At 46.5% G+C, this 57,671-nt stretch carries 45 protein-coding genes (1 of these 45 only partly in view); 6 read left to right on the top strand and 39 right to left on the bottom strand.

Annotated features, from left to right (window positions below; translation table 11 throughout):
• Positions 1-110 precede the first annotated feature (110 nt).
• The 5 genes from MUB50_RS12390 to MUB50_RS12370 all read right to left on the bottom strand — a co-directional run bounded on the left by MUB50_RS12390 (position 111) and on the right by MUB50_RS12370 (position 6,803).
• Positions 111-1,040, bottom strand: a complete 930-nt coding sequence (locus MUB50_RS12390; RefSeq protein WP_118625848.1) for a glycosyltransferase family 2 protein — start codon at positions 1,038-1,040, stop codon at positions 111-113.
• A gap of 71 nt (positions 1,041-1,111) precedes the next feature.
• Positions 1,112-2,452, bottom strand: a complete 1,341-nt coding sequence (locus MUB50_RS12385) for an LCP family protein (RefSeq protein WP_118625850.1) — start codon at positions 2,450-2,452, stop codon at positions 1,112-1,114.
• Between the two features lie 18 nt (positions 2,453-2,470).
• On the bottom strand, positions 2,471-3,874 hold the full coding sequence (locus MUB50_RS12380) for an undecaprenyl-phosphate glucose phosphotransferase (protein ID WP_022426969.1): 1,404 nt from the start codon (positions 3,872-3,874) through the stop codon (positions 2,471-2,473).
• A gap of 108 nt (positions 3,875-3,982) precedes the next feature.
• Entirely contained in the window at positions 3,983-4,939 is a 957-nt protein-coding gene (locus tag MUB50_RS12375) for a glycosyltransferase family 2 protein (protein ID WP_118625852.1), read from the bottom strand.
• Between the two features lie 4 nt (positions 4,940-4,943).
• Positions 4,944-6,803: a glycosyltransferase family 2 protein gene (locus tag MUB50_RS12370; protein WP_118625854.1), complete on the bottom strand. Its 1,860-nt coding sequence runs from the start codon at positions 6,801-6,803 to the stop codon at positions 4,944-4,946.
• Positions 6,804-7,017: 214 nt separating this feature from the next.
• Between MUB50_RS12370 and MUB50_RS12365 the strand changes: the two genes are divergently transcribed.
• Positions 7,018-8,265 (top strand): D-alanyl-D-alanine carboxypeptidase family protein, encoded by a 1,248-nt coding sequence (locus MUB50_RS12365; RefSeq protein WP_118625856.1) that lies wholly within the window; start codon positions 7,018-7,020, stop codon positions 8,263-8,265.
• A 109-nt stretch (positions 8,266-8,374) separates the two neighbouring features.
• Here MUB50_RS12365 and MUB50_RS12360 read toward each other — a convergent pair whose 3' ends face one another.
• From MUB50_RS12360 to MUB50_RS12310, 11 genes are all read right to left on the bottom strand, one after another.
• Positions 8,375-9,814, bottom strand: a complete 1,440-nt coding sequence (locus MUB50_RS12360) for an ArnT family glycosyltransferase (protein WP_243119195.1) — start codon at positions 9,812-9,814, stop codon at positions 8,375-8,377.
• An 11-nt stretch (positions 9,815-9,825) separates the two neighbouring features.
• Positions 9,826-12,273 (bottom strand): glycosyltransferase family 2 protein, encoded by a 2,448-nt coding sequence (locus MUB50_RS12355; protein WP_118625858.1) that lies wholly within the window; start codon positions 12,271-12,273, stop codon positions 9,826-9,828.
• Entirely contained in the window at positions 12,249-17,888 is a 5,640-nt protein-coding gene (locus tag MUB50_RS12350; RefSeq protein WP_118625860.1) for a glycosyltransferase, read from the bottom strand. The genes MUB50_RS12355 and MUB50_RS12350 overlap by 25 nt, the downstream gene beginning before the upstream one ends.
• 14 nt (positions 17,889-17,902) lie before the next feature.
• A complete protein-coding gene (locus tag MUB50_RS12345; RefSeq protein ID WP_118625862.1) occupies positions 17,903-19,225 on the bottom strand; it encodes an ABC transporter ATP-binding protein in 1,323 nt (440 codons plus the stop codon).
• A gap of 132 nt (positions 19,226-19,357) precedes the next feature.
• The gene (locus MUB50_RS12340; RefSeq protein WP_118625864.1) at positions 19,358-20,164 is read right to left on the bottom strand and encodes an ABC transporter permease; all 807 of its coding nucleotides are present in this window, start codon (positions 20,162-20,164) and stop codon (positions 19,358-19,360) included.
• An 11-nt stretch (positions 20,165-20,175) separates the two neighbouring features.
• Positions 20,176-20,733, bottom strand: coding sequence for a dTDP-4-dehydrorhamnose 3,5-epimerase (gene rfbC / locus MUB50_RS12335; protein WP_015527414.1), 558 nt, complete (start codon positions 20,731-20,733; stop codon positions 20,176-20,178).
• Positions 20,734-20,760: 27 nt separating this feature from the next.
• Positions 20,761-22,077 (bottom strand): D-alanyl-D-alanine carboxypeptidase family protein, encoded by a 1,317-nt coding sequence (locus MUB50_RS12330; protein ID WP_244791209.1) that lies wholly within the window; start codon positions 22,075-22,077, stop codon positions 20,761-20,763.
• An 18-nt stretch (positions 22,078-22,095) separates the two neighbouring features.
• The gene (rffA, locus tag MUB50_RS12325) at positions 22,096-23,226 is read right to left on the bottom strand and encodes a dTDP-4-amino-4,6-dideoxygalactose transaminase (RefSeq protein WP_118625868.1); all 1,131 of its coding nucleotides are present in this window, start codon (positions 23,224-23,226) and stop codon (positions 22,096-22,098) included.
• Positions 23,227-23,314: 88 nt separating this feature from the next.
• Entirely contained in the window at positions 23,315-24,607 is a 1,293-nt protein-coding gene (locus tag MUB50_RS12320; RefSeq protein ID WP_118625870.1) for an ATP-grasp domain-containing protein, read from the bottom strand.
• A complete protein-coding gene (locus tag MUB50_RS12315; protein ID WP_182434011.1) occupies positions 24,604-25,575 on the bottom strand; it encodes a hypothetical protein in 972 nt (323 codons plus the stop codon). Before MUB50_RS12315 ends, MUB50_RS12320 begins: the two co-directional genes overlap by 4 nt.
• A complete protein-coding gene (locus tag MUB50_RS12310) occupies positions 25,575-26,507 on the bottom strand; it encodes a glycosyltransferase family 2 protein (RefSeq protein ID WP_118515010.1) in 933 nt (310 codons plus the stop codon). Before MUB50_RS12310 ends, MUB50_RS12315 begins: the two co-directional genes overlap by 1 nt.
• A 168-nt stretch (positions 26,508-26,675) precedes the next feature.
• Between MUB50_RS12310 and MUB50_RS12305 the strand changes: the two genes are divergently transcribed.
• Positions 26,676-27,026, top strand: coding sequence for an EamA family transporter (locus tag MUB50_RS12305; RefSeq protein ID WP_015527420.1), 351 nt, complete (start codon positions 26,676-26,678; stop codon positions 27,024-27,026).
• Positions 27,019-27,357, top strand: a complete 339-nt coding sequence (locus MUB50_RS12300) for an EamA family transporter (protein WP_118625872.1) — start codon at positions 27,019-27,021, stop codon at positions 27,355-27,357. The genes MUB50_RS12305 and MUB50_RS12300 overlap by 8 nt, the downstream gene beginning before the upstream one ends.
• Positions 27,358-27,400: 43 nt before the next feature.
• Here the strand turns inward: MUB50_RS12300 and MUB50_RS12295 are convergent, their stop codons facing one another.
• From MUB50_RS12295 to gpr, 16 genes are all read right to left on the bottom strand, one after another.
• Positions 27,401-28,948: a GH25 family lysozyme gene (locus tag MUB50_RS12295; RefSeq protein ID WP_244791211.1), complete on the bottom strand. Its 1,548-nt coding sequence runs from the start codon at positions 28,946-28,948 to the stop codon at positions 27,401-27,403.
• Positions 28,949-29,119: 171 nt separating this feature from the next.
• Positions 29,120-32,029 carry a L,D-transpeptidase family protein gene (locus MUB50_RS17060; protein ID WP_244791213.1) on the bottom strand — a complete coding sequence of 970 codons (2,910 nt, stop codon included), beginning with the start codon at positions 32,027-32,029 and terminating at the stop codon, positions 29,120-29,122.
• A gap of 52 nt (positions 32,030-32,081) precedes the next feature.
• Entirely contained in the window at positions 32,082-32,345 is a 264-nt protein-coding gene (locus tag MUB50_RS12285) for an HPr family phosphocarrier protein (RefSeq protein WP_118515018.1), read from the bottom strand.
• Positions 32,346-32,403: 58 nt separating this feature from the next.
• Positions 32,404-33,705, bottom strand: coding sequence for a CdaR family protein (locus MUB50_RS12280; protein WP_118515020.1), 1,302 nt, complete (start codon positions 33,703-33,705; stop codon positions 32,404-32,406).
• Positions 33,686-34,570, bottom strand: a complete 885-nt coding sequence (cdaA, locus tag MUB50_RS12275) for a diadenylate cyclase CdaA (RefSeq protein ID WP_118515022.1) — start codon at positions 34,568-34,570, stop codon at positions 33,686-33,688. Before cdaA ends, MUB50_RS12280 begins: the two co-directional genes overlap by 20 nt.
• A gap of 42 nt (positions 34,571-34,612) precedes the next feature.
• Entirely contained in the window at positions 34,613-35,722 is a 1,110-nt protein-coding gene (locus MUB50_RS12270) for a hypothetical protein (RefSeq protein WP_138276583.1), read from the bottom strand.
• On the bottom strand, positions 35,719-36,153 hold the full coding sequence (locus tag MUB50_RS12265; protein WP_118625880.1) for a hypothetical protein: 435 nt from the start codon (positions 36,151-36,153) through the stop codon (positions 35,719-35,721). Before MUB50_RS12265 ends, MUB50_RS12270 begins: the two co-directional genes overlap by 4 nt.
• 147 nt (positions 36,154-36,300) lie before the next feature.
• On the bottom strand, positions 36,301-37,008 hold the full coding sequence (locus tag MUB50_RS12260; RefSeq protein ID WP_244791215.1) for a ComF family protein: 708 nt from the start codon (positions 37,006-37,008) through the stop codon (positions 36,301-36,303).
• Positions 37,005-39,278 (bottom strand): SF1B family DNA helicase RecD2, encoded by a 2,274-nt coding sequence (gene recD2 / locus MUB50_RS12255; RefSeq protein ID WP_118515120.1) that lies wholly within the window; start codon positions 39,276-39,278, stop codon positions 37,005-37,007. Before recD2 ends, MUB50_RS12260 begins: the two co-directional genes overlap by 4 nt.
• Before the next feature lie 125 nt (positions 39,279-39,403).
• Complete coding sequence (locus tag MUB50_RS12250; protein WP_118515028.1) at positions 39,404-40,387, bottom strand: rod shape-determining protein; 984 nt, start codon at positions 40,385-40,387, stop codon at positions 39,404-39,406.
• A gap of 132 nt (positions 40,388-40,519) precedes the next feature.
• Positions 40,520-43,369, bottom strand: coding sequence for an excinuclease ABC subunit UvrA (uvrA, locus tag MUB50_RS12245; protein ID WP_244791217.1), 2,850 nt, complete (start codon positions 43,367-43,369; stop codon positions 40,520-40,522).
• A gap of 154 nt (positions 43,370-43,523) precedes the next feature.
• Positions 43,524-44,660: a radical SAM family heme chaperone HemW gene (hemW, locus tag MUB50_RS12240; protein WP_244791219.1), complete on the bottom strand. Its 1,137-nt coding sequence runs from the start codon at positions 44,658-44,660 to the stop codon at positions 43,524-43,526.
• Positions 44,650-45,027 carry a hypothetical protein gene (locus MUB50_RS12235; protein ID WP_244791221.1) on the bottom strand — a complete coding sequence of 126 codons (378 nt, stop codon included), beginning with the start codon at positions 45,025-45,027 and terminating at the stop codon, positions 44,650-44,652. Before MUB50_RS12235 ends, hemW begins: the two co-directional genes overlap by 11 nt.
• An 11-nt stretch (positions 45,028-45,038) precedes the next feature.
• Positions 45,039-46,847, bottom strand: a complete 1,809-nt coding sequence (gene lepA / locus MUB50_RS12230; RefSeq protein ID WP_118515036.1) for a translation elongation factor 4 — start codon at positions 46,845-46,847, stop codon at positions 45,039-45,041.
• Positions 46,848-46,929: 82 nt separating this feature from the next.
• Positions 46,930-48,261 carry a stage II sporulation protein P gene (locus tag MUB50_RS12225; RefSeq protein WP_244791222.1) on the bottom strand — a complete coding sequence of 444 codons (1,332 nt, stop codon included), beginning with the start codon at positions 48,259-48,261 and terminating at the stop codon, positions 46,930-46,932.
• A gap of 23 nt (positions 48,262-48,284) precedes the next feature.
• On the bottom strand, positions 48,285-49,214 hold the full coding sequence (gene gpr, locus MUB50_RS12220) for a GPR endopeptidase (RefSeq protein WP_118515038.1): 930 nt from the start codon (positions 49,212-49,214) through the stop codon (positions 48,285-48,287).
• 293 nt (positions 49,215-49,507) lie between these two features.
• On the opposite strand from gpr, the gene rpsT reads away from it, so the two are divergent.
• Both rpsT and MUB50_RS12210 read left to right on the top strand, forming a co-directional pair.
• Entirely contained in the window at positions 49,508-49,771 is a 264-nt protein-coding gene (rpsT, locus tag MUB50_RS12215; RefSeq protein ID WP_022426951.1) for a 30S ribosomal protein S20, read from the top strand.
• A gap of 113 nt (positions 49,772-49,884) precedes the next feature.
• Positions 49,885-50,457, top strand: coding sequence for a M48 family metallopeptidase (locus MUB50_RS12210; RefSeq protein WP_244791224.1), 573 nt, complete (start codon positions 49,885-49,887; stop codon positions 50,455-50,457).
• A 3-nt stretch (positions 50,458-50,460) separates the two neighbouring features.
• Here MUB50_RS12210 and holA read toward each other — a convergent pair whose 3' ends face one another.
• Positions 50,461-51,456: a DNA polymerase III subunit delta gene (gene holA / locus MUB50_RS12205; protein WP_244791226.1), complete on the bottom strand. Its 996-nt coding sequence runs from the start codon at positions 51,454-51,456 to the stop codon at positions 50,461-50,463.
• Between the two features lie 171 nt (positions 51,457-51,627).
• Here holA and MUB50_RS12200 point away from each other — a divergent pair, with 171 nt between their 5' ends.
• Positions 51,628-52,035 carry a DUF6465 family protein gene (locus MUB50_RS12200; RefSeq protein WP_015527442.1) on the top strand — a complete coding sequence of 136 codons (408 nt, stop codon included), beginning with the start codon at positions 51,628-51,630 and terminating at the stop codon, positions 52,033-52,035.
• Positions 52,036-52,161: 126 nt separating this feature from the next.
• Here the strand turns inward: MUB50_RS12200 and glpK are convergent, their stop codons facing one another.
• The 6 genes from glpK to MUB50_RS12170 all read right to left on the bottom strand — a co-directional run.
• Complete coding sequence (gene glpK, locus MUB50_RS12195) at positions 52,162-53,661, bottom strand: glycerol kinase GlpK (protein WP_173753946.1); 1,500 nt, start codon at positions 53,659-53,661, stop codon at positions 52,162-52,164.
• 51 nt (positions 53,662-53,712) lie between these two features.
• The gene (locus MUB50_RS12190; RefSeq protein WP_118515044.1) at positions 53,713-54,288 is read right to left on the bottom strand and encodes a glycerol-3-phosphate responsive antiterminator; all 576 of its coding nucleotides are present in this window, start codon (positions 54,286-54,288) and stop codon (positions 53,713-53,715) included.
• Positions 54,289-54,501: 213 nt separating this feature from the next.
• Positions 54,502-55,620 (bottom strand): Ldh family oxidoreductase, encoded by a 1,119-nt coding sequence (locus tag MUB50_RS12185; protein ID WP_114002062.1) that lies wholly within the window; start codon positions 55,618-55,620, stop codon positions 54,502-54,504.
• A gap of 142 nt (positions 55,621-55,762) precedes the next feature.
• Entirely contained in the window at positions 55,763-56,494 is a 732-nt protein-coding gene (locus MUB50_RS12180) for a glycerophosphodiester phosphodiesterase (RefSeq protein WP_118515048.1), read from the bottom strand.
• A gap of 300 nt (positions 56,495-56,794) precedes the next feature.
• Entirely contained in the window at positions 56,795-57,166 is a 372-nt protein-coding gene (locus MUB50_RS12175; protein WP_244791228.1) for a DUF1667 domain-containing protein, read from the bottom strand.
• 5 nt (positions 57,167-57,171) lie between these two features.
• A protein-coding gene (locus MUB50_RS12170; RefSeq protein WP_186582413.1) for an NAD(P)/FAD-dependent oxidoreductase crosses the window boundary here: on the bottom strand, positions 57,172-57,671 show its 3' portion. It continues 787 nt past the right edge of the window; the window shows 500 of its 1,287 coding nt (coding positions 788-1,287); the start codon falls outside the window, past its right edge; its stop codon occupies positions 57,172-57,174.

The raw sequence follows: 57,671 nt of genomic DNA, 5'->3' as shown, positions 1-57,671 counted from the left end.
TGTTACTGTTCACTCCGTTCTCAGTAACATTTATTTTTCTTATAAAAGACAGTTTAACAGGGAATTGTGTTTAAACTGTGATATCTCTTTTAAAAAACCGTGACCTGCTCTTATTTGTTCTTTTTCCAATATTCCGGATTCATGGTGCAGGATCGGATCATTTTTTCAGGGAGCTTTTTGTATCGTTTTCCGAGAAAATATCCGGCGTATTTGGAAGTACTCTGCAAAAACAGTCCGGGAATCAGCCATACGTGGCCTGTTTTCAGAAGATATGCCATACTTTTTTTTACCAGTCGGATGCCCTCACCTTCGGAAGGCACTCCTTCAAAAACCTCCGGATGTTCTGCCTGGGAAACTCCCAGATCAAAATTCCTGTGGAACTGCTGCATACAGCTGTAATTGTGAGAATGATACACCCGTGCCTCTGATACATAGGCAACTCCATAGCCTTTTTTTACCATCCAGCCTGCATAGATCATATCTTCATTAAAAATAGCATGCTCCGGAAATCCGCCAATCTCATCATAGATCCTGTGATCATAAGCAGCACAGACGTTGGAGCAGAAATATGTTTTAATTCCGTGGGTCTGTACATCTTTTTCCGTTTTCAGGCAGGACTGTTCCGGATAATTAAAGGAACGGGTATATTTTTCCAGAAATCTGCAGTCCTTTTTTGGAAGCTGGCGAGCGTAAGCGGCTCCTGCCTGTGGATTCTCTGCAAGGGCTCCTACCAGTGCTCCGATCAGTTCCCTGTCTGCCGGCATTGCATCCTGTGTCATAAATACAAGGATCTCCGCATCCGAAAGCTCCGCCGCCTGCCTTCTGGTACCACCATGGTCAAATTCTTCTTTTGTAAGATGCCGGACTTCCACAAGCGGATATTTCTGTTCCCAGATTTCTTTCCAGAATTTCTTTTCCGTATTCATGACAAGGATCTTGTTGATAGGATATTTCTGTGCGCTGAGTCTTTCCAGCAGTTTTTCAAACTCTTCTCCCGGACGGTATGCCGGGATGATCACGTCTGTTTTTAATGTTTTCATATTTGTCTCCTGTCCAGAAAGGACCACCCGTTACTGGATGGTCCCTTCTGCTGGTTAATCATTTTGATATTTTATTCATTCTCCGAATAATCTTCTCCGTCGGTATAATCGCTGTAATCCGTATCATAATCGCCGGTATCCGTATCGGAATTGTCTCCGGAATAGTCCGTATCTGTGCTGTAATCGTCTCCGGAGTAATCGGCATCATAATCTGTGTCTGCGCTGTAATCAGCATCGCCACTTGTGTCCGTACTGCTGTAATCTGTGGATGTATCTCCCTGCCACGTGTACGAATCATCCGTTGTGTCATTTGGTGTATCTGTCACCGCAGGTGCAGTGTCCTGCACATCACCTCCGCCTGCGATATTTGTAATCTGGGCACTTCTGTTGAGCACGTCCTGCGTCGGAGTGTAACTGGCGTCTCCATACAGGAACTGATGTATCTTCAGAACATTGGATTCCAGTGTGGTAGGTACGATAACACTGCCCTTTACCTGGGCAAATTTGTAATCATTCGGGAAACCTGTAGTCTCATCAATGCTGTAACCGATCATAGCCGGGATCATCTTCAGGATCTCTGTCTTGGAAACGGAAGTTTTGACCATCGGGAAAACCTGATCCATAATATCAAAGATAGTAGAAAGACCTGCCTTTTTTGCCTTGTCCACGATCATCTGGATCACTCGTCTCTGTCTCTCGGTACGCCCCATATCAAGACTTGCAGTATAACGGATACGGCAGTAGGAGGTAGCCTGCACGCCATTAAGATGATAGGTATCTACGATCGCTTCCTCATCCTCCGGCTTCGGATCCGGCAGTTCAACCGGTGTGTAGCTCTTTCCGGTTTCCTCTGATGTCTCCACACAGTAATTGTTCATATGAACGATTTCCGCATAGGAAAGAGGGATGTCCAGCCCTCCCAGGCAGTCTACCACAGTTACCAGTGCATCAAAATCAATAGCAACATAATCGGTGATATTCAGATCCAGATTGGTATTCAGCATGGAAACCGCATTGGTCGGTCCGCCAAGTGCATATGCCGAATTGGCTTTGGAATAGGTATCATCCTTTACATTGAGAAGGGTATCTCTATAGACAGACACAAGTTTGACTGCCTTCGTATCATTGTTGATACTCGCAATGATGATGGTATCACTGTTCTCTGTGTTCAGCTTCTCGTTCTTGCTTCTGTGGTCCAGTCCGAACAGTGCATAGGTGGTATATCCCGTCATCTGCGGTGCCTGATCATTAGTTACAATATCCTGGTCTGCAAGATCTGTTTCCTGGATGTCGATCTTATCCAGTTTGGCTGAGATCTGACCATAAACGAACAGACCTCCGATAAACAGGAGCAGTACAACGATTTCCAGGATAAATAAAATCTTCTTGCTTTTTTTCCGAGGTTTTGACATCTTTTCCTTTTCCCCTTTTTAGTATGCGTTCTTATTAATAAATCCTTTGAATATGGTAAGAAACATGATCTTTATATCAAATCCCACAGACCAGTTTTCGATATAATACAGATCACACTCTATCCTTTTTCTGATAGAAGTATCTCCACGATAGCCATTTACCTGCGCCCACCCGGTAAGACCCGGCCGCACCTGATGCTTGACCATATAACGTGGTATCTCCTCCCTAAACTTTTCTACAAAAAACGGCCGCTCCGGTCTTGGTCCCACAAGACTCATCTCACCCTTCAGAATGTTAAAAAGCTGTGGAAGCTCATCCAGACTGGTATGACGCATAAATTTACCGATTCCGGTAACTCTTGGATCATTCTTTACTGTCCACGCCTTTTTTTCTTCTGATTCTTTCTGGATCTCCATGGAACGGAATTTATACATCCGGAAAGTCTGATTGTGAAGCCCGACACGTTCCTGCTTATAGATCAGCGGTCCCGGCGAGGTCAGCTTGATCAGCATACACAGCACCAGCATCACCGGGGAGGACACAATGATCGCAACGATCGCGCCTGCAATATCCATAGATCTCTTGATCAGTGCATTAAACGTGTTGCTCAGGGGCACATACCGGATATTGATCACCGGAAGCCCGAGAATATCTTCTGTATATGGTTTGGTCGGAATAATATTATTATAGTCCGGAATAAATTTTGTGTGCACGCCGGATTTTTCACAGAGTGCAACGATCTCTTCCAGACGATAATACTCACTTAAGCCCAGGGTAATGGCTATCTCATCCAGACGACTGGATGGAAGGATGATCATCAGATTGGCGATTCGACCGATCACCTTAACGCCTTTATAAGTAGTGCCTGCCGGCACATTGTCATCCAGTATGCCCCTGATCACGTATCCCCATTGCGGATTCTGCAGGATCCTGTCTACATATTCCTCGGCAGCACGGCTGTATCCTACCAGCAGCACCTGTTTCTGGTTCATTCCTTTTTTGCGCATATCCCGGAGAATGTAAAATATGACCATACGCACAAACCATTCCAGGACGATATTGATCACACAGAAAGAAACCAGAGTAAGACGGGAATAGTCCAACTCTTTAAAATTGTAAAGTGCAAACATGATGATAAGGAGCCCTAACGCATTTGCCTTCACAATTCCGGCAAGTACGAGACGACGCCCCTGCATTCGCATCGGTGTATAAAGATCAAAGGCCTGATAAAGAAGTAAATATCCCGGAATAATGAATATCAGCATAAACATATATTCCTGGACGGTCTTGGACTGGACCGCCGAATGCTCAAAAATTCCCTGAAAACGGATCAGCCAGGCCAGGGCATAGGAGGCCGCGATCACAAATACATCGATCAGCATATGGAGACGACTGAAATTTTTCTGGTTATCTTTAATCAATTTCCGCCACCTCATTTAAGTTCATTGCTTTTATCTTATAATAGATGAAACTCAAAAGCAATAAAATCTTCCCTCCGAAATATAAAAATTCTGTGAAAATATGATGTCTTAACCGGCAAAACGCCTAAAAATGTTAATCCAGAGTTCAAACTGGAGCTGTATATAACGCGGAAGATTCCTCATGGAAAATCTGACTTTTTTGTTTTTGCGACTGATCTGAAAGCCGTTTTTGATGCCTGCAAGGTACTCACGTCCGAATCCCTTGGACGCAAAAAACAGGATCTTCGCACCGAATCCCACCAGAAAGAACGGAAGGTTCAGCACGATCTGGAGAAACGGCATATTCTTATAGATAAGATAAATATTGTTTCTGGAAGAATACCGGATCTTGAACTGATTATATCTGGAACCGCTGGTGCCGCTTCCTACATGATAAACCTTCGCTTTGGGAGCATACCAGTTCTGGTAACCGCAGATCCTGGCACGATAACCGATGTCCAGATCCTCCAGATAAGCAAAATGCTCCTCATCAAAATCTCCGATCCTGTCAATAAATTTCTTCCGGTAGATCGCAGCTCCCGCACAGGTGGAAAAAATCTTCTGCTCTCGGTCATAATGGCTGATGTCCTTGCCTTTTCCCCTGGCAAAAGCCCAGCCAAGGGCACAGTAATAATTTCCGGCATCATCCATCTTGTCCCTGTCATGAAGCTGGATCATCTTTGCCTGACAGGAAAATGCCTTCTTATGTCTGCGCAGGGCAGCAACCATCTCCTCCAGGAAATCCGGTTCCGCTTCCGTATCATTGTTCAGAAGCAGCACATATGGGGAACGTGCCGCACGGATTCCTTCATTGACGGCTCTGCTGAAGCCGTAATTTTCCGGAAGCTGTATCATGTGTACCCATGGATATTCCGCTGAAACAAATGCACAGCTGCCATCAGTGGAACCATTATCCACCAGTATAACCTCAAAATTACGGATGGTCTGTCTTTCAAGACTGGAAAGAACACCATCCAGATATGCCATTCCGTTAAAGTTTGGTATGACTACTGATACTTCCTGCATTGCTTTATCCCTTCTTCTTTCCCATTCCCGGAAGGGGCTTCAGGGAATAATTCCATTTGGTTAAAGAAAGATTTTTGTTATAGTATGGATCTCCTTTTTTCAGGATATCCAGCCAGTGACAGCGCATGTACTCGATCTCCGTCTGGAAACGACGGACCTTTTCCTCGCTGTCCTCAGTGCCTCTTGACTTGGATTCGTAATGATAGAGCTTCACATACGGATCATAGACGATAAGATGACCGTGGCTTCGCACCTTCAGGCAGAGATCCACATCATTAAACGCAACTGCAAGCTCTTCCGTAAAGCCTCCTGCCTCCAGAAAAACTTCCTTCTTCATCATCATACATGCTGCAGTCACACAGCTCATATCCTGCAAAAGAGAGGCCTTATGGAGATATCCGGTACGCTCCGCCGGCATATTCACAAACATATTCCCGGCAATTCCGCCCATTCCCACCACGCAGCCTGCATGCTGAATGGTGTTGTCCGGATAGATCAGCTTGACGCCGACTGCACCTGTTTCCTTACGCTGGCACACGCTCAGCATCTCTGACATCCAGTCCGGATCGATGACCTTAACGTCATTATTCAGAAAAAGCAGGTAATCTCCCTTGGCATGGCGCACCCCGAAATTGTTGATGGCAGAATAGTTGAAGCCTTTTTTCCAGCGGATCAGATGAACCCTGGGATCCTCCGAAAGCTTTCTGTAATACCGGAAGATCTCCTCGGAGCTACTGTTATTCTCCACAATGATGATCTCGTAATTTTTGTAGGCAGTTTTTTCAAAAATGGATTCCACGCAAGCCTGAAGCGTTTCTTTCTCCTCACGGTTCGGAATGATAACAGAAACCAGAGGTTCTCCCTGCACCGGATACTTCACACGGTAAAATCCAAAATCCGGAGTATGCTCCACGGTTCCCGGAGTTCCGGTCCGTTTGAGATTCCCCTCAATGGCACGTCTGCCGGCTTCAAAAGCATACATCTTGCTTGCCGGATTATCTGCTGTGGAGGATTTGTGTGTCCTCCAGTGATAAAGGATCTCCGGTACATGGACCACTTCCCTTGCCTGCTCCACACAGCGGAAAATGAAATCATAATCCTGGGCGCCGTCAAATTCCCGACGGAATCCGCCCACCGTCTGCACTACTGAACGTCTTACCACCAGAAAATGGCAGATATAATTATTGGATCTTAAAAGATCCAGGTTAAAGTCCGGTTTCAGATGGGGCTGAAAATGTTCAGAAAGATCTGTCGTGACCTTATCCTCATCTGTATAGATCACATCCGCCTCCGGATGCTCCTCCAATGCCGCCGCGATCTCATACAATGCATTGGGGGCCAGCAGATCATCATGATCCAGAAGTGCGATAAAATCACCCTTTGCCATGGCAAAAGCCGCGTTTGTATTTTCTGCAATGCCAAGATTTTCTTTCAGGTCCTGATAGCGGATCCTCCTGTCCATCTCTGCATAGGATTTCAGCACAGTCTGCATGTCCGGATCCTCCGGGCTTCCGTTTGCCAGACACAGCTCCCAGTTCTCATATGTCTGTGCAAGGAGAGAGTCCAGCATCTGTCTTAAAAAACGCTCCGGTGTCAGATATGCAGGTACCACAATGCTGATCAGCGGCCCATCCGGAAATTTGCGTTTCCGCTGCTTCTCCAGTGTTTCCTCGTCAGGTCTGTATGCCTCATACCATGGTCCGTAGGGAACCTCTTCCGGCTCAAAACGCTCATGAAGCCGGATCCAGAACTCTTTCAGGCCATAATGCTTCAGGTATCTTAATCCCTTCTGTACTGTATAGGGGGAAAGCTTCTTTATAAGTCTGTCCCATTGGATCTTTCCTGTAGAATCATCTTTACTCATATATTATCTCCGTATTACTCAGTTTGATGTTACTGTTCACTCCGTTCTCAGCAACACGCTTCGCGGAACATTTCCAGTGAACAGTAACAGTTTGATGAACATATTTTACCATTCCATCATTTTTTTTGCAAGGAAGAGAGGAAATGTGTTATACTAGGCTTACGTATGTATTGCTTACATAAGAATTATTTTTTATACAGGAGTACCATTTATCATGAAAAAATCAAGAATAACCACAGCGCTTCTGGCTATTGGGATCTCAGCTTCCATGGTGTTCCAGACTCCGGTTTTCGCCACAGAAGAAACCGCTGTTGCTGCATCCTCCGGTATTACCACCAATGGGATCAGCGGATGGCCTCAGGGGCCTGAGATCACTTCCGCATCTGCCGTGATCATGGAAGATACTTCCGATACGCTCCTCTACGCCAAGGATATGGACACCACGCTTTCTCCGGCCGGCGCAGTTAAGATCATGACCTGTCTTCTGGCACTGGAGAACAGCCAGCTTGACGATCAGGTTACCATGACAGAAACCGGTGTATCCGGTGTTACAGACGGAGGCGCTCATATTTCCTCACAGCTCGGAGAGGTATTTACCATGGAGCAGTGCCTTTACGCTCTGATGCTGGCCTCTGCCAATGACATTGCCCTCCAGATTGCAGAACAGATTGGTGGATCTGTAGATGCATTTGTCCAGAAAATGAACGACCGTGCCCGAGAACTTGGATGCACCAATACAGTATTTACCAATCCTACCGGTCTTCCGGATGACGCTCAGCATACCACAGCACATGATCTGGCTCTGATCATGCAGGCAGCTATCAGTAATGACAGCTTCCGCACCATCTCCGGAGCCACCTCCTATACGATCCCGGCTACCAATGTTTCCGGCGGTACCCGTAACCTGACAAGCTCTTTTACCATGACAGATCCTGCATCCGCTTCCTATTATGAAGGATGCATCGGCGGCCGCGAAAGTACCACCACTGCTTCCGGAAGCGTTCTTGTCACAGCTGCGCAGCGAAATGGTACTACTCTGATCGCTGTAGTCATGAACGGAGCTACCGGTCAGACAGCCAACGAAGCGATCTCTCTTCTGGATTACGGTTTTTCCAATTTCCAGCTTCTGGATCTCAGCGAGGATGATTTTCACATCCTGTCCGGCGGCACTGTAATGGTTCCATCCGGTGCGACCGCAGACGACCTGACTACGGAAGATACGGAATCTGACGGTCAGATCTTACGCACCTACTCCTTTGGCGGAACTCAGGTGGGAACTGCAGTAGTCGAGGATTCCTCCCAGGAAAGCTCCTCCGATGTACTGGAAAATGATGAAAACATGGATTCTGCAAAAGCTTATTCCGAATCCAGATCCCAGATCCCGTATTTTGCCATTGGCGGTGTGGGCATCCTGCTCCTTATCCTTCTGCTGTGGCGCATGATCCGGATCATCCGTTCCTGATCTTGGTTCCCAAGCGGATATACTTCAGAATTAAAAAATCCCTCCTATGTACCGGTCATACCCGGATACATAGAAGGGATTTTTTTCTGCCATCTCACCCATCGGGGTGTCAGCCATAAAATGGAACTACCAGAAAGATATAGCATAAAAACGGAGAAGCAGCCAGAAGTGCTGTCAGGACCCGGTATATCCACATTCTGATATTTTCTTTTTTTACAAAACGCTCAAGCAGACGGTTCCAGCCGGCTGTCACAAAATACATAGCCGGATACAGTGCCGGCATGATATAACGTCCCTGTGCCTGGTTGTCACTATAATATACATAATACATAAACAGACCCACAGGGATCAGGATCAGAAGGATCAGCAACAGATGAAAGATTCCTTTTCTGTCCCATTTATCGTACACTGTTATCGTTTTTATCTTCAGCTTTTCACTTCCTGCTGCTTTTCGTTCTTTTACCACAGTACGTTTCTTCGGATAAAACATTCCCAACATGGTCAAAATACCGATCCCACCCATTCCAAAGAACAGGAAATATGCCTTGCTCACACTATAAGGCATATAGATCTGCATCAGGCCAAAGGTTCCGATAAAGCTTACCAGAACTGTCAGCAGCCAGTTATGCTGCCAGCCCGGGTCCTGATACAGAAGGATATCCTTCCATGACCAGTTCAGCTTCTCCGGTGTAGGGTATCTGGACGGCCTGTAATCAACAGCCGCATATTTTTCCGCACACTGTGCACAGGCCTTTCTTCCGATAAGATCTCCGTCATAGAGAACGGCATTTCGTATAAACCACCAGCCGCATAAAGCAAGGGTTACTGCCGCGATCACGATCCCTCTCCGGAACAGAAATGCAACTCTCTGTTTTACCGGCTCTTCCCTGCACAGAAGGACTGTCAGGCAGAAAAACAGGAAACTGCATAAGATCCATCCGTAGGCATTATAGTAGGACAGTGCACAGACTGCCATTCCAACAGCCAGAAGGATTGAATTTCTGAAGCTCCAGTCTCCCGCTTCCAAATAACAGGCCCAGGAATACAGGATCATCGCCATGGATAAAAGTGCCAGGGAATCCGTATTTACATAAGTTCCCAGAAACAATGCCTGCGGCATAAAGCCTGCCAGTGCGGCAAACAGCCATCTTCCCTCTTTCGGAAAGAGCTTTCCGGATGCTTTCACCACAAAATATACCGCTCCGGTCACAAAGAGCACATCTGCCATTCTCGCCGCATGGAGCAATCCGTCTGCAGATGCATGGAACAGACCTGCGATTCCCATAAATACAGCAGATACCATGTAGGAAAGGATCGGATAATAAGCATAGGAAATCCCCCAGGTCGCATCACGGATGGTGGGTTCATCTCCAAGAGGCAGCTTTCCCGAATGTGCATGAAGATACTGCGCCACCATGTAGCGCATTTTTTCATCGGGGCCTGCCCCCAGCGGCTGCATGAACGCCCATGCGGTCAGGAGCAGAAATGCTGCCAGGACAAGAACTCCTGCCTGAACTCTCTCATCCTTCCAGATTTTTTTCTTTTCCAAAATATAACCTCCTATATCCGCTTCAGAGAGAAATCCTGGCTCTCCAGTGTAAGGTTCGGATTATAGTAAGGATCTCCGTCACGGAGGATCTCCGGCCAGTGCTTCTCAAAGGAAGCGATCTCACGGTTAAATCTTGCCACCTTTTCCGGTGTATCCTCAAGACCTCTGGATTTGGATTCATAGTGATAAAGCTCCGCATAAGGATTGTATACAACCAGATATCCGGCTTTTCCCAAACGGAGGCAGAAATCTATGTCATTAAAGGCAACCTGAAATTCCTCACTTAATCCGTGAACCTTATCAAAGGCCTCACGCTTCACCATCATGCAGGCTGCTGTTACAGCGCTGTAATCCTGGGCACAGATGATCCTGTGGCAGTATCCGGTAGCGTCTCTCTTCTGCTGCACAAAGCAGTGTCCCGCAATGCCGCCGAAACCAACGACTACTCCTGCATGCTGCACGGTGTCATCCTCATAATAGAGCCGCGCTCCTACAGCTCCCACATCCGGTCTCATACAGTATCCCAGAAGCTGCTCCAGACAGTCCGGGCTGATGATCTCCGTATCGTTGTTGAGAAGAAGCAGATAGTCACCCTTAGCATGAGCAGCTCCGAAATTATTGATGGCAGAATAGTTGAAAATACCATCCCAGTACACCACATGGGCTTTCGGATTGGATGCTTCCAGCTCTTTATAGTAAGCAAAGGTCTCATCCTCCGTACTGTTGTTCTCCACGATCACATACTCATAATTGCGGTAAGTCGCCTTTTCTTCGATGGAATCAATGCATCTCTTCAGATCATCGATGTGATCCTTGTTGGGGATAATGATGGAGATCAGCGGTTTTTCCTCCCAGAGGAATTTTGTACGGTAAAGTCCAAGATATTCACCCTTTTCGATTTCCACCGGAACTCCGATCCTGTCATAATGAGCCTTGATGGCACGTGCTCCTGCATCAAAGGCATACATTTTGCTTTCCGGATTCTCTGCTGTGGAATCCTCATGGCATCTCCAGTGATAAAGGATCCTGGGGATATGATGGATCTGCTCTCTTCCCGCAGCTTCCACACAGCGGAATACAAAATCATAATCCTGTGCACCGTCAAATTCCTTTTTCAGCATTCCGATCTGATCCACGATCTCTTTTTTTACGACAAAAAGATGGCAGATGTAGTTTACTGTACACAAAAGATCAATATTGAAGTCCGGTTTGAAATGCGGCTGGAAGAATTTGTGCCCGTCCATGGACATCTTATCTTCATCGGAATACAGAACCTTAAGTTCCGGATCCTCATTCAGCGCTTTCACACACCGGAACAAGGCATCCGGCGTCAGCTCATCATCATGATCTGCAAACACGATAAAATCCCCTGTTGCCGCTTTCATGGCAGCATTGGTATTCTCTGCGATCTTAAGTGCCTGGTCGTTGCGGATCACGCGGATCCTGTCATCACTTTTTTCCAGCCTGTTAAGATAATCGGTAAGAGGAGAATCTGCTCCGCTTCCGTCAGAAAGACAGAGCTCCCAGTTCCCGTAGGTCTGGGCTTCTATGGAATCTACCAGCTGCTGGAGATATTTCTCCGGTGTTTTGTAAAGCGGGATCACAATACTGAATTTTGGATTCCTGGAAAATTTCGTTTTTCTTTCTTCTGCAAGCTCTGCCTTGTCCGGCAGATGCTTCACGATCCATTTGGAATAATCCACCGGACGGTTTTTACGGTCCAGCACCTTTCCGAATACCTTTCCGGTAAGGGCTGCTGCTCCGTGAAGCTTCATGTAACGGCTTCCCTTACGGAAATATACCGCAGCTTTCTCCGCAAGGCGCTTCTGTGGCTGCAGATGTACCAGACGAAGTGTCCGCACATTGCCTGCCTCAAATACAATGTAGAAGTCCTTCACACTGTCATAATGGAATTCAAAGAAAAAACCGCTCTTCTCATCGATCTCTGTTTCCTGGTACTGATTCTGCACATCCACACGTTTCAGTCTGGTGATCTCGCAGGGGATTTCATTCCGGCTGCGATCCTCCAAGCGTATGGTCAGGGGGCTGTTAAAGGCTGCCCACCCACGGACACGGCAGATTTTTTCCCCAGCTTCCACCTCGATGCTCTCGATAAAGTACTGCGGTTTTCCCTGTTTCCTGTAAAGCTGTGCTGCCGAAACAGAAAACCACCGGATACGTTTTTCACCCTTTACCGCATAAACAACAAGCTTCTTTTTGCCCTCCAGATCCGGCAGGCAGATTTCCATCTGTACACGTTCTCCGTTTACCAGATCCAGATCCTTAAAGCGCTCCAGGGCGCTGACACGCTCCTGGGCACTGATGGCTGCCGGAAGCTTTTCCCCGTCAAGAACGGCTTCCGGCTTATGATTCTTCGGCCAGATCCCCTGAAGGTGATACAGAGAAATGTCCTTCAGGTCAAACCTGTCCTTTTCTACTTCGTATAGCTCTCGCTGCATAACAATTCCTCCATTGCATCTTTTCCGGTATTTACTGTAAGGTAATGTTCCATAACCTTCTGATGTGCGGCCTCACCCATAGCTTTTCTGGCCTTCTCATCGGTTACCAGAGCTTCCAGGGCATTGACCCACTCTTCTTTTGTGGTGCACATCCAACCATCTTTTCCGTTTTCGACCACGTATTCCATCTCACAGTTACGGCTCATGACACTTGGAACCTTTACAAGAGCAGCCTCTGTCCACTTGTTCTCGGATTTGCACCAATGGAACAGGCTGTTCTCCAGCGGCATCAGATTGATATCAAGTCCTGCGATCACGGCGGGCAGCTGTCTCCAGTCCATAAACGGAAGCTTCTCGATGCGGTTCTGCACCGGCTCCATTCCGGATTCATCCAGCACACCCACCAGCTTCAGGTAAACCTCCGGGTGGCGCTCCATCACCTCCAGAAGTGCTGCCTCCACCTGGGCAAAATCCTGGTCATGGGTTTTGGAACCACTTAAATATCCGATATAGATCCGGTCTTTAGCCTTGTCTGTCTGCTCCACAGCCTCGTGAGACAGGATCTCCATCTCCATACTCATACAGTTGCGGTTGATCACCACCGGTTTTCCCGGGAATTCTGCCCGGATCTCTCCTGCCAGCGTCTCCGTGGATGTAAAATATCCGTCGCAGAATCCCATACATCCGCGGATACGGTCTGTAGTTGTGCAGAAGTCACTGTACTCGCTTCCCTTCAGGAAATGCAGTCCGGAAATTTTTTCGTAATCAAATACCAGATCATCCACATCATAGTAAACAGGGATTCCGGCTGCTTTCGCCCGGTTGGCAAGCATTTCTGCTTCCATCAGCTTGCTGCAGCGGTACATCACGATCGCTGTATATTCCTCGATCTTTTCCTGCTCTGCCTGATCCATCTGGATAAATTTCGATGCATAGCCTTTAAGGATCAGCTGCTCCCGGAAATGCTCCACACGATATCTGGATGCAAAGGAAATCTCCTCTCCTACAAAAAGAAGCCTGCGTTTTTCCACAGGGAGTTCACTTCCGCCGAGAGTTTTCCACAGAGAAATCATCTCTTCCACAATATTCTCCGGCTGCTCATCTTTCAGAACAAGGCCCCTGGCATATCGTTTCACACGTTCTACAGGTGCACCTACCGGAAGTACAGCTACCGGAAATCCCATGGAAATGATCTCCGAGGTTGTGTAGGAGAAGGTCTCCGGCCATACGGACGGGATCAGGAACATATCAATATCCTGCTCCAGGGTAAGTCTCGGGATCTCCTCTCTTGTATATCTTCCTGTCTGGGAAAATACCGGACTTTCGATCTCTTCGTCGGAAGTACCGATCAGTCTCAGACGGATATTCAGTTCATTCTCTTCGATATATCCCGCAAGTGCCTTCACAACTTCCAGGCCTTTTTTGTAGCAGAGTACGCCGATAAGACCAATGTTAAAGGTCTCTGTGGTCTTTTTGTTTTTTTCCACTGCCGGAAGGTAATGGGGTGCATGCGGGATCACATGGAGATTGTATACATCCGGATAAGCACGCTTGAACAGCCTTGCCGTATCATCGGAAAATGCACGGATCTCATCACAGTTTGACAGAAATTCCCGGAATTTTGTACGCCAGAGAGTTCCGGTTCCGTATTCTGTGCAGGCATTGCTGCGGTTATCCGGAATACATTTATCACAGACCTCACAGGATGGAACACCACAGTATTTTCCTTCTGCATCGATCAGATTCACTGCCGGACAAAGGGCAAAGAAATCATGAAGGAGCATAAGGAGCTTCGCACCCTGCTCTCTCTTAAGACGCAGGATACGTTCCAGGGTTCCGTAAAGATTCTGATAGGTCACAAGCTCGTTGATCCAGATCTCATCCACACGCATCAGCTCACCAAGGGCAGTTTCCAGATCATTTGCAAAAAATTCCATCTCATACTGCTTATACTGATACGTAAAGTAAAAACGATTGCTTACGATATTATAGCGAATGGTCACAAAACGATATCCTTCCCGCAGAGCCAGACGTCTTTTCTCCACAAGATAAGCCGTGGCACCACCGCCGAGATCATGGTCAAAGGCCACAATAGTAGGCACATCCAGCTTCCTGTTGAGAAGCTTCATTTCCACGTAAAGTCTTACCGGACGAAGCGGGTCTCTTCTGCAGTAATCCGCAGTATCCTTGTTGTAATCCGGATGCTTGCGGAGCAGCGCCTCACTGTGCTCTTTCAGGAGTCTCTGCTTTTCCTCAGACGGGAAGCTTCCACCATGCTTGTGATATACAAACAGGTTATCCACATGCACGTTCTCATAGCCTGCAGCTATGGCACGCTGGCACCAGTCATTCTCCTCACCGTAACCTTTTCCGAAATTCTCCTCATCCAGAAGGCCAACCTCCTGGATCGCTTTCAGGTTCATACCCATGCAGAAGCCCACACCGGTAGGCATGGCCGGATACTGCGGACGGATCATGCGGAATTCATCATCGATCTCCCACAGCGGCATTCCCTCAAACAGTTTGTTATCCCGGCAGAAATCCGGGAAGCTGCAGATGGTTCCGCAGGTGGTAAACGGTGTGGTGGTTGCAATATTTTCCTTTGCAAAGATCGGAAGCATCAGGCGCTCCAGCCACTCTTCCGGAACCTCCACATCTGTATTTACAAGAGCAACATGATTTTCCGCCATCTTTAATCCACGGTTTACAGACGGAAGGAAGCCCATATTGGTCTCATTATTAAGAAGCACCACATTGTCATGCTCTGCGGCGTATTTTTCCAGATATTTTCCTACTTCAGGATCCGGGCTCTTATCATTTACGATGATCAGACGATATGGAACCTTTGTCTTTTCAATTCCGGAAAACAGAGCATCAAAATACTCCAGTCCGTTGTAAACCGGCACGATCACATCCACCTTCTGCTGATAGATCGACTGTGGATATGCCTTTCTCGCACTGCGTACATGACGCTGTTTGAAATGGCGGAGATTTCCGATACTCTTCGGATCTTCGATAGCGTATACCAGAAGTTCTTTCTGATCCCTGGTTCCCGGGATCTTTCCGATAAGGAATCTCCCGGTATCCGCTGCGGTTCCGTATTCCAGGAAAACAGAAGTCTCTGCCGGCGCAAGAACCGTTGCCAGGAAAGAAAATCCGGCACTTTCCGCATCCGGATTTCCAATGGCATTAGCCACATCCGTACGGTAGATCGTAGTACAGGAAGCCTCCTGAAGCTTCTGTGTTCCCTGATAAAATGCGATCCTTGGCTGTTCCATAGACGCGAATGTCGGATCAAAGGCCCAGCCAATGGCATTTAAGGTGCCATTCTCATAATGGAAGAAGTCAACACTGCCCATACAGGTAGGAGTTGTCTCCACCCCCATCACTGCTGCCGGCTCTGTATGATAACGAAGAACCTTTTTGACCAGTCTCTTTACCTGCGCTTTTTTGCCTGGATGACGAAGGGCCTCTTCCTGCGCACGTGCTGCTTCCGCTGCAGCCTGCTTTGCGGCACGTTCAGCCTCTTTTCTGACACGCTCCTGTTCTCTTCGTACTTCACGCTCTTTTTCAAAGGCCAGAAGCTTTTCCACATCCGGAAGCTCAAGGCAGTCAAGTTTTCCCTCTATTACGATCCTGTCCACATTTTCCGGGTGTGTAACATCGATAAGATAAAAGCCATCGGTGGTAAAAAACGCAGTGGTACTGTTATCCACTTTCATATGGACACCCTGAGGCACAAGCTCCGCACTGCATCCGCAATCCAGACGCTCTATCCTCACTTTCAGGAAATGACCGTTTGCAGGATTCCAGCGGAGATTTCGTATTCCTTTGATACCGGAAAGCGCAAACTCTACCCGGAAACGGTTTCCGGAAAGTTTTCCCTCTGCATAAAGTGTATGCTCTTCACAGAAGCCCTCACCAAGATCATAGTACATCTTGCTGTGCATCTGGTGCTTTTCTCTTTCTCTGTTCACCAGCTCTGTTACGGAAACCGGCACTTTTTTCTGTTCAAACGGGATCAGAGAACCACAGCCCACATACTCATAGACGAAATGCATGGTCCAATCCATAAATATCTCATAGTCTGTATAGCTGATGTCAAACTCCGCCATCATCTCATCCTCATGACATAACCGCGGCAGCTCAGAAACATGTGTATACAATTCATGGATCAGGCGCCACATGATAAAATTCACAGGCACAGGGAAATCAAACATCCACTCATAATCTATGATCTGATTTTCCTTTTCTCCCATAAAGATGTTGCTGCAGATCAGATCCACATTGGCCGGGCAGACGCATTCGTAATCATTTCTTCCCGGATGATCACCAAATACCTCACGGAACTCTCCGGTCCTGTAATCCACAACCTGACGAGCCCCGAAAAATTCCTGATAGAATTTTTTAAGAAGGGCCTTGATCTCTTCAAGATCTTCTTTCTGGGCAAACTCTGCGATTTCCTGGTGAAGAGTTTTTCCGGTAAGGAGCGGATAAGAGATCTTTCCGTTTTCTGCCCTGCAGGGAAGATTCTTGTATTTATCAGATCCGGTACTCTCTGTTCCGGTTTTTTCCAGTTTTTCCACAAATTCCTCAGCCTGGGGCACCATAGCCTCTTTTTCCGCACGGACCTCTCCGTTCTCCCGGACGATCCTGGTCAGAAGACGGAACTTTTCTTTTCGCTCCTGGTTCAGCTTCACATAAAGGATTTCCTCCGGGTCCCGGTTTTCGGTACGTCCTGCCTCCACAAGAAAAGAATTCACAAAGCTGTCCAGGATCTTCTCTTTTTCGAATGCCTTTACGCCTTCACTTTCTGCAAAAAGATCTGCTGTCTTATCTGTGTATACAGGATAGCTTCTTCCGTAAGAATTGGTATAAAGGCTCTCATCTGTAAAAATCTCTGTCGGAAATTTATAATCCGGATACGGGTAGTAAAAGCGCAGAAAAGGAAAGCCGCTGTTTTCCAGCAGCTCTCCCAGTTCATTCTTGGAAAAGGTGCGCACAGACTGATTTCCCGGATATCCGTTGATCCCGAAAAAATGAAGATCTGTGTGATCCTCCGGTGCTCCGGCAAAGTACTTCAGTCCCAGTCTGTTCTCAATGGCAATCAGAAGTCTTCCCTCAGGCTTCAGATAAGCGCCCATCCGCTGAAGAAATGTCTCGTAAGGAGTTTTTCCCTCGGTAAAGCTCATGGCATACTCAAGCACACCGTTTACTACCACATAGTCGAATTTTTCCGGAAAAGTCATGTCATTCAGGTTTCCAACCATGATCGTCAGATTTTCCTTATCCCTGTTTCTCGCATAATTGATATCTGCCCGACGTTTGGAAAGCTCCACGGAAGTCACATGACCGGCCTTGCGGCAAAGCATTCCGGTAATGGCTCCGCATCCGGCTCCGATTTCAAGAACGGAATCCGCCTTTTTCAGAGGGTACCAGTTTAAGATGTTCTCCCGCAGCCCTGAAAAATGGTAGACCATTGGAAAACTCACCTCTTCCTCCGGCAGGTCATCAAAAGATTTTCCTTCCTGCGCCATTTTCAGAAGTGTTTCCTCGATATCCCCATCGGAATAATGATCCTTCGCCGTATAATAATCTAAATTCAACTCCGCCATAGTCGTTCCTCCACTTATTTCACAGATACTTTGGAAAACAGATCAAAATATCCCACTGCTTTCTTATCTGTGATCACGGTCAGGTTACACACATCGTAAAGACGATGAAATACGGTAAAATCGCCGTCTTTATATCCGGTGCAGCCCAGACACAGCATATATTCCCCTGCCTCCAGAGGCATCACCTGTTTGAAGGTGATCTCACGGACATCGCCTGCTTTCTGCGGTTTCAGAGGCGTATGTTCATACATGGTATTGGTTCCTGTGATCTCAGTGCCTTTCAGATCTTTCAGGGTAAATGCAAAGATCGGATCGCTGACATCTGCCTGGAACTTCACTTTCATCTGAACGGAAAATTCCTTGCCTTTTTCGATCACATTGGTGATCATACCTGTATCATCCCGGATGGCAAAATCCACGATCTCACCAAGCTTGCTGCCATATTCCAGGACCTTGGGATTCAGGTTCAGGCTGTCCTTCATAGCTTTTCCGCTTCCGGTATGTGCTTTCAGTGAAACGTCTGCTCCGGCTGCCTGGTTTTCCGTCGCCTGTCCCTCTTCTGCATCGTCTGTGTTTTCTTCCAGATCTGCATCGTCATACTGATTGACCAGTACACGACGATAAAGATTGACCATTTCCTTGGCACCACCCTCTGCAAGCTTCTCACCTTTGTTTAGAAGCACAACACGGTCACAGTATTTTCCGATACTGCTCAGGTCATGGCTTACAAACAGAATGGTCTTCCCCATTTCCTTAAACTCTTCGAACTTCCTGTAACATTTTGCCTGGAAAAATACATCTCCCACGGAAAGAGCCTCATCAACGATCAGGATCTCCGGATCGATATTGATAGCTACCGCAAAAGCCAGACGCACGAACATACCACTGGAGTATGTTTTTACCGGCTGATAGATAAAATCACCGATATCTGCAAAATCCAGAATAGACTGCAGCTTGGCATCGATCTCTTCCCTGGAAAAACCGATCATACTTCCGTTGAGATATACATTTTCAAGTCCGGAATATTCTCCGTTAAATCCGGCTCCCAGCTCCAGAAGAGCTGAGATCCTTCCGTTTACGGCTATTTCCCCGGCTGTGGGCGAAAGTACGCCGGTGATGATCTTCAGGATCGTGGATTTGCCGGAACCATTTGTTCCGATAATTCCCACTGTTTCTCCCTTATGCACCTGAAAGGATACATGGTTGAGCGCATAATGCTCTTTATATTTCTTTTTTCTGGATAATCCCAGGGACTCCTTAAGACGGTCCATAGGATTATCGTAAAGCTTGTACATCTTACTGACATCATTTACTGAAATCGCAATATCTTCTGCCATTTTCAACCTCACTTTTGTGTAAATCGTTCACTCTCACAATCTGCCGCCGTTCTGCTTTTTATCCGTACAGAGCAAATCCTCCATGGGAACTGTCCGGTCCGGATCAGACGGATATCCGCCATCCGCATTCAATTAAAGCACATCTGCAAAATGCGGCTTCAGACGTTTGAATATCACAGATCCCAGTCCGAAAAGCAGGATCGTAACTACCCAGAAATAGATCGTCCATGAAGCATGGTTCCAGATCCCGACATGACCAAGCATGGAATCACGGTAGCCCGTAACTACATAGTACATCGGATTCAGCTTAAACAGCTTGATCAGCCATGGATGTGAAGAAAGCATATTGATATCCCACATGATCGGTGTAAGCCATACACCCACCTGAAGAAAAATACTGATGATCTGGGTCAGATCACGGAAAAAAATGACGATCGCACTTGTAGCATACACAAGTCCCAGCACAAAAAGGAAGGTGCAGACAGAGTAATAAATGATCTGCAGTGTATAAAGGCTTGGTGTATATCCGTAGCATGCACATAAGATCAGTGCAAAGGCCACAAAGAAAACATGCACGAAAAGTGCGGAGATGATTTTTACGATGGGAAGGATGCTGATCTTAAATACAACCTTCTTCACAAGATAATTGTATTCGATCAGAGCATTGGTTCCACCGTTTAATGCGTCCTGGAAGAAAAACCACGGTACGATACCGGATACCAGATAGAGTACAAAAGGATAATCCGATACCGTTCCGGCCTTCAGTCCTACGGAAAATACAAACCAGTAGACCAGGATCGTTACGATAGGCTGGATAAATGCCCAGACAATACCAAGATAGGATCCTGCATATTTTGTTTTGAAATCATTTTTTGCAAGGCTTAAAACCAGCTTTCGATTCTGGTACAGCTCCGCCGGCAAAGCTAATATTTTCTTCATTCTGCAATTCCTTATCGATTCTTATATTCCTCGAAGCTTCCCCACTTCTGGTCCTTGTCGGAGAAAATAAGCTCCATGCCTTCCGGGATCGGCCACTCAACGTTAATGTCCTTGTCATTCCAGATCAGTCCGCCCTCATCGTTTGGATGATAGAAATCAGAACACTTGTAGGTGAACTCTGCATTCTCGGAAAGTACCAGGAAGCCATGAGCAAATCCCTTCGGGATAAAGAACTGTTTCTTGTTTTCTGCGGAAAGGACTACGCCATACCATTTTCCAAAAGTCTTGGAGCCTTCACGAAGGTCAACCGCAACATCAAACACTTCTCCGTTTACCACACGTACCAGTTTATCCTGGGGATAGCTGATCTGGAAATGAAGTCCGCGGAGAACACCGTAACGGGAGCTGGACTGATTATCCTGAACGAATTCCACATCAATGCCTGCTTCCTTGAAATCGTTATAATTGTACGTTTCCATGAAATATCCTCTGGAATCACCAAATACAGTTGGCTCGATCACTTTCAATCCTTCAATATCTCCGCACTGTGTTACTTTTATTTTTCCCATTTTTTTGTTCTCCTTTTCTGTTTTGATTTATTTGTGATGTTTCTTTTCTTTTATTCTGAGAGCCGCAAGAAGGGCGATCAGGATCAGGATCATCGCTGCCATGATCATAAGAAGGATCTTACGCAGGGCAGGAATGCTCTTTTTTTCGCTGGTGTCCTCTCCAGCTGTACTCTTCTCTGTTGTTTTGCTGTTATCTTCCTCTGCTGATTCTGTGGAAGCTTCCGCTTCGGAGCTGTCCGCTTCCTGGCTGTCCTCTGCCGCAGCGGTCGGTTCCGGTACCGGTGTATCAGTTGCCTGTGCAACACTTGCGGTACCGATCAGATAATCTCCGAAATAGTAACCGGTTTCTGTTTTCCCATTGGTATTCTCTGACTTCTCGGTAAGGGAATTCAGCTCCACCCCTTTTGGAAGGAATACATAGCCGCCATTTACTTCTGTTTTTGTGAAATTCTCAAATGCGTAATTGAACATAGCTGTACTGTCCATACAGGAATTGGAAAGCTCTGTTCCACGCATGGTCACTGCAATATATGTGGTATTATCTCTGGTCACTCCTGTGACAAGTGTATGCCCTGCCGCAACGGTAGTTCCGGTTTTTCCGCCAATGCAGCCTTCATAGTAAAATCCGCTTTCCGGTGCAAACATAGGATGATGGGTATGCAGGATTCTCTGCTGGCTGTTCATATTTGTAGGCTGGATGATATAGTCCGGTGTGCCCACAACCGTACGGAATGTTTCATTTTTCAGGCCTTCTCGGAAGATCAGCGCCATATCCCGTGCTGAAGAATAATGATTATCATCCGGAAGTCCGCTGGAATTTGCAAAATGTGTATTGGTACATCCGATCTCACTGGCGCGCTGGTTCATCATATCGATAAATGTCTGCTCTGTCCCGCCGATATGCTCTGCGATCTGTGCCGCAACGTCATTGGCAGACTGGATGATCAGAGCATGAAGACAATCCTCCATAGTCAGGACTTCGCCCACCTTTGTGCCGATATTACTGGAATCTGCCGTAACATTACGCACCCCGGTCTCTGTAAAGGTCACCTTCTCATCCATGGTGGAGTTCTCCACTGCCACCAGCAAGGTCATGATCTTGGTAATGCTGGCCGGATATCTCTGTTCATCTCCGCCCTTGTTATAAAGAACAACTCCTGTGTCTGCATCCATCAGGATACCGGTATCTGAGGTAATATCCGGTCCTGCCGGCCATCCCTGGATCTGGTTGGTGCTGATGTCATATTTCGCATTCAGATCCACTGCAGCCATGGTCTGTAACGGCAGCATCAGTGCCACACTGACTGCTGCGAAAACTGCCAGTAATTTTTTTATTTTTTTCATAGTTCTCCCCTTCTTCTTTCAAAACCCATCAAAGGAAGCAATCGCATCCACAACTCTCTTCGCATCCTCCATATCCAGATTATAGAACATGGGCAGTCGCATAAGACGCTCGCTTTCTTTTGTAGTATAAACATCTTCTCCGGAAAATCTTCCGAATTTTTTTCCTGCCGGTGCGGAATGAAGGGGTACATAATGGAACACACTGCAGATATCCTTTTCGCGGAGATATTTCAGAAGCCTTGTGCGTACCTGGATATCATGTACCTTAATGTAGTACATATGTGCATTATGTGTGCATTCTTCCGGTACATAAGGCTGCTGGATCTTTCCTTCCTCCGCCAGAAACCTGAGGTTCTCATTGTAAAAATCATAGATCTGCATCCGCTTATCGCTGATCTTCTTATGCTGCTCCAGCTGGGCATAAAGATATGCCGCATTCAATTCGCTCGGAAGATAGGATGATCCATAATCCATCCAACGGTATTTATCTACCTGACCACGGAAAAACTTACTGCGGTCCGTTCCTTTTTCTCTCAGGATCTCTGCCTTCTCCAGGTACTGATCCCCGTTGAACAGGATCGCACCGCCCTCTCCCATGGTATAGTTCTTAGTTTCATGGAAGCTGTAGCAGCCAAAATCTCCAATGGTACCAAGGGCTTTTCCCTTATAGTAGGCATCCACACCCTGGGCCGCGTCTTCCACTACCTTCAGATCATGTCTTCCGGCAATCTCCATGATCGTGTCCATCTCGCAGGCTACTCCTGCATAATGGACCGGAACGATCGCGCGGGTCTTATCTGTGATCGCCTGTTCGATCAGCCTCTCGTCAATATTCATGGTATCCGGCCGGATATCCACAAATACGATTCTTGCACCGCGAAGCACAAATGCATCTGCCGTTGATACAAAAGTATAAGACGGCATGATCACCTCATCGCCAGGCTGGATATCTGCCAGAAAAGCAGCCATCTCCAGTGCATGGGTACAGGAGGTTGTCAGCATCACATGGCCCACATGAAAGCGCTCTTCCATCCATGCAGAACATTTCTTCGTGTAGATCCCGTCGCCGCAGAGCATTCCCCGTTCTACTGCGTCACGGATGTACTCAAATTCCTTACCTGTAAACGCAGGTCTGTTAAAATCAATCATGTATTTCCTCTTTATTTCTCATTCTTCATGGTTTTTCTACATTAACTGTACATTCCATTTTCTCACACTCATGTTGTAAATTCAATGCTTATTTTTCTGCCGGTGCATAATCCGGGATCTGATTATGGTATGCCACCTCCTGGCCGTTGGGGTCCAGAATATGCATTTTCTCATAAAATTCCTCTGTGAGAAGATCCATTTCCTTACGATTCTCTGTTTTTACATAATATAATGCCAGATACGGATTAGGACCATGCTCAATGACCTTCTCTCCTTCCTGATAAAAGATCCAGGGCTTTTCCACCTGTTCTTTCTCTCCCAACCGAACTGCCGCAGACTGATCTCCGATGGTAAGAAGCCTTCCCTGAAAATAAATGACAGCTCCACAACACTGTGGTTTATGAACATCGTGTTCTGCAAGCATTTTTTCCAGTTTATCCGGATCATAGAGAGATGCAAGAAGAAGCTCTTCCATATTAAATCCATAGACCATATCGGTCAATTCATGCTCATATCCGAAAAACCGTGCGGCGATCTCGCAGACCTGGATACCTTCTCCCGGCTTCCAGAAAAACTGCATGGAAAGGGCTCCGTCTTTCTGGCCGGTTCTGTCCGCATATGCCTGAAGAAGTTCTGTGGCAGGCTTTTCAACTTTTGACAATAATCTGGAAGGATACACATTTCTTGTGCTGATGGGGATCTCACCTTTGGCAACAAATGTCTTTTCACGGTCTGCAATACTGATCACATGGACTTTTCCATGCCGCACCCAGGTCATCATATTGAATTCATAACCATCATTATATTCTTCCACCAAAATCTCCGGCATATCAGAAAATCCTGCTGTTTTTTCTGCCCCGTTTATCAGCTCATCCAGATCTTCGGATATATAGATCCCGCGGGAGCCGTATTTATCCAGTGGCTTGCTGACCACCGGATAGCGAAGTCCCTCAAGCAGCTCTTTCAGCTGAGTTTTTTTGGACCTGTCTTTAAAATATGCGATCGGGATTTTTCGAAAGCCCGGAGTGGGAAGTCCCAGTTCGGTAAGCAGTGCTCTGGTCGCTGATTTATCACGATACCAGGGAAGCTGCTCCGGTTTCAGATAACAGGGGATTCCTGCCCGGTCCGCGATCTTTACCATACATTCCAGAAGAAGGTCGGAAAAGGATGTGATGATACCATCAATCTCTTTTTTCCGGCAGAGACAGGCGATCTGTTCCGTATCTGTTACCGGGATCTGAAATGCCTCATCTGCAAATTCTCTTGCCGGACCATCCGGATATCCGTCGCAGACAATGGTGTAGTATCCTTTTTCACGGGCCTTTTGCACCAGCTGCACAAATTCTCCCAGTGTTCCCAGTATCAGCAATCTGTGTTTCATGATTCCGTTTCCTCCCATTCTCTTATGGAATCCGCGATATACTGCATTTCTTCTGCCCCGTATCTCTGATCACAGGGAAGCGGCAGCACATTGGCAGCCCAGTCATATTCCATGGTATCCCTGTCAAATTCTTCCAGGATATTGCGCCAGTTTGTTGGCACAAAAATCTTCCGGCCTGCCAGCCAGTGTCGAAGCTCCAATCCGTTCTTATGATAATACGGATAGGCAAACGGTCCCTCCGGCACCTTCCCTGTAAAAGCATTCCTTGAAGGAAGAAGCTTCGCCAGCAGACGGTAGTTCTTTTCTCTTCTTGTTTTGATACCGGAATAATCCATAGTCCTGAGGAGGTTTCCGGTCAGACGGGACATTCGGCGGATCTCCATCTCATGATAATTTGCTGCATTATCCAGCATTTTCTGATAGAAGGTTCCGGCATCATATTCATAACGTCCCAGAATATGCTCCATTCTTCCCATGGAATGGTCCAGAGGCTTCTTTTCCGGTTCCAGCTCCGCATCGGTAGACAGATATGCTCCGTCACTGACTCCGAGAAATTTTCTGCAGGAATACAGAGTGTCCACGCCAGGCAGCGGTTTCTGAAAAAACGCATGCGTATGATCCACAATGATATTTCCATAGATTTTTTTATATTTCCGAATCTTATCATCGGTAAGCTGGCCATAATAGTTTACCAGGTACAGATATTCTCCTTCCGAAAGTGTTCTCTCCTCAAGGACCGGATGCAGACCTTCATCCATATGATAAAATTCGATTTCTGCCCCGGATCTCTCACAGGCACCGGTTACGGAATCACAGAGAAAAAATGGCAGGTAGATCTTTCTGCACTTACGTGCTTCCATCAGCCACAGAAGCGCTGTTCTTCCGAGATTCACGCCGCAGAGATCAGGATAGTATTCCTGTCCCGCCGGTTCTTCCAGTTCCAGATAGCCGCCGATCTCTTTTTTCATCAGTCTGTCTCCTCCTGACGAATCACATAGTGCGGCATCTTTTTGGCCTCATTGAGAATATTCATGAGATAAATACCGATGATCCCGATTGAAAGCAATGTCAGTCCGAAAAATGCCAGCATCACAAGCATCAGGGATGTCCAGCCTTCCACTGAGATCCCACACAGAAAATATCTCACCAGATAATAGATCCCCAGTAAAAAGCTTACCAGAAAACTGGCAATGCCGATGTTTCGCACCATAAGCAGCGGAAATGCCGTATGGGCAGTAATATCATAGATGAGATCCTTCACAAGGCGGCGAAAAGAATATCCGCTCTTTCCATATGCACGCGCTGCATGCTGCACCGGAACATTGATGATACGGTTGGAGCTTAAAACCAGAAGATTTCCGATCTGCGGAAGATATGTATTGGTTTTCAGCATGGCTTCCACCAGAAACCGACGTATCAGTCGATAACTGGTGATCTGAAGGTTCGGATCCTTGCCGAGCATTTTGGAAGTTGCCCATACAGACAGCTTTGTGCCCAGCTTCCGGATCAGATTATGCTTACGTCCTTCATAACTTGCGATGATCACATCCACATCGTCACGTTCCTTCATTACATTGATCATTTTGGGGAGCTCCTCGGGCTGATGCTGAAGGTCATCATCCATAGTTACTATGAACTCTCCCTTTGTGTGGGCAAATCCGCACAGAAGCGCAGGATGCTGTCCGAAATTCCTTGCCATCTGGATGATCTTGACACGGGAATCTTTTTCCCGGAGTTCTTGCATAACCGCAAAAGACCGGTCTTTGGACCCGTCATCTACAAGGATCAGTTCAAATTCTTCTTTTATCGTTTCCCGGAATACTTTTTCCAGACGAGTGTACAGTTCCTGCAGCGTATGTTCTGAATTGTATACAGGAACAACCACTGAATATAAACACATATCGTTTTTCCTCTCTTTTGTATCAATTGACACTTATCGTTTAATCTTATCATTTTCATTTCCTGTTGTAAACCGTTACATTGTTCAAACATTTTCTTGCATAAACCTGCCAGATGATATATATTGATTATCAGTCTATGATAATCACATTTATGATATGGAGGAAACATGACAAAAATCAAAGATTATATTCAGCTTCATCTGAATATCCTGCTGTTTTCTCTTACCAGCGTTTTTTCCAAGCTTGCATCGGTTTATTATAATAAAGAAGGACTTCATAGTCCTCTTCTCTATGTATTTCTTTTTCTTATGATCGCAAACTGTGGGATCTACGCCATTGCATGGCAGCAGGTGATCAAAAAATTTTCTCTTTCCACGGCCTACGCCAACAAAAGTGTCTATCTTCTGTGGTCCCAGGTATGGGCTGTGATCATTTTTCACGAAAATCTTTCGCTTCAGAACATCATCGGCATCCTGATCGTTCTGATCGGAGTCTGGATGGTGCAGAGATATGAATAGAACATTTATGCTGATCATGCTGGCCGGAACCTTTTTTTCGGCAATTTCCCAGGTACTTCTGAAGCAGAGTGCCAATATGGAATACAAAAATCCCCTCCGGGAATATCTGAACTGGCGGGTGATCCTGGCCTATGGTATCTTTTTCGGAGTGCTGCTCCTGAATACCTGGTGCTACACCAAAGTGGATATGAAATTCGGGCCGGTGATCGATACTGCCGCCTATGTTTTTGTCCTGCTGTTTTCCTGGCAGATCCTGAAAGAAAAAATTTCCCGCGGAAAGATCATCGGAAATCTGATCATCATCCTGGGAATCCTTGTTTATACCTTATGAACATAAAAATGCCGGCAGCTTTACGTTCGCTGCCGGCATTTTTTTATTTTTTCTTATTTGCTGCGGATACAGTTGTGTATACACCATCTTCATCAAATGTATAGCTCTTTCCGTTTTTCTTAATTGTACAGTTTTTGTACATGATTCCTGTTTCCGGATCAAAATAATATCTCTTTCCGTCCAGTTTGATCCAGCCTCTCTGCATCTTTCCATTGGAGCCAAAATAATAGGTATGGCTTTCATCGTTTCCGCTCCATGTATAGAATACATTTTTGACCATAACGCCGTCACCGCCAAAATAATATACATCATTCCTGCTGTTCATATACCGCACGTGTCTCATCATGTATCCATATTTGGCCTGAAAATAATAATAGTTCTTTCCCACCTTTTTCATGCCCTTTAATGCATGTCCGTTTTTGTCAAAATAATATTTTTTCTCCTTATAGGTGATCCAGGTATTTTTCACAAGGACTCCATTTTTGTCTACATATCTGGAAATGTTCTTGGAATCCCTGATCAGCTTTGAACGGCACATTCCTGCGGTCTTATGGATATAATATTTCTTATTTTTCACCTGAACCCAGCCGTATTTTTTGACACCATTGACATAATAAAATTTCTTTCCGTTCTCTGTTGCCCAGCCGGTTTTTCCTTTATAGTTGCTGGTATCCGGTCTGGTGGATGCTTTGTAGCCGGTCTGTGCATGCCATCTGGGTGTGATGATCTTGGTATAATCAACATAACCGAAGTCAATATCTACAGTAGAATAAGACGGGATTCCCGCAACCAGACCCTTGGTGGTATTCAGATATCCGCCACCGTCACCATCGGTGGACTGCCAGATGGTATATTTGTACTTTTTCTTGTCAGGAGCCGGGATCGTATCACCGTACCGCGCAAGCCATACATCATAACCTGTCATCTTGCTCCAGTCAAGCTTGTTGTCATACCAGTCTGTATTGCAGTAGATCATTGGATGATATCCGGCTTTTTTTACCTCATTGCAGAAGGTTTTTGCCAGATCCGCGATCTGTGATGCGGAAAGATTACGCATCTGATCATATTCAATGTCATAAACCACCGGATAGGATACTTTATATCCATCCATTTTACGGATGGCAAGCTGCGCTTCCTTCAGTGCCTGCTGTGTGTTCAGTGCAAGGCTGTACACATAGGTTCCTGTCGGAACCCCTGCCTTCTCTGCCTGTTTCATGTTATAATCATATGTGTTATCCGGATGGTTCAGGCCATAGGAGATCCTGACAAAGGCAAAATCTACATTGGACTTTTTGACCTGGCCCCAGTTGATAGTATCCTGCCACTCGGAAACATCGATTCCACGTGTGACAGCACCTTCCAGCTTCTGGCCGCTTCCGTTATAGCAGACACCATTGATCTTCTTCCAGGCATTTGAACTTACCCTGGAATTCTGTGTTGCCTTCCCGCTGGGGACTTTTTCTTCCTCAGCAACTGCCTCGCTTCGGTCTACACCTCCGCCGCCCATGGCCATCGCTGTAGTTCCCATTGTTCCGATTCCCAGCAGTGCTGCCATACAGCCTGCCACCAGCCATTTCTTCCAGTTTTTCATTTTAGTTTCCTTCCATAAAGTATGTTGTTTATTTTTGCATAACTTTTATTATACATATGGAAAAATGGAAAGTAAAGCCATATATGGAAAAAGACCGATGTCAGCTACATACAGCTGAACATCGGTCTTCTGTTATTCTATATATTTCTTTCTGGTACTGTTCGGTAAAGATCACGGAACTTCCGGGTCTGTAGGATCAAAGTTTCCGGCTCCACGGAAAGTTGCCAGCGGTCTGCGGCCTAATGGTCCCTTGAAGGATTCATTATTAACGTAATTTCCGCTGCTGTAAATGTGGATCGTAGAACCGTTACAGTTCTCATATACCCACTTCGCATCAGCCACACAGGTACGGATGCATCCGTGAGATGCAGGCTGACCAAGCTTCAGGTACTCACCTGCCGGAAGATTGTAAACACTCCTGGTCGATCCGGCTACGGAATGGATAAAGATTCCTCCCTGTCCGCATCCGTCAACATGTGTTCCGTACTGTCCCCAGGACGGTCCCATCAGTGGCTGCCATCTCAGACTGCGGCTCAGTCTGTATGTACCATCCCATGTAGGTGTTCCGGAAAGACCTACAGAAACACGGATCGTCTTAACCGGAATCGTCTTGCTGCTGTTTGTGTATACAGTCATAACACCGTTGGTCTTATCAACCTCCAGGTAATATGGTCCTCCGTAAATATTTGAAACATCATTGCGGCGGTAACCGTTCTTATCAAAGTAATACAGTTTTCCATCGATCCATCTGCTTGTATTGGTCAGATACTTGGAACCGCTGTTCGGATCGATATATTTGACCTGATCATAGTAATCGCTGACGATCACCCAGCCGGTGGAAAAACGTCCCTGGCTGTCCAGATAACCATTTACGGAACCACGCTTCATGGATTTATTTGTCACAACGGTATAGTTCTGCAGATAGTACCAGTATTTACCGACCTTCTGCCAGCCTGATTTTTTCAGAACGCCGTTGCCGCCTGCATAATACCACTTATTCTGGTAACGGATCAATGTACTCTTGTACATCCAGCCTCTGCGCGCATTAGCATCTGATGTTGCAAAGAAATAATAATTTTTACCGATCTTGGTCTTTCCGGTTGCAAGCTGTCCTGTGCTGTTGAAATAATAGCTCTTTTTGGAGGACTTGTTTGTTACCATCTGGCTCTTATAATGATTTCCATTTTTGTCGAAATAAAACCATCCGAAGAACTGGCCTTTTGCATCGGTCACCTTCTGCCAGCCATATTTTTCAACAATCTTTCCTGCTGTACTTCCGAAATAATAAATCTTGTTGGATGCACCCGGGCAACCATGCCAGCAATTCTTCCAGGAAACTCTCTGGCCATTGTCTCCGAAATAATATCTGCTGCCTTTATACTTCACAAGTTTTTTTGTAATGACGCGGCCCTTGCTGTCTGTAATATAATATGCGTTATTCTGCGCCTTCGCCATTGTATTCGTCATAACATAGCCGCTGGCATTCAGCATGTACCGATATTTCTTGGACATTACAGGTGATACATAAACTCCATGTTTCATGATCTGTCCACGTGTGGCAGCCTTCGGGCTACAATAGATAAAACGTTTCTGATTTTTGCTGTTTAAAACATATGTCCATCCGCCATAAAAGAGCTTTCCCGGGATCTCTCCTTCCTTTGATGCCGGCTGGAAGTAATACTGATATGTTGTGGAACCGGTTGTCAGCTTCAGGATCCCTGTTCGCGGTTTTCCGTTACGCATCAATGTATAATAAGCATTTCCGATCTTCTTGATCTTGCCTGCAAGGTTCTGAGCCTCTATGGATTTGTAATCACCCTGAGAATTATAATAGCGGAAAATAGTTCCTGTCCATAACCAGTAATTTCTCTTCTGCTGGCCAAGATTGGATGTCCACGGTGTGATCGCTTTTCCGGTGGAATCCGAATACAGGGAAGCTTTTGAGCTTTCAAGGAAATACCATTCTGTCTTCTGTGTTCCGGTATAACCTGCTGCACCCGGCTCACGGGTCATACGGCCGGTTACCAGATATCCGTCTTCATTAAAAAGATAATATCCCACATGTCCGTTGGTATCGATCTTAAGAAGACCATCCTGTGCAGTAAAATAATTGTCTTCGATGGAACCTGTTTCTGATGCCAGAGAAGCATTCCCTTCATCCATGGCAAGAGTCTCTGCATTATCTACGCTCTCTGATGTTTCGGCTGCAGCTTCTGTTTCTGCGGGTGCTGTCTCTGTGGATGCTGTCTCTGTGGATGCTGTCTCTGTAGAAGCTTCTGCTGCGGATACTTCCTCTGTAGAAACTTCTTCTGCTGCACCTTCCTCGGCTGCAGTCTCCTGCTCTCCTTCTGCTGACTCATTCTGGATTGCCTGAGCCTGCTCACTCTCTGCTGCACCATCCTGAAGCGCTTCAGTCTGCTGTACTTCCTGTGCTGCTACAGCTGTTTCATCAACTGTTTTCTGCTCTTCTTCGCTGCTTTCTGCCGGATTCTCAGAAGCTTTTCCCTCCGGGGCTGCAGATGCAGCAACCTTCTTTTTGCGGAGTCTGTAAAAACCGTTTGCAGAAACCCAGTCACTTGTCTTTGCAACGACTACACCGTTTACCAGTGATGCTCCGGTAGCAAAAGTTTCCTCTGCCTTGTTGTTCTCTACTTTGTTCTGTACTGCGGTATCTGTTGCCGGTGCATCCAGTTCCCGTGCATCACCTGCACTGAAATCATCACCCGGATCTGTACTGTCCTCCGGTGTCGCATCCGGTGCTTCTGTAACCTCCGGTGTCTCTGTAGTTTCCGGTGTTTCTGTAATCTCCGGTGTTTCTATAACATCCGGTGTCTCTGCCGGATTCTCCGGTTCAGCCGGTGTTTCTTCTGAACTGTCAGTACTACCTGTCTGATCCGCTTCTGTCTTCGGCTGCTGTACAGTCGTTCCCTCTTCATCACTGAATACATCCTCAGCCGGATCGCCGGCTGTCTCTGCTGCCATCTGCACGTCTGTACTTCCCAAAGCCGCAGCGCCGGCTTCCAGAGTTCCGCCCATGCATAATGTCAGACTAAGAAAAATTGCCACAACTCTTCTCTTCACAATAATCCCTCCTGATCATGCTGCTGTAAATAATTACTGTATCTGTTACGTATCATTCGCCCAGTCCGCCTTCGATAAGAGCCACAAGTGCATCTATCGCAGCCTGTTCATCCTCACCCTCGCAGACCAGTGTGATCTCATCCCCGTTTTTTACACAGGCCCCCAGAACACTCAGAACACTTTTGGCATTCGCTGTACCTCCGGCATACTGAAATGTTATGGACGATTTGTATTTTATTGCCTCGCCGCATAAAAGCCCTGCGGGACGAAGATGAAGCCCTGACGGGTTCCTGACCGTTACCTTATAACTTAACATTGCTGCTGTCTCCCTTTATATTACTTATCCTTCAAACCTTGTCAAAAGCTATGGTCTTTTACTGATTGCTGCTGTCTACATTGGAAACCTTAGAGATTTTGATCTCCGCAGTTACATCCTCCAGCAGTTTGTAGCCTTCCGGAAGACTGATTTTGATCGGTACTTCGTAGCTGCCCTCCTCCCAGTCATCCATGGAAAGTACTGCTCCTACCGACTTCAGATCGAATTTGGAAAGATCTTCGTCTTCCGCCTGCACCTTCAGCTCAATATCTGCAACTTCAAATGCCAGCTGCAGATCATCAGGCAGACCTTTTACTTTGATATCCTCTGTCGGGAAGCTGTATATCTTACTGCCCTCCGGCAGGATATTGACTGTGATCCAGAGGTCCGTGCTGGATCCAGATGTCAGCTTAAGGCCATCCGGAAGAAGCTCTGACAGGTTTACTTTCTTTTCCACGTCATTGCTCTTTCCTGAAATATCCACATTCTCATTATCAAGATAAATAGTATTTCCCTGAAGTTTCAGATTATCCAGTGCTTCTTCACTTCCGGCTACGCTGAAAGTCTCCGGTACTGTCGTGACACTGTCCACAACATAACCTTCTGCCGGTTCTCCCGTATATCCCGCACTGATCCGTATATCAGAACGCACCTTCCAGAGCTTTGCCGTGACATTGACCTTTCCGTTGTTGTCAAATTTCAGATAGCTCATGGAATTTGATGAAAGTGTATCCTGATTCTTATCTGTAATGGTCAGTTCTGCGCCTGTGATCGTCGTATCCTGGTCGATTCCCTCAAGCTTTGAACTTACATCCACACTCACACTATCTATTTTACCAACCAGGGATTCCGGTCCTGTAATACGGACTTTTTCCGGATTTGCAGTAAGAGAAGCAACCTCCAGCCCCTGTGCAGGCTTGCTGTCATCACTGGTAACATTGATTGCAAATTCCTTGGTTACCTTTTTTTCCAGATGGACACTTAGATTCTGCGGTGACACCCTGACATTCTCCGGAAGTATCCCGGAACAGGTTGCTGTAATGGGGATCATTACAGGATCTGTATCGGTAGACTGGGCCTGCTGCAGGTCTGCAACTGCCTTAATATCACTTGAGGTGAGACGGTTGACTATCTTCCGCTCACCTGTAATATAAACACGTACTGAATTTTCACGATCATCCTGCATGACCATCTCGCCCAGCTGATCCACATAAGCTTCGTTGATGATCTGTACATCTGAGATCACAAAGCCTTTCGTAATGATAGGGTCATCAACATTTACTACGATCAGCCACACCAGGATTCCCACAATAATCGACATGATTTTCAAAGGGATGTTCTTAGTCAGATTTTTCTTCATGTTTCACTCTCCCTTTCAGCAGATTTCTCAGCTTACCGTTGTCAACAACCTTTTTATTCTGAGCAGAAACAAGTATTTCTCGAAGCTGTTTGCTGTTAAGCCCTCTGGATAACTCACCGCCTCTGGCCACAGAAACCTGTCCCGTTTCTTCCGAAACAATGATCGTAAGAGAATCCGTAGCTTCACTGATACCCACACCTGCTCTGTGTCTTGTTCCCAGCTGTTTGCTCAGTTCCATATTATCTGAAAGAGGCAGATAGCAGGTTGCTGCTACCACGCGGTTACCTCGCACGATCACCGCTCCGTCATGAAGAGGTGTATTATGCTCAAAAATATTGATCAGAAGCTGACTGGTAAGGATACCGTCAATATTGATACCGGTTCTCACATATTCATCAAGCCGGATCTCTTCCTCGATCACGATCAGTGCTCCGGTCTTAACTTCACCCATATCAAAACAGGCCTTTACCAGTTCATTGATAGTCTTGTCATTGAAACGCTCCTGTACTTCCCTGCCGGAATCAAAGGGAATAATGTTAGAAACAAACTTCTTCTGTCCCAGCTGCTCCAGGGCCTTCCTCAGCTCCGGCTGAAAGATTACGATCACACCGATCACCAGCACATTAGCCAGATTCCGGAAGATCCAGAGGATCGTATTCATTTTGAAGATATATGCGACCAGGATAAATCCAAGGACGATCAAAATGCCCTTCAGAAGGGTATATGCACGTGTGAATTTGATCCATGCCATAAACTGATATACAAAAAAGGAAATCAGTCCGATCTCAATGATATCTATCACGCCAAATCCCGGAAGGGAAATTTTTCCCAGATATCCGACCACAACTGTCAGCACATTCTGCATAAGTCTCCTCCTTTCTTCCTGAGCTATTCCAATCGTTCCTGTTTAAAGATCCTTCAGTGATTCCTCCAGCTGTTTTTCGAAATCGATCTTGTCCAATCCCTGCGGTTTCTCACTTACTGTATTTTCGGAAACCATATCCGGCATCTTTACTGTATGCATTTCTTTCTTCTCATGAAATACATCATCACTGAAAGACACAACACTGTCTTCTTTTTTTTCTTCCTTTACCGGCTCCGCATTGATCTTTTTGATACTTCTCTCAGAAGTGGCGACCGATGCCTTCGGAACGGCTTTTACGTAGTAATAGTACTCATCATCCTCATATTCCAGACGTTCTGTTCTGCTGTAATCTCCGCCAAAAACAAAGAACTCCAGAACAAATCCTGCCAGTACGGAAACCACTGTGGACAGGATCATCGGCACCATGGCTACCGTAATACTAAGGCAGAAATCTCCGGCAAGGATAATCAGGATATAGATCACGCCGCCGGCAATGACAGCGATCCTCCATGCATAATCAAACGCCCGTGTTCTCAGAAGGTTCACAAACAGGACCACTGCCACAAACGCAATCACCGTGATCCACATTGCCCAGTTGTGGACAAGTCCGTCAGAGATCAGCTTCAGTTTTTCTGTGATCTCTGCGGCAGGATCACTGAGTGCCGCCGACTGCGCATGTACAAACCGTATAAAATAATAGATCACAACACCGCATCCGGCCGGAAGCGCTGACAATGCGCTGCCCAGCAGGCCTGCTCCGATCGGCATAAGTGCAGGAACACCAAATCCAAAGGAAAGTGGTGTAAGGATCATTGCAAGATTCTGTGACCTGCTGAATCTGAGGAACAGAATCATCATCAACAGAATAAGAAGCAGCATAAATCCTGCCGTTTCGATCCCGACTGCATAACAGTGACCGATCATCAACGCAAATCCCATAAACATCATCACGGAAACCGGAAGGATCGAACATACAAGCGCCAGGATCAGGACAATAAAAATATTATCCAGCTGTTTCATGTAGCCCATATTGCTGTTGATCCAGAGAAAATAGGCAAATGCCAGAACAAACTTCAGGACCGGCAGTATATATACTTCATATTGTCCGTAAAATCTTTTGATATTCTGTTTGATCTCAAGTAAAGCTGTCATTTTCTATGTCCTCCTGCATTTCTCCGGACCGGATTTCTTTTTTCCTCCCGCCCGTAGATTTTTTCCAGTCTCGTAAGATCCTGATAATATTCCCTGACACTTTTTTTTGCCCGGAAATATTTCACAGAATACTGGATGTAGGTCAGTATCGAATACATGACAAGTACGATCAGATAACCGACGACGATATAGATCCCAACCTCGACCAGATTAATCTTATTCACATTATCCATAAGATATTCGCTGAAATATGCAGCAACACCTGCAAGTCCCAATACATACCCGATCGTTACCAGAAAAAAGTTTCTGATCAGTGCAAGTCCAATATAATCACTTCGATAATATCTGCTCACCGGAAGATACTTCCTGCCTTCGCCATGTTCATACATAGCCAGACGGTTCATGATCTTCACTTTTTCTTCATTTACCATAAAAATAACTCCTCATAAGCTTTCTTTATCAGGAAAATCCCCGATATATGATCCGCATTACGCTTTCCATACAGTTATACTGTTTAACTGCAATCAAATTTATTGTAGCATAGTTCCATACCTATGAAAAGTGTTTTTTCGGCTGTTTCATGCCCTTCCTGCGCATATTGTCAGAAAATAAACTTTCTCTGCACCGGCCTCAAGAAGACACATTGCCATGGCATCTGCTGTACTTCCTGTTGTGTATACATCATCCACCACAAGTACAGAAAAACCCGTGATCTTTTCGGTTACCCGATATGCATTTTTCAGGTTCTGACGCCTCTGTATGGCATTGAGTTTTTTCTGAGATCTTGTGCTTCGTATCTTCTTTACCAGATGCTCATTCCATGGGATCCCTGTAAGATCACTGAGCCTTTCTGCCAGATACGCTGCCTGGTTAAAGCCTCTCATCCTTTTTTTTCTGGGATGCAGAGGAACGGGAACGATCAGATCAGGCTTCCACCGTTCCAGATATTTTTTTCCGAAGACGCTCATTGCCTTTGCATAAAAATCCCCATATTCCCGACATCCGTAATACTTAAATCGTACCAGAGACTGTCTCCAGACCTCTCCGTACCAGAAAATACTTCTGCCCTCCGTAAAATGATGAGCACCCTTGCGGCAGTCTTCACAGTATTCTTCTTCCATTTTTACTGGTCTTCCGCATTTCATACACCGGGGACCGGATATAGGTCTGACCTTTCCGGAACACTCCGGACAGATCAGCCGATCTTTTTCTTTCAGTATCTGATGACACAGCGGGCATTTTTTCGGGTAAATCATGTCCAGTAAAAAATCTGCTGTTTTTTTCAAGAAAGTCCTTTCTCCCCGATGGCGCTCTCTTTCTGTTCAGATTCATCCAGCTCCCGGATCCGTCTGTCCAGAGAGCTGTATCTCTGCTGCTGTTTTTCATTGCGGATCATCTCCGCAAAAGTGGTCTCGCTGCCTACTACGGTAACACATTTTCTGGCTCTGGTCACTGCTGTATACAGAAGATTCCGATTCATCAGCATCCTTGGTCCGGAAAGGATCGGAAGGATCACTGCCGGATATTCTGAGCCCTGGGACTTATGTATGGTCACTGCATAGGCAAGTTCCAGTTCCTCAAGCTGTTTGAAGGAATATTCTGCCTGTCTGCCATCCTCAAATTCCACGGTGGCCGTTTCCGCAAATTCATTGATCTCCGTCATAATACCGGTATCTCCGTTAAACACGCCCACGCCTTTATCCACAGGAATCTTGTATCGTCCAAGGATTTCCCACTCCAGCTGGTAATTGTTCTTCACCTGCATCACCTTATCCCCTTCACGGAAAAGACGCTGTCCGATCTCTTTCTCCTTTTTCTTTTCATCCGGCGGGTTCAAATATCTCTGAAGGATCTGGTTCAGCCGCTCCACACCTAAAAGTCCCTTACGCATAGGAGTGAGCACCTGAATCTCATAAGGCTTTGCATCTACATAACGCGGAAGCTTCTCCTGGATCAGTGCGATCACCACACGGATAATGATGTCCGCGTCATATCTTTTCAGAAAAAAGAAATCTCGGCTCTTGTTATTGATGGTCACCTGCTCGCCCCGGTTGATCTTATGGGCATTCACCACAATATCACTTTCAGATGCCTGGCGGAAAATCTTTTTCAACTCTACTACCGAAAAACAGCCGCTGCGGATAATATCCCTCAGAACATTTCCCGGGCCTACACTGGGAAGCTGATTTTCATCACCTACCAGGATCAGCCTGGTCCCTGCTGTCACTGCAAGAAGCAATGAATGCATCAGTGCGATATCTACCATGGACATCTCATCAATGATGATCACATCCGCTTCCAGCGGATTCTCCGAATTCCTGTCAAAATGAACTGCACGGCCTTCCTGCTCTTCCTCCGGCATCCCGTTCAGTTCCAGAAGTCTGTGGATCGTCTGAGCCTCGTATCCGGTAGCCTCTGTCATTCGCTTGGCTGCACGGCCGGTAGGGGCTGCAAGCCGCAGCTCAGCGCCTTCCTCTTCAAAATAACGGATAATAGCATTGATCGTTGTAGTCTTTCCGGTTCCCGGCCCTCCAGTCAGAATGAACAGACCATGACTGGCAGCTGCCGCCACTGCCTGTTTCTGCATTTCATCTAACCGGGTTCCTGTCTCCTTTTCGATCCTGTTGATCCGTTTCTCCACCATCTCCTCATCTTCCGGGCAGAGAATGTTCAGCTCACAGAGCATTCTGGCTGAATTCAGCTCAAGATAATAATATCGTGTGGGATAGACAACTGCACCTTCTTCTGTTTCTTTCAGGATCAGTTTCCGGTCTACTATCATGTCCATGAGATGTTTTTCCATGTAGGAGGAATCTACTCCCAAAAGTCCGGATGCCCTGGAAAAAAGTTCCTCCTTCGGAAGATAGATATGGCCTTCTCCTGAAGCCTGTAGGAGAGTATACAGCATTCCGCTTCTTATCCTGTAATCTGAATCTGTATGGATCCCGATCCGGGAAGCGATCTCATCTGCGATACGGAATCCCACACCACTGATATCCTCTGCAAGGCGATACGGATTCTCCTGCAGGACTCCATATACAGTCTGTCCGTATTTCTGATAGATCTTTGCGCCGAGATTCAGCGATATCCCGTATTTCTGGAGAAAGATCATAGCGCGGCGCATATCTGCTTTCTCCGTCATCTGTTCTGCGATCTCCATGGCCTTTTTTTCGCTGATTCCCTTGATCTCAGCCAACCGCTCCGGTTCTTCCTCCACAATACGCATGGTATCATCGCCGAAACGACGTACGATCCTGGCCGCCAGTGCCGCACCGATCCCTTTGATCGCGCCGGAACCCAGATAACGTTCCATGGCCAGTGCATCCTCCGGCATTTTTTCTACGTAGGAGGATATCTGAAACTGTTTACCATACACCGGATGTGTTGTATAATTTCCGGAAGCTTCAATGGCAGCCCCCTGGGTGATTGCAGGAAATGTTCCCACACAGGTCAGTTCCTGTTCCTCTTCCATCCCTTTCAGTACCATGACCGTATATCCATTATCTTCATTCCGGAAGATCACATGATCTATATATCCTGTAACTGTCTCACTCATTTTCTTCTCCATCTGTAAACCTCTGATAACAGCAAAAGGCACTGCAGCTGCAGCGCCTTATCTGTATGAGTTTCCTGCGGCAATCTCTTCTCTGCTCCTGTGCCGTCCAGACGACCCATAACGGTTTACATCCTTGACATGATTTCCGCATATTTTCCTGTTCCTGCAGCCACTACAAGCATTGCATCCTGTACAGTCAGTGTGCTGACTCCTGTTTTCTGCTCGATCAATGTATCCATTCCATGCAGCATGGCACCTCCACCTGTAAGAACGATTCCTCTGTCCATGATATCTGCCGCCAGCTCTGGTGGTGTTTTTTCAAGAACACCATGTACAGTTTCCACAATCTGCCCGGTCGTTTCCCTTAAAGCGGTCCGGATCTCCTCAGAAGTCAGTGTTGCCACCTTCGGAAGTCCTGTGATGATATTTCTGCCCTTGACCTCCATCGTTCGAAGATCCGCTTCTTCACTGGCTGTTCCGATCTTGATCTTGATATTCTCCGCTGCATCCTCCCCGATAAAGAGACTATGCTTCTCACGTACATAATTCATGATCGCATGATCAAAATTATCTCCTGCAACCTTCACAGAAGCGGAAACAACCACTCCCCCTACCGATATGACCGCAACATCCGTGGTTCCTGCACCGATATCCACGATCAGATTACCAAATGGCTTGGTGATATCTACACCTGCACCGATAGCAGCAGCGATAGGCTCGTCCACAAGAAAAACTTCCCTGGCTCCTGACTGATAGGCAGCTTCCTCAATTGCTTTACGCTCAATCTCCGTGATCCCACTCGGAACACTGATGCTGACTCTCGGTTTCCGGAACGCTCTTCGTCCCATAGCCTGTGAAATAAAATATTTCAGCATCTTTTCCATTACATTATAATCTACGATCACACCTCTTCGGATCGGCCAGATCACTTCCATATTGGAAGTCAGATGGCTTGCCATCTGTCTGGCTTCCTCACCGATTGCTCTGATCTTCTCTGTATCTTTATCATAAACAACCACAGAGGGCTCTCTTAAAACGATCCCCTTGCCTGTGGAAAACACCAGACTGTTTCTGGTTCCCAGATCGATTCCAATATCCTTTGCCGGCATAAATCCTCCCGCCTGCGTCATACTCATTCGTATGCTGACGCATTTCTGACTTATTCTGTTCCGGTCTGTGCCGAAACGTTCCCGCACTTCATTATATACAAAACCACAGAAATTGAAAAGAACTTTTACCGGTTATTTCTGTTCCAGATATTTTTTCACATATTTACCGGTGTAGGAAACCGGATTCTCTGCTACTTCCTCCGGAGTTCCTCTGGCAATTACCGTTCCGCCTCTGTCACCGCCTTCCGGTCCGATATCAATAATATGATCCGCCGTCTTGATCACATCCAGATTGTGCTCAATGACCACAACTGTGTTTCCTCCTTCAGACAGACGGCGCAGGATCTCGATCAGCTTGTGGACATCCGCAAAGTGCAGTCCTGTGGTAGGCTCATCCAGGATATAGATCGTCTTTCCGGTACTGCGCTTGCTGAGTTCTGTAGCAAGCTTGATACGCTGTGCTTCTCCTCCGGAAAGAGTAGTGGAGGGCTGCCCCAGACGGATATAGGAAAGCCCTACATCATACAGGGTCTCGATCTTTCTCCTGATCGACGGTACATTCTCAAAAAATGTCAGTGCTTCTTCCACAGTCATATTCAATACATCATAAATGCTCTTGCCCTTATACTTCACTTCCAGAGTCTCACGATTGTAGCGTTTGCCCTTGCAGACTTCGCAGGGCACATATACATCCGGAAGAAAATGCATCTCGATCTTGATGATTCCGTCACCGCTGCAGGCCTCGCACCGTCCGCCCTTGACATTAAAACTGAAACGGCCCTTCTTGTAGCCCTTTGCCTTGGCATCTGCGGTGGCTGCAAAAAGATCACGAATCTGGTCAAAAACCCCGGTATATGTGGCAGGATTGGAACGGGGAGTTCTTCCGATCGGGGACTGGTCGATATTGATCACCTTATCCAGCTGATCGATACCCAGGATGTCATCATGTTTCCCGGGGATCACTCTGGCACGGTTCAGGTCTCTGGCAAGTCTCTTGTACAAGATCTCATTGATCAGAGAGCTCTTACCGGAGCCGGAAACACCTGTGATACAGGTCATCACTCCCAAAGGAATATCTACGTCGATATGCTTCAGGTTGTTCTCTGCCGCACCCTTTATATGAAGAAATCCGATTGGTTCCTTCCTCACTTCCGGTACCGGGATCTTCAGCCTTCCGCTTAAATAAGCTCCTGTCACAGACTCCTCATTTTTCATCAGATCCTCAGCTGTCCCCATTGCGACCAGTTGTCCACCATGTTCTCCGGCTCCGGGGCCGATATCGATGACACAGTCTGCCGCACGCATGGTATCTTCATCGTGCTCCACCACGATCAGACTGTTTCCAAGATCACGGAGACGCATCAGTGCCCCCAGAAGCTTGTCATTATCTCTCTGGTGAAGCCCGATACTCGGCTCATCCAGGATATATGCAACCCCCACAAGCCCGGATCCGATCTGTGTGGCAAGACGGATTCTCTGAGCCTCTCCGCCGGAAAGGGTTCCGGTAGCTCTTCCAAGCGAAAGATACTCCAGACCAACCTCTGCCAGAAATCCAACCCTGGCGCGGATTTCCTTCAGGATCTGCCTTCCAATAAGCTCCTGCTGCTTTGAAAGCTTCAGATTGCGGAGAAAACCCTGCAGCTTCTGTACCGGCATATTGGTCACTTCATAAATATTCTTATCCGCCACGGTCACTGCCAGTGACTCTTTCTTCAGCCTCTGCCCCTTACATGTGGTGCACGGAGTAATCTGCATAAAGCTCTCGTATTCCTGCTTCATGGCCTCGGAACCGGTTTCACGGTATCTCTGCTCCACATTGCGGATCAGTCCCGGGAACGCCACATCGTAAACACCTTCTCCCCGCTGTCCTTTATAATAAACCTTCACAGAACGACCGCCGGTACCATGGATGAGGATATCCTGAACCTTCTTCGGATACTCGCAGAAAGGCGTATCCAGAGAAAATTCATATTCCCTCGCCAGGGCATCCAGAATCGCTCTGGAAAAGCTTCCCTGCGTGGTACAGGACTGCCACCCGAGAACAGCAATAGCCCCTTCATTGATACTCAGTTTCTTATCCGGGATCATCAGATCGATATCAAATTCCATCTTATATCCAAGCCCCAGACACTGCGGGCAGGCACCAAATGGATTATTAAAGGAAAAACTCCTGGGTTCGATCTCATCAATGCTGATGCCACAATCCGGGCAGGAAAAACTCTGGCTGAAATTCAGAAGCTTCCCGTCCATAGTGTCTACTACCAGCAGACCATCCGCCAGATCCAGTACGGTTTCAATGGAATCGGAAAGACGCTTCTCTATTCCCGGTTTCACAATAAGTCGATCCACAACGATCTCAATGTTATGTTTGATATTCTTATCCAGCTTGATCTCCTCAGAAAGCTCATAGAGATTTCCGTCGATCTGCACTCTCACATATCCGCTTCTTCTGGCCTGATCCAGAAGTTTGACATGGGTTCCCTTGCGGCCCCGTACTACCGGTGCAAGAAGCTGGATCTTCTGGCGTTCCGGAAGCGTCATGATCTGATCCACCATCTGATCTACCGTCTGTTTGCGGATTTCCCTTCCACATTTGGGACAGTGCGGGATTCCCACACGGGCATACAGAAGTCGGAAATAATCATAGATTTCTGTTACCGTACCCACTGTAGAACGGGGATTCCGGTTCGTTGACTTCTGATCAATGGAGATTGCCGGCGGAAGGCCCTCGATACTCTCCACATCCGGTTTCTCCATCTGTCCCAGGAACTGCCTCGCATAGGAAGAAAGTGACTCCATATAACGTCTCTGTCCCTCTGCATAAATGGTATCAAATGCAAGAGATGACTTACCGGAGCCGCTGAGTCCGGTAAGTACCACAAACTGGTCTCTGGGAATATCGACGCTGAGATTCTTAAGATTATTCTCATTGGCTCCGCGTATCCTGATAAAACGCTTCTTATCGTTTGCTTCTGCTGACATGAAACCTCCTACTCTGTCCGGTCATACAAAAATATTCCGGTATTCTTCTCAACAGCAGAATCTACCTCTCTTATTCTGCTGTAAAACTTCTGATTTTTTATCAGTATACTGCCAGAACATCCGTTCGTCAAGGTGGAAAAATCGACAAATTTTTCTACAGCAGAAAATCCGCCATCACTCCATTGCTCACATGGATCCCCTTTCTTGAAAGATATATCCTGTCTCCTTTTTGTTCCAGCATTCCGATCTCCAGATGCTTTTTCAGGACCTCTCCATAAACGTTTTCCATATTTTTTCCGAAATATTTCGCAAACTCTTCCATTGAAACGCCCTCTGTCATCCGAAGCCCCAAGAACATAAACTCAGCCATCTCATCTGCCTCCGTAAGGCTCTCCATATTCTGGCGGATCTTATCCGGAAACGCACTGTTTCCAATATATTCCTTCATATCCGCAGTATTGGAAAAACGCATATGATCCAGAAGTGAAGACGCCCCAAGTCCCAGCCCCAGATAATCGATTCTCTGCCAGTATCCCTTATTATGGCGGCATTCCCGTCCGCCTTTTGCATAATTGGAGATCTCGTACTGATGAAACCCATATTCCTCCAGGATCCCTGCCGTATTCTCATACATACGGTACTCCGTATCCTCATCCGGTAATTTCAGTTTTCTCTCTCCGAAAGGAGTGCCTTCCTCAATGATCAGACTGTAGGCGGAAATATGTTCCGGCGAAATCCCTGCCACCGTGCGGAGATTTTTTTCCCAGTCTGCATAGGTCTGTTCCGGAATGGCACTCATCAGATCGATATTGATATTGGAAAAGCCTGCATCCCTTGCCATAAAAAAGCTCTCCTGAAACTCTTCCCACGTATGGATCCTTCCAAGGATCTTTAATTCCCGGTTCTGCGGGGACTGAAGCCCCAGACTCAGCCGGTTGATCCCGTGTTCCAGATATATCTGAAGTTTTTCTTTATATAAAGTCCCCGGATTTGCTTCGATGGTGATCTCAGCATCCGGGGCCATAAAAAACTTATTTCTGATCTGATCCACTATCTCTCCCACAAGAGACGGATCCGGCACGGAAGGTGTTCCTCCGCCGATAAAAACTGTGGTGATCTCCCTGTCCGAAAAATCCGGAACAGCAGCGATCTCCCTTTCCAGAGCCTGGAAATATTCACGCTGCCTCTCTTTTCCTGCAGGTCCGGAAAGAAAATCACAGTAATCGCATTTTTTTACACAAAACGGAATATGGATATAGAGCTCCAGCGGTTTTTTCACCTCATTCTCCATCCATGGCTCCTTCCTCTCCACCGGCATCTGTTGCATCAGTATCTTCACCGGAGGCTGCAGCTTCACCGGCAGTATCCGTGCTTCCATCCGAAGCAGCCGGTGTCGGTGTCACGCCATCTATCCCCAGAGCCTCGCTGCCGTTTTCTGCCAGGTACTCATTGACCATTGTCAGATTTCCATTGCTCGTCACTGCATCCGGATCTACGGTTTTCGGATCAGGAGTGGCAGTCGGTTCCGGCGCTGCGCTGATTTTGATCACACTTTCCTCTTCTGCATTTTTCTTCTTTGAACCACATCCGGTAAGCAGAGCTCCTGTCATAGCCAGAAGTCCTGCTGCCAGAAACAGTTTTTTTATATTTTTTTTCAAAAAGTCATCTCCTATTTATCATCCAGCTTCAGGACACTCATAAATGCCTTCTGCGGGATCTCCACGTTACCTACCTGACGCATACGTTTCTTACCTTCCTTCTGTTTCTCCAGAAGCTTCTTCTTACGGGAGATATCTCCACCGTAACACTTGGCAAGTACGTCTTTGCGCATGGCTCTTACCGTCTCTCTGGCAATGACCTTGCTTCCGATAGCTGCCTGGATCGGGATCTCAAAGAGCTGTCTCGGAATCTCGTCTTTCAGCTTCTCACACATCTTTCTTCCGCGCTCGTAAGCAGTATCTGCATGCACGATAAAGGAAAGAGCATCCACTTCTTCTTTATTCACAAGGATATCCAGCTTCACAAGCTCACTTCTCTCATATCCGTCCAGTTCGTAATCCAGGGATGCATAACCTCTGGAACGTGATTTCAGTGCATCAAAGAAATCATAGATGATCTCATTCAGCGGCAGTCTGTATTTCAGGAGTGCACGGGTTTCTTCCATATATTCCATGCCTTCATACTGACCACGTCTCTCCTGGCAAAGATCCATGATCGCACCAATGAACTCTGTGGTTACCATGATCTCTGCCTTCACCATGGGCTCTTCCATGTATTCGATCTCTGAAGGATCCGGAAGGTTGGTGGGATTGGTCAGCTCGATGATCTCACCATTGGTTTTATAGACCTTATAGATAACACTCGGTGCTGTAGTTACAAGATCCAGGTTATACTCTCTCTCCAGACGCTCCTGAATGATCTCAAGATGAAGAAGTCCCAGAAAGCCGCAGCGGAAACCAAATCCAAGAGCGACCGATGTCTCCGGTTCATAATAAAGGGAAGCATCGTTGAGCTGAAGCTTCTCCAGTGCGTCACGGAGATCGCCGTACTTGGCACCATCTGCCGGATAAAGGCCACAATAAACCATAGGGTTTACCTTCTTATATCCCGGAAGCGCCTCTGCACAGGGGTTGTCCGCATCCGTTACCGTATCACCCACGCGGGTATCACGGACATTCTTAATGCTGGCTGTGATATATCCGACCATGCCTGCTGTCAGCTCGTCACATGGGATAAACTGACCCGCTCCAAAATATCCTACCTCCACAACCTCCGTGGTGAATCCGGTCGCCATCATATGGATCCTCGTGCCCTTTTTCACACGTCCGTCCTTCACTCTGCAAAATACGATAACACCCTTATAAGGGTCATAAACAGAGTCAAAGATCAGAGCCTTCAGCGGTGCATCCACATCCCCCGACGGCGCCGGGACCTTATTGACGATCTGCTCCAGGACCTGGTCTACATTCAGTCCTGTTTTTGCGGAGATCTGCGGTGCATCCTGCGCCTCAATTCCGATCACATCCTCAATCTCATTGATAACACGCTCCGGATCCGCACTTGGAAGGTCAATCTTGTTGATCACCGGAACCACATCCAGATCATGGTCCAGTGCCATATATACATTGGCAAGTGTCTGAGCTTCGATTCCCTGTGCTGCATCCACAACAAGGATCGCTCCGTCACAGGCAGCAAGGCTTCGTGAAACCTCATAGTTAAAGTCTACATGTCCCGGGGTATCGATCAGGTTAAAAATATACTCATTTCCGTCCTTGGCTTTGTATACAATACGAACCGCCTGGGATTTGATGGTGATCCCTCGTTCTCTCTCAAGGTCCATGTTATCCAGAACCTGGGCCTGCATTTCCCTTTCGGTAAGAAGTCCCGTCATCTCGATGATACGGTCCGCAAGTGTTGACTTGCCATGGTCAATATGTGCAATGATACAAAAATTCCGAATTTTACTCTGGTCTATCATTCAGGAAGTCCTCCTTAAATTTCTCTCGTATAAAGCGTTCAGAACGCATATTTTTCCATACTGCTCTTTATCATACCATATTTCAGTCTTCTTTGTCACTGCCTTTCAGAACTCTGTTTAAGATATCTGCAAAAGGTTCCATGGCATTTCTGACTTCCTCCACGGTATTTGTCTGCGCTCCGGCCTCCAGAAGCAGCGCACGTGGCTTAAGATGCAGATTATAGCGAAGACCTGCCAGATAGATTCCCCGGTAAAGATCGGGGTAATACTGTGCCGCCTGATATTCCAGCTGAAAGGAAAATGCCAGATTCTCTTCTATGTAAGGATTGGGCAGATAACTCACTGCCCCCTGACTGACTGTATAGCTTAATCCATTATAAAAAAGCAGCTGAGCAGTAGGTTTTCCATTCACCTGAGTTACCAGATGCCGGTCATCCGGCACACCATCTCTGTGAAGGTCGATCACAACTTCAATGGTGGGGTTTTCTTCCAGCACTTTTTCTATGGAGGCCCTGGCATAATCATAAGCCTTGCTCCTGTCCAGTGTTCCTCCCATCATATCAAAGGGATCTGTTATATGAATGACCTGGTACCCGTATGTTTTTTCCAGAAGTTCAGTAAGATGATCTCCCACTCCTACGATGGTGTCCTCAGTCTGTCCTTCTCTTGAATCTGCAAAAGCCTCCTGGGAATGGGTATGATAGATCAGGATCTGGGGTACCGATGAATCCTTTTTAACGGACAGATCCTCCTTCAGAAAACGGGGCGCACTGATCTGCTGTGCATTCGTCTCCGTATTGGAATCCAATATAAAAAACTGATTCATCACATAGTCAAAATCTGCCAGTTTCGCCTGAGACAAATCAATCTGCGGATGTGGCAGTGCCACTGTCTCCTGTTCCTTCGCGGTATTTTCACCGGATCGGTTCTCCTCTGACGCCGGAGTCTCCTGTTCTGCAACTTCCTGTCCTGTGTCCCCCGACTCCGTAACTTCCGGCTCTGCATTTTCCTTACCGGTCTCCTTTTCACTTTTTTTGCCGTCAGAAGATTTTTTCTCTGCCTCTTCCGCTTCTTTCTTTTGAATTTCTTTTTTCTTTTGAAGCTCTTCTTTCTTCTGAAGCTCTTCTTTCTTCTCTACCTCTTCCGCCTCGGCCATCAGCAGCGTCTCCTGCTCTTTTCGGTTCTCTGCTTCCACTTCTTTACCCAGATGCTCTGCGTTTTTTTCCTGCAAAAGCATCTCTGTTTCCCTGTCTCTGCCATTTTCCTTCTGCAGAGCTTTCTTTTCCAGAAAGCAATACAGCGGCAGCTGTCTGTAGATCTCACCATGCCTGAAAAAATCTCCCGGAAGGACAGCCACCACACACAGGAAGATCAGGCTCAAAACCACGCAGAAAGCCCTCTGGATATTTGTCACCCACGATCACCTCTTATGGTATTTTATGACCTGTCCTCTTCGATTAGACTATCGGAAAAAGCCAGATTCAGTCCCTCGGAAATGGTAAAGCTTAAATACCGTACCGTTTCATCCACATCCTTTGGTGTTACAAACATGGTGTAAAGCTTCGGCGAGATCATTTCTTCCAGAAACTCCTTCTGCTCATCTTCCTCCAGTGCCTCCAGAAGCTCCGCCATGGAATCATGGACAATAGTAGCCGCATCCACCACAGTCGGAACACCGATCCCGATCACACGGACCGAAAGATTTTCTTCATTCAGGCCTTCCCTGTGATTCCCCACGCCGGAGCCCGGACTGATCCCGGTATCCGTGATCTGGATCGTCCGGTTAAGTCTTGTCGTACTTCTGGCCGCCAGCGCATCTACGGCGATCACCAAATCCGGCTTTGTCTCAGAAACAACACCCCGAACAATTTCCAGGGTTTCCATTCCTGTCTGTGCCATCACACCCGGAACGATCCCGCTGATCTGGTGCATTTTCATATGTCCATTGCTCTTCAGCCCATATTCCCGAATCACATGCCTTGTCATGTGAAGATTGGAAACTGTACGAGGGCCAAGGGAATCCGCAGTAATCTCCTGATTTCCAAGCCCTACCACCAGAATTGACAACTGACGTCCAAGATCGATCAGTTCCCTTAAATGATGTGCCACTTCTTCAGAAATCTCCCTGTGATAATCCTCATCCGGAACGGAAAGATCCGGTGCCTCAATGGTAATATAAGTTCCCTGTGGTTTTCCCATGGCCCTGGCTCCGTTTTCCGTTGTGATCCTTACAACTGTAGTACGCACCTCCTTTTCCTCATCGTATTTTTCCCTGATCTCTACTCCATGTACTTCTACATTTTCCTCCCGAAAGCGTTCCGTTGCTTCCAGTGCCAGGTCTGTTCTGATTCTGCTCCTTCCAGCCATACTCTCATCCTCTTTTTCTGTAAAATCAAAAAGACTTTTTCGCTGCTGCCTGCAGCTTTTCCCGTGTTTTCCCTTTTATTATTTCCCTTTTTCCCATAAATATGTATCATTTCCGCTTTTACACACAGCATCTGGTATTTTTCGCATATTTTTTTTTGAATTTTTGCGAAAAACATCTTGACATTCCTGTGCACGTATAATAATATATATAAGCATGTTTCATAGGAGCGCCCGTGTCTGTTCCTGTGAATGTAATTTAATATTATATTTTTAAGGAATCGGAGGTGTACGAATTGGCTAACATTAAATCCGCAAAGAAGAGAATCTTAGTTAACAGCACTAAGGCTGCAAGAAACAAAGCAATCCGTTCTGCAGTTAAGACTTCCATCAAGAAAGTTGAGACAGCAGTTGAGAATAAGGATAAGGCAGCTGCAGAGGTTGCTCTTAAGGACGCAATCTCCACAATCAGCAAAGCTACATCCAAGGGCGTTTATCACAAAAATAACTGCGCCAGAAAAATTTCCCGTCTTTCCAAAGCTGTCAACAGCATTGCGTAATAGACCACGGAATATTTTAGTTATAAGCTTATAAGTAAAAGGAAAGACAGTCGAACCGTCAGCGACTGTCTTTTTTGTATATAGATTTCTGCATTGACCAAAAGGAGTTTTTTATGATATCTCATCCCTTTCCCTACCGCATTATCCGCAGCAGCCGGAAAACCCTGGCGATCCAGGTCAGCGTTTCCGGTCAGGTGACTGTCCGCGCTCCACACACAATGCCAGATTCCACCATCCATCGTTTTCTCTCACAGAAAGAAAGCTGGATCCTGGAGCATCTCTCACACGCTGCCACTGAGCCGGCACAGTCCTCGGCTGAAAATCCGCCTCTTTCGGAATTTCGCCGCAGTTATTATATGGAATCCGCCAGAAAAATATTCAAAAGAAAAACCGCAGCCTACGCCAGAAAAATGGGCGTAACCTACGGCCGTATCACGATCCGGGAACAAAAAACCCGCTGGGGAAGCTGCACCAGCGAAGGAAACCTGAACTTCAACTGGCGGCTGATCTTCGCCCCGGAAAAAGTCCTGGATTATGTTGTGGTACACGAACTTTCCCACAGAAAAGAAATGAATCATTCCCCTGCCTTTTATGCAGTGGTGGCATCTGTGATGCCGGAGTATAAAGCCTGCGAAAAATGGCTCAGGGACAACGGAGCGACCCTGTGGAAGAACCCGTCTTCGTAAAACTCAGGCCCTCACTGCTCTCGCCGAGCTGTACTTCACGATCAGAAGCTCCACGCTGAGCACATCTCCAAGTGTACCTGTCTTTACCTCCTCTTCCGCATCCACAAAATCCCGCACAGCATTCTCCAGTTCTTCCACAGTGTAGGATCTGGCACAGGACGCCAGATTCCGCACAACAAAAGAGGGTACTCCCAGTTTGGAAGCGATCTCAGTCTGAGAAAGACCCTCCTGCGACATTTTCTTGGTCAGGCAGATCTGACGAAACTGTTTCGCCAGAAGAAACAATATCCTCATTGGCGGTTCCCGAAGAGTCAGAAGGTCATAGTACAGATCCAGGGCCCGCTTCTGGTTCTTCTCCGTCACCGCACGCACCATATCAAAGATCTTATTGGTTGTCTGTGCAGTACAGACAGCCCGGATATCTGCAGCAGTCACAACATCTCTTCCAACTGTATAGGAGATCAGCTTTTCCAGCTCCATCCTTATATTTCCCATATCTGTTCCCGTCATGGTCAGCAAAAGCTCCACATCTCTCTGGGTGATCCTGCGGCCATTTTTTCCAAGGATTCCTGCTGCCCACCGCATAAGAGTCTTTTCATCCTGCTGTTTAAATTCCCCGATGCTGCCGCAGGCTTTTACCGCCTTGTACATACGGCTTCTTTTATCTACTTCAGACTCGCAGAACACCAGATACAGATAATCAGGCAGAGCTTTCATATAATCTGCCAGTTCCTCACATTTATTCTTAAAGAATCCCGTATCCTCAAGAAGGACTACTCTTCGCTCTGCAAAAAAGGGCATGGTATCACAAAGACTCAAAAGCTCCCGGACATCGATTCCCTTCCCTTCATATCTGGTAAAATTCATGGTATCATCGTCCGGGTTCAGAGCCTTCACCAGATTTCTTTTATATTGCTGTTTCAGATAGGCTTCCTCACCATAAAGGAGATATGCCTGCTTAAATTTTCCTGTTTTAATATCTTCCTGAATATTCTTCAATCTCTGTACCCCTGTCTGATTTTCTCTGTAATCCAGTTTATACGACAACCGCCGGAAATGCAACACCCAAGCAAAAATTTGACTTTCCACCGGATTCATGATACTGTAAACAGGTACATATTCCGACAGATCTGTTCTGTCAGCGAGATATGTGGAAGGGAGTGTTCCATTATGGAAAAAAGAAGAAACAGCAGAACAAGCAACCTGAAGAGCGCAACCACCAAAGCCAAAGCTACCGTGAAATCAACTGTAGAAAAGATTGAAAAAACACCTGCAGCTGAAAAAACCGTTAAAGCAGTCAAAAAAGCAACAGAGACTGTAGCAGCCAAGGCACCAGAAGTAGTAGAAGAAGTTAAGAACACTGTAAAAAATCATAAGATCAGCGGCATCACACTTGAAATTTTTGAGACATCCATCACAGTTGCCGACCTTGAGGCAGCTGTTAAGAAAGATGCAGAAGCAAAAGGCCTGAAAGGCAAAGAGCTCCACATTTATGTAAATGCAGAAGAAAGAGCAGCTTACTACACTGCTGACGGAGAAGGTTCCGACGATTACAGAATCGATCTGACCACTCTGTAAACTCCGGCGGATCTGTTCCGCGATCGCTTACTATGACGGTCTGTCTGTGACATTCCGAAAGCGCAAAAAAGCCATGCACAGGACATTTTCATCCGGTCCCGCTGCATGACTTTTCTTTTTTACCTTTTACTGGATCTTTTTGATCCAGTCTCTGGAGCAGCCTACTGCAGCTCTCCAGCCTTTTACCATGGCATTTCGCTTCTCATCATCGATCTCCGTGCGGAAAATACGTTCCACATCACGGCTTTCCAGTACTGCCTCCTTGCTTTTCCAGAAGCCCACAGCAAGACCTGCCAGATATGCGGCACCAAGAGCAGTTGTTTCAATACATTCCGGACGTTCTACAGCCACATTACTGATATTGGCCTGAATCTGCAGGAGAAGATTGTTTGCACTTGCTCCGCCGTCTACACGAAGAACTGCAAGGTCACTTCCGGCATCTTCCTTCATAACCTCCAGCACATCATTGACCTGATATGCAAGAGATTCCAAAGTCGCACGCACAATATGATACTTATTTACACCACGGGTCAATCCCACGATCGTGCCACGGGCATACTGATCCCAGTAAGGAGCTCCAAGTCCCGTAAATGCAGGCACGACGTAGCAGCCGTTTGCATCCGGTACTTTTCCCGCAAAATACTCGGTATCCGATGCAGAATCCACCAGATGAAGCTCATCACGAAGCCACTGAATCGCAGCACCAGCCACAAATACGGATCCCTCCAGAACATAAGTGATCTTTCCGTTAAGTCCCCATCCGATGGTTGTAACCAGCCCGTTATTGGAAAATACCGGTTTATCTCCTGCATTCATCAGAAGAAAACCACCGGTTCCGTATGTATTCTTGGTTTCACCTTTCTCAAAGCAGGCCTGTCCGAACAGCGCCGCCTGCTGGTCACCGGCAGCACCGGCTACCGGGATCCTTCCACCGAAAAAGGACGGATCTGTCTCACCATAAATCTCACTGGACTCTTTTACCTGCGGAAGCATGCATTTCGGAATGTCAAGCTCCTCCAGGATCTCATCATCCCACTCCAGTGTATTAATATTGAACATCATCGTTCTGGATGCATTGGAATAATCTGTTACATGAACAGCTCCCTTGGTCAGTTTCCAGATCAGCCAGGTCTCCACGGTACCAAACAGAAGCTCTCCCTTCTCTGCTCTTTCGCGGGCACCCTCCACATTATCCAGGATCCATTTTACTTTGGTGGCAGAAAAATACGCATCAATAACAAGTCCTGTTTTCTGACGGAATTTTTCTTCCAGTCCCTTCGCTTTCAGACTGTCGCAGTATTCTGAAGTTCTTCTGCACTGCCATACGATGGCATGATAAACCGGCTGTCCCGTATTCTTATCCCAGACAATGGTGGTTTCTCTCTGATTGGTGATACCGATTGCTGCAATATCCTCTGCCGTTGCCTCAATCTGGTTCATAGCCTCTCTGGCAACAGAAAGCTGTGTGGACCAGATCTCACCTGCATCATGCTCTACCCATCCCGGTTTCGGAAAATGCTGGATAAACTCCTTCTGTGCCACACTGCGGATCCTTCCGTTTTCATCAAAAAGAATACAGCGATTACTGGTCGTTCCGGAATCCAGCGCCATAATATATTTTGCCATATAAAAATCCTCCAATACATTTCTTTGCTGCAGATCAATGCCTCTGCAGCCTTACAATTCCCATACCTTCTGATTTGTAGTGGAAACCGCTGCTGCCCCCGCACCCAGCGCTCCCATTACATCCTCCTTATCGGAGATCAAACCGCCTGCGATCACAGGCACTTTGCTTGTTTTACATATCTGTTTAAGAATCTTCGGCATCACCCCCGGCAGAACCTCCACCACATCCGGCAGCTGCTCATGCTGATTTCCCAGATTCTCAATATTCTTGATTGCCATGGAATCAATAAGGAAAAAACGCAGAACTGTATACATTCCAAGCTTCTTCGCCCTGTTGATCATGGATGCTTTTGTTGAAATGATCCCGTCTGCATGGATATTTTTGCAAATATAATCCACAGAAACCTCTTTCGAACATAAACCTGTGATCAGGTCTATATGTGCCATCGCGATCTTCCCCGCCTGGTGGATCTGCTCCACAATTCCCCCAATAGAACGGATATCTCCATACAGGATAAAGATCACGGTAAGCTCTTCTCTGCCCAGACAGTTCTGAAGCCCCTGTTCATCCTTTACAGCCGCTATGATCGGGTTCGCCTCGATCGCGTCCAGAAATTCTTTGTTCATATTCTCTCTTCCTCCGCAATGTTCACACAATATCATCCTATCTCCGCGCATTATTTGAAGATATTATTCTTATTGTATCAGTTTATTGCTTCAAAGACCAGACGCATTTGCCAAATATATCTGTTTTATTTCCGGCTGTATTACAATTCTCAGACAATCTTCTTCTCTGGTAAAAGAAGGGAAGCCCCTATGGACTTCCCTTCTGCAGATACATTATTTCTCAAACGGGAATTTGAACTGTGTAAGTCCGAATTCATCGCGAAGTCCGATAAACTCTTTCTGAACTGCCTCTGTCACCGGAACTCCCTTATCCTTACGATACATCCATACATCATATTCCTTCTCGCCTGCTGTGTAGATACGTTCCTGTCCAGGAGCCTTCTCGGAGCCTCTCAGGTCTCTCAGGATATCACCGCATGTTTTCTTGAATGCCTCTGCACCCATAAATGCCTCTGTGTCGATAGCAATAAAGAAATGTCCAAGATGATATGGACGGATCTTTCCTTCCTCATCCTTACCATCCAGAGCTTTCAGGAAGAGACCGGACTGAAGAGCAGCGGAAAGGATCTCAACAACAGTAGAGTATCCGTATCCCTTATATCCTCCGGTTGTCTCACCAAATCCACCGAGAGGAGCAAGTGCTGCCTGCTGGCTTCTGATCTTCTTAAGGATCTCTGCACTATCTGTAAGCTCCTCTCCTTCTCTGGAAATAACAAGACCCTTAGGAGTATCATGATTGATACGTGCGTAGTATTCGATCTTGCCATTCTGGATAACAGATGTTGCACAGTCCAGTGTAAATGGGAACGGCTCATCTGTAGGCATACTAAATGTCAACGGGTTGGTTCCAAGCATATTCTCAACACCAAATGTCGGTGCAACGGATGGTCTTGCGTTGGTACCACTGATACCGATCATATTCTCCTTTGCTGCGAGACCTGTCCAGTAGCCTGCGATTCCATAATGGGAAGAGTTACGGACTGCAACCATACCCATGCCGTATTTATGTGCTTTTTCAATACACATGTCCATAGCCTTCTTGCTGGCTACCATTCCCATACCATCGTTGGCATCGAGAACTGCAGTTGTTGGTGTCTCTTTAAGGATATCGATCTTTGTTACAGGATTTAAGATTCCGGATTTGATACGGTCGATATAGATCGGTTTAAAGCGGTTGCAGCCATGGCTCTCAATTCCACGTCTGTCACTTTCCAGAAGTACGTCGGAACAAAGTCTCGCATCCTCTGTTGGAACTCCCATTTTCTCAAATACCGCAGTCATAAAATCGTCTGCAAGCTGCCAGGAAATAAAAGGTCTTGTTTCTTTCTCCATTGTAAAAATCCTCCATAATACATTATTATAGTTTTTTTATTTTATTTTTATAGATCTGCAGCAGGACCCCCTCCTGCCGGAGATTTCAAATTTAGCCTGCCTCCTGCATGTGCCTCGCAGAAAGCGTCTTTACATCGCAACATCAATCCTCGTCTGCCACTGCTCTTCCTCTGTCCGGATAATTGGTGATGATGGAGTTTACTCCCCATTGCTTCATCCTTCTCATATCCTCTTCCTCGTTTACAGTCCAGACATTCACCCCAATCCCGTTCTGGGAACAGCTGCGTACATGCTCTTCCTTCAGGTATTCCAGATTCGGATGATAATACTGCACATCACAGGTTCTTGCATAAACCCCTGCATTATCCACGTATTTCTCTACCAGAAAGCCTCCTGCAATAGTCTCATCACTCTGTCTGCACAATACAATGGATGCGTTATTGAAAGAGGAAAGAATGATCCGATCCTCCAGACCATATTCGCAGATCATATCAATGACCTTCTCTTCCATACCACCATAATAATAAACACTGTTCTTCAGCTCGATGTTCGTGATCAGATCTTCCTCCTCTGCCATCCACTCCAGATACTCTCTCAGAGTCGGAATCTGAAGCCTGCCGAATTTTCCGGCAAACTTATCCGGATAACTGCAATCCAGTTTACACAGCTCGGCATATGTAAGATCATAGATATATCCGTTTCCATCTGTGGTACGGTCAACCTTCTCATCGTGCATGATCACCGGAACCAGATCCTTGGTCAGCTGTACATCAAGCTCGATCCCCTCGCAACCAGCCTCCACAGCTTTCTGAAACGCCAGCATTGTATTCTCCGGATATTCTCCGCTGAAACCACGATGTCCAAATACTTTCATTCTAATCATCCTCCATTCAATGCATCACATCGTTATGAGCATTTTTGCTAATTCATATTTCTGATTATATCATAGCATTTATTTATATTCAACATTTTTTATCGACTTTTGTGCATTTTTTTGTTATTTTTTAATTAATTATTCTTTTAAGCACTAATATTTTTTGTGCATTTTGTATATTTTGTTTCATGGCAAACAAAGCGATAAAAAAGCCTTTTCAGGTTTATTTTATTCGCTTTGTCTGCCGGAGGGCTGACATATTATAAGCATACAGTTTGCCATATATATATCCTTTGCAGATCACTGTATGATCTGCTTCACATTTCCTGTAGCCACGATATCCACGCCTGTGCCTGCTACATTCTCCAGGATCACGTCCCCGATCTGAACCGGCGCTTCCACACATACATCCCGCAGTGCTTCCACACAGTCAAAAATCTTTCCTTTCGGAATATCCTGTGCTGTCTTCACGGACACCACCGGCATACTTCCATTCTTCACACGAACGGTCGTTGTCACGATCCTGGTCGGATCTGTCACTTCCTTCACTGCATATTCCGCACCTTTTTTACAGGTATTTCCTGTGACGGAAATGATTTCTTTTCCATTCATTTCCACCAGAAGGGCGCATCCCATAGGACATCCGATACAAGTAAGATTCCTTTTTTCCATTTTCATCACTCCTCCACCTGGATCACAAGTTCATGTTTATCCTGTTTCTGTTTTCCTTCCAGAATGGAAAGAAGCTGCTCTTTTTTCAATTTGATCTGTTCCATCTCTCCGGGTGCTGCCACCTGTTTTTTTCTGGAAAAGATCCGTTCTCCATCCAGATATGCACGGATGTAACAATTTTTATATACATTTCCCACACGGAAGCGAACCAGCTGCTCCTCCGCCATATGACCGGTACGGATCTCAGACGGCACTGTATAGCGGACACCGTTTTTGGGCGAAAGCGTGATCTTTATCTCTTCCGGTATTTTGTCCTCTCCATTGTTGTTTATATAGAGAGCCGCATTTCTTCCTGCATTGCCGGCTTCCTCCGAAACAAAATCCACCAGGTCATGAACATGAAGAACATTTCCGCAGGCAAAAATACCTTCTACATTTGTCTCCAGACTTTCGTTTACCACCGGTCCGGAAGTCACATTGCTCAGCTTCACACCTGCCTGTCCGG

The sequence above is a fragment of the Blautia sp. NSJ-140 genome (genome assembly GCF_022868965.1).
Taxonomy (GTDB): domain Bacteria; phylum Bacillota; class Clostridia; order Lachnospirales; family Lachnospiraceae; genus Blautia_A.
This window is presented reverse-complemented; position numbering and strand designations above follow the sequence as displayed.

Bases quoted from the DNA above. Each gene is read 5' to 3' on its own strand.
- MUB50_RS12375 (WP_118625852.1), bottom strand. From the start codon at position 4,939: ATGCAGGAAGTATCAGTAGTCATACCAAACTTTAACGGAATGGCATAT.
- MUB50_RS12175 (WP_244791228.1), bottom strand. From the start codon at position 57,166: ATGGAAAAAAGGAATCTTACTTGTATCGGATGTCCTATGGGATGCGCC.
- uvrA (WP_244791217.1), bottom strand. From the start codon at position 43,369: ATGTCAGCAGAAGCAAACGATAAGAAGCGTTTTATCAGGATACGCGGA.
- MUB50_RS12385 (WP_118625850.1), bottom strand. From the start codon at position 2,452: ATGTCAAAACCTCGGAAAAAAAGCAAGAAGATTTTATTTATCCTGGAA.
- gpr (WP_118515038.1), bottom strand. From the start codon at position 49,214: ATGGCTGGAAGGAGCAGAATCAGAACAGACCTGGCACTGGAAGCAACG.
- hemW (WP_244791219.1), bottom strand. From the start codon at position 44,660: ATGGAGAATGAGGTGAAAAAACCGCTGGAGCTCTATATCCATATTCCG.
- MUB50_RS12315 (WP_182434011.1), bottom strand. From the start codon at position 25,575: ATGAAAAAAGAGATCGGCGGCTATCTGGAACTGGAAGAACCGGCGGGA.
- MUB50_RS12180 (WP_118515048.1), bottom strand. From the start codon at position 56,494: ATGAAAGTATTTGGACATCGTGGTTTCAGCGGAGAATATCCGGAGAAT.
- MUB50_RS12305 (WP_015527420.1), top strand. From the start codon at position 26,676: ATGACAAAAATCAAAGATTATATTCAGCTTCATCTGAATATCCTGCTG.
- MUB50_RS12210 (WP_244791224.1), top strand. From the start codon at position 49,885: ATGATATCTCATCCCTTTCCCTACCGCATTATCCGCAGCAGCCGGAAA.
- MUB50_RS12250 (WP_118515028.1), bottom strand. From the start codon at position 40,387: ATGCCGGCAAAGGATATTGGAATCGATCTGGGAACCAGAAACAGTCTG.
- recD2 (WP_118515120.1), bottom strand. From the start codon at position 39,278: ATGAGTGAGACAGTTACAGGATATATAGATCATGTGATCTTCCGGAAT.
- MUB50_RS12330 (WP_244791209.1), bottom strand. From the start codon at position 22,077: ATGAAAAAAATAAAAAAATTACTGGCAGTTTTCGCAGCAGTCAGTGTG.
- MUB50_RS12200 (WP_015527442.1), top strand. From the start codon at position 51,628: ATGGAAAAAAGAAGAAACAGCAGAACAAGCAACCTGAAGAGCGCAACC.
- MUB50_RS12295 (WP_244791211.1), bottom strand. From the start codon at position 28,948: ATGAAAAACTGGAAGAAATGGCTGGTGGCAGGCTGTATGGCAGCACTG.
- rffA (WP_118625868.1), bottom strand. From the start codon at position 23,226: ATGATTGATTTTAACAGACCTGCGTTTACAGGTAAGGAATTTGAGTAC.
- MUB50_RS12390 (WP_118625848.1), bottom strand. From the start codon at position 1,040: ATGAAAACATTAAAAACAGACGTGATCATCCCGGCATACCGTCCGGGA.
- rfbC (WP_015527414.1), bottom strand. From the start codon at position 20,733: ATGGGAAAAATAAAAGTAACACAGTGCGGAGATATTGAAGGATTGAAA.
- MUB50_RS12190 (WP_118515044.1), bottom strand. From the start codon at position 54,288: ATGAACAAAGAATTTCTGGACGCGATCGAGGCGAACCCGATCATAGCG.
- glpK (WP_173753946.1), bottom strand. From the start codon at position 53,661: ATGGCAAAATATATTATGGCGCTGGATTCCGGAACGACCAGTAATCGC.
- MUB50_RS12340 (WP_118625864.1), bottom strand. From the start codon at position 20,164: ATGAAGAAAATATTAGCTTTGCCGGCGGAGCTGTACCAGAATCGAAAG.
- MUB50_RS12365 (WP_118625856.1), top strand. From the start codon at position 7,018: ATGAAAAAATCAAGAATAACCACAGCGCTTCTGGCTATTGGGATCTCA.
- cdaA (WP_118515022.1), bottom strand. From the start codon at position 34,570: ATGCAGAATGTGCTGACAGTTGTGGTCGGATATCTGGGAAAAATTTCC.
- MUB50_RS12345 (WP_118625862.1), bottom strand. From the start codon at position 19,225: ATGGCAGAAGATATTGCGATTTCAGTAAATGATGTCAGTAAGATGTAC.
- MUB50_RS12280 (WP_118515020.1), bottom strand. From the start codon at position 33,705: ATGAAGAAAAATCTGACTAAGAACATCCCTTTGAAAATCATGTCGATT.
- MUB50_RS12310 (WP_118515010.1), bottom strand. From the start codon at position 26,507: ATGTGTTTATATTCAGTGGTTGTTCCTGTATACAATTCAGAACATACG.
- MUB50_RS12285 (WP_118515018.1), bottom strand. From the start codon at position 32,345: ATGTTAAGTTATAAGGTAACGGTCAGGAACCCGTCAGGGCTTCATCTT.
- MUB50_RS12265 (WP_118625880.1), bottom strand. From the start codon at position 36,153: ATGGTAAATGAAGAAAAAGTGAAGATCATGAACCGTCTGGCTATGTAT.
- MUB50_RS12370 (WP_118625854.1), bottom strand. From the start codon at position 6,803: ATGAGTAAAGATGATTCTACAGGAAAGATCCAATGGGACAGACTTATA.
- MUB50_RS12320 (WP_118625870.1), bottom strand. From the start codon at position 24,607: ATGAAACACAGATTGCTGATACTGGGAACACTGGGAGAATTTGTGCAG.
- MUB50_RS12300 (WP_118625872.1), top strand. From the start codon at position 27,019: ATGAATAGAACATTTATGCTGATCATGCTGGCCGGAACCTTTTTTTCG.
- MUB50_RS12185 (WP_114002062.1), bottom strand. From the start codon at position 55,620: ATGGAGAAAGAAACAAGACCTTTTATTTCCTGGCAGCTTGCAGACGAT.
- MUB50_RS12355 (WP_118625858.1), bottom strand. From the start codon at position 12,273: ATGCAGCGAGAGCTATACGAAGTAGAAAAGGACAGGTTTGACCTGAAG.
- MUB50_RS12270 (WP_138276583.1), bottom strand. From the start codon at position 35,722: ATGACAGCTTTACTTGAGATCAAACAGAATATCAAAAGATTTTACGGA.
- MUB50_RS12350 (WP_118625860.1), bottom strand. From the start codon at position 17,888: ATGGCGGAGTTGAATTTAGATTATTATACGGCGAAGGATCATTATTCC.
- lepA (WP_118515036.1), bottom strand. From the start codon at position 46,847: ATGATAGACCAGAGTAAAATTCGGAATTTTTGTATCATTGCACATATT.